Raw genomic sequence first — 56,710 nt, forward strand, 5'->3', positions numbered from 1 at the left:
CCACCTCCGCTGGCCACCACACCCCGGCCTCAACCCCCCCAGGGTCCTAACACAGGTGTTTTGGTTGGGGGCCCCGGGGGGGGGGCGGGGGGGGGGCCCCCCCCCCCCCGACGGGTCGTTCTACCGGCGGCCGGCCGAGCGGATGGGACGGGACTGGCCGGGTCCGCTTGACCGCGGTCGACCACGTCCGCCCGCTGATCACCTGGATGGGCGCTGTCATCCGCATGCGCCAGAAAGTGGGGACAATCTCCGGGCACGGCGACGACCTAGGGTGGGTCCGGCAGGAGCATCAGCCTGTGGCAGTGGCGGGCGGGCTGCGGGTGCAGGGTGCTGGCGTCCCCCGCACGCCTCCGCTTCTTCGAAGGCCGCCGCCTACCCCTGAGAGCCCAGAAACCAACCGCGACCGAGAAGGACCGAGGAACATTGCCGCGGCGATCACCGTAGCGACGAACCGGTTCCCTCCGACTCCGCGGCGAGATCTGCTACGCCTCGGCGTGGACGATGGTGTCAGAACCTTCCGCGGCCACAACACGGATTCCTTCCTCTTCGTCGCAGAGGAGTGACGCGCGGCGCACACGCATCTCCCACTGGGGTGGCCACCGGGTCGTGTCGTCCCAGAGGATTCCGTCCAGCAGCAGCCCGTCCAGATGGGCGTTGGTGAGATCTGCGCCGACGAAATCGTTGCTGGCCCGCTCGACTTCGGCGACAGCCTTCGACAGAGCAATGGCCGCTTCGCAGCCGCGGGCCAGATCGTCGATCAGGGCCTGGGCGATGGCGTTGACCCCGAACAGGTATGAGCGGCCGGCGGTTTCGAGAGCTTCGACGGTTGGAGCGTGTTCTTCGTCCAACAGTTCCCGAATGTTGTGGAGTTCGCCGACAAGCCGTTCGGCAGGGTTGGCAAGTGTCTCCTCCACCGCTCCCACGATCACAGGCTCCATGCCGCACTCTTCCCTTTGCCAACGAGCACCCGGTTCTCCCGCGTGCACCACAACAGTGCTGATTTCTCATCCAGTTGTGAATTCGGCTGGTCACGCGGGTGCGGTACTGCATGGTGGTCCCCCAGGCGCATCACGCAGAGTCTTCGGCGGCGAACCGGCCTTGCTGCAGGGGCAGAGCTGCTGGTGGGCCGGCTCGCCGTGCTCTGTCGCACCGTCCGGGCTGAGGCCGCCAGGGCATTCGGTTCAACTGTCCTCCGCCTCGATGGTGGCGGTGCCCGCGCTGCTCGTTTCCGCGGTCGCGTTCGAGCAGGTGAGGTCGGCCCACTCCGGTCGCCCCTTGCAGGTGCCGGTGTCGGTACCGGTGCCGGTGGCCGACCAGAGGCGGTGGACAGTGGTGCCGCCGTCGGTGCCGTTGGACAGCGGGGCGGACTCGGTGATCACTCGGACACTGCATCCATCCAACAACGCATTGCCGAAGAGGCTGTACCAGCGGAGCGGTTCCGAAATCGAGGAGGCTCTGTGATGACCTGCTGCCGATGCCAGCACGATCCTGCCACGGGCGGATCGCGATTCCTGCATAGCCCCCGCCCGCAGTGACTCCGAAGACCCATGGAACTGAGTGCCCATGAGAGGGGGAGGGCCACAGATCCGGGAGTGAGCACAGGCTTTCTGGCGCGGAAGGTTGGGGTGTCGCCCACGACGCTGCGCTCATGGGATCGGCGATATGGTCTAGGACCGGCGGTGCGAACGGACGGCCGGCATCGCCGGTGGTCACCCGAAGATGTCGCCATGGTCGAGGAGATGTGCAGACTGACTGCAGAGGGCATGCCTCCCGCAGAGGCCGCCGGCGCCGCGAAGAAGGTGGCCGCGCTCCGTCGGGCGGTCGCGGCTTCCACGGCCACCACCTCGCAGCCTGCCGGACTCGAAAGCGCGGAGCGATCGTCGGTGACGTCGCCTCCACCTCCCAAAAGGGGCGCTTCGAGGTCGGGTACCGGAATGCCGTTGGGCAGCAACGTGCGCCAGGAATGTCGGGGGCTGGCGCGGGCCGCTGTACGTCTGAACGCTCTCGCCGTACAGAAACAGTTGACGGCCGCGGTCCTGACACACGGCCTCACCACGGCATGGGAAGAGGTGATGGTACCGACCCTGCAGGCGGCAGGACGCAAGTGGGAGTCGTCTGGCGATCGCTACATCGAAATCGAGCACCTCCTGTCCTGGCACATCTCCGCCACTCTGCGGGGTGTGTATGCCTCCTCGATGGGATATCGACGGGACGACATCTCGCACGTTCTGCTTGCCGGCGTGCCAGGTGAGACGCATACCCTCCCCCTGGAGGCGCTCAGTGCGGTGCTGGCGGAAAAGGCAGTGCCGGTCTTGATGCTCGGTGGGGCCGTTCCGCCAGAGGCACTCATGGCGGCAGTCAGTCGCGTGGGCCCTTCGGCAGTAGTCCTGTGGTCTCAGTCTCGGTCCACGGTGAACCTCCCGCTGGCCAGTCACGTCGCCGCGAGACGCTCGACAGCGCGGGGATCACACAGGCAGAACCATGTTCTGCTGAGCGGGCCCGGCTGGGACGGGTGCTCGGAGCCAGGACTACTCCGTCCGCAGCACCTGACCGAAGCGCTCCAGATGATTGCCACGTTGGAAAACTAGCTGCCTGTTCTCTATCCGTTCCCGGGGTCGGACATGCTCGAACGGGCTTCTGGCTCAAGTGAGTTGATGATCGACTCAGCAGGCCAGGGCCACGTTCAGGGGCGCAACAAGGTGACCGTGCCCGCGGCTGGAGTCTGCTCACCGACCTTAACAACGAAGCGCGAGGCGCCGTTCCTGGCGACCACCTCCATGACAGCCCCTAGGCTTGGCACCGGCGCGTCAAGTCGCACCGCAATGCCGACCACAGCGGACGGCAGTGCTCCCTGATAGAGCAGTGTCGCCTGCCTCCCGGCCTCCATGACCGCTAGTGCCGGCAGCAGCGCAGGGCGGCCGGGGAGGAGCACGGGGTGTCCAGGGTCGCAGGGGGCAATCACGAGTCGCCCCTGTGCTCCACGCGCGATCAGCACGTCCGGTTCGGCTGAAGCTCCCACGGCTGCCGGGGCGGGACGCAGAAGGCTGAGAGGCAGTGGTGTTGAGGCCGCTTCCGTTCCAGGGCATGAGGCGTGGACCAGCATCATGCGGCAGGTGCCGAAGCGTGTGCCGGCGCCAAAGAATTCGGCGGTCAGGCAATACGCGGCGACAGCGCCCTCTCTTGCGACGAGATCACTGACCGTGACGCGTACCAGTACGTGCGTCGCGGCACCGCGCTCGATCGGTTGCGTTCTGGGGTCTACTCCCAGGCTCACCGCGGAAGGCTGGAGTCGGCCGACTCCGGCGTCCTGGAGATACAACAGCTCCAGGACGGCGGCGAGCTGACGGGTCGACTCAGCCATGAGCAGGGGATGATGCGTCACCGCGAGCGCGCGCTCGTTCAGCGCATGCCATCGAGGCCATTGACACAGGGCTTCGTAGTAGCGGCTTCCGCGTCGGCTCAGCGATTCGACCAGCATCGCCGACATCGACTGCAGCCCCAGGTCGTCCCATGCCGGCGGTGTACCGGGCTTCATGCACTGCTTGGCCGGAACGTCCTTGATGTCACTGTCACTGCTGAGCAGTACCGTCACCGAGCTCGTCTCCAGGTAATCATGTCCCGCATCATCGTCTTCTCGATCGGCGAGCCAGGCTTGCGCAGATCGCAGACGCGGGCGGCGCCCGTCATGTTGCTCTGTTTCGCCCCGTGTTGACCGGATGGACGCACGGCCTGCAAGGGTCGTACCCGAGGCCACCCAACGCCCGTTGCGCGGGCCGACCGCCCGCGCGAGAGGCAGGACGTCGCCGCACCCGCCCCGGTCCGCTTCCGTTTGACCCACGCTGCGGCCTCTCCGAGAAATGGCGAGCCGCCGCGCTCGCCACAGTCCCTTCTGCGTTCCGGTACGTTCCCGGTCCGGCGCCCCGGCCGACTGCCCCTGTTGAACGGAACGTGCAGGTGTCAGACGGACCGGCATCGGCCCCGGTCTGAGCGGCCATCGAGGCCGTGACTGGGCTCCGGATGCCTCCTCTTCTTCCGCGAGTTCGATGGGCTGCTGCTGCGGATGCCCGCAGAGGCCCCCAGCCCTGCTGGGGCAGGCCGGGCGGCGGGTAGGAAGCCGGGCTTCCTCTGCTTCGGGTTGAGGCGGTGTACCCGGTCGGTCAGCGGTCGACCCCCGCGGAATCGCTCTTCTCGTAGTTGGCCAGCGCAAGCCCGAGGGCGAAGAAGGTGGGCGCCCACTCCCCCACGAAGATTCCCCAGCGGTCGGCCCGCTCCAGATTCTCCTGCTTGTTGGACGCCAGCCACGAGACGAGCGAAAGGCCGATGGAGCCGAAGGCCGCGGCGTAGGCGTGCTCACTCTCGACGCCCGCCTCGTGCAGCTTCTTCACGATCATGAGTTTTCCTCTCGCCAGTGAGATCAGCACCCTATTTGGAGGTGCTTTGACCCCTTTTCCGGCCTCGTGGCTCTCCTGGATGCGAGGAGAAGGGCACATACTTTGCTCCGCGGTCGAGCACACCGGCATTCCCTGGAATGAGGCGCATTGTTTGCTGCCCGGTCCTGCCCGCTTGGGTGAACTGGCTCTGCTGAACGCGGATAAGGGGGTGCTGGTCGGGGTGACGGTGGCGGGCCGTGCGTCCCCGTCAGTGGGGTGCAGGGTCCATCCGGGGAACGGCAGGTGGGGGCTGCTCATCAGCCATGCCGGGATCGTGGTTCCGCCACGGGAGTCCTCGGCACCGCTCTGACTCTGCGGGCCGCACGAGCTGGGAGCCGCCGTGGCCGTCGCAGGCCGCGACCAGAAACGTCTCGCCCCGCGTCTCCCAGGCTTGCGGTGACGCCCCTGTCCACGCATTCGCCGCCTACGACCTCGCACAGTGCGCAAGCACGGTGCCCTGGGCCGCCGACCGACCCGGTGGGTTGGACATGTCGCCCTCTGCGTCGGCGGCGCCGCCTTCGCACCGGCCGAGTCGATGCGAAGCCATCGCCGAGCACCTGTTCACCGTCAACGCAATGGCCGCCATGGCGTTTCCGCCAGCCGCCCTGTCCTTCCTCAATCCGCACCTGATGCGTCCGCGACCATGGCCGTCACGCTGACCGAACCGGTGCCCGCTCCCGCATGACCGCGAGCAGGCGCTCGGCACCCCATCGGGGCCCGCGCTCACAGACCTGGTCGGCCAGCTCGGCAACCCGTGGGCCGGCCGTGATCGACAATGCCTCGAGGGCGTCACCGATCTCGGCCGGCCCTGCGGCGTTCGGATCGGCGACCACACCCGCGCCCGAGCGCTCCGCGTCGCGTGCGACGGAGAACTGATCGCTGGAAAAGGGCAGGACCAGGGCCGGGACGCCCGCCCGGACGCACTCCGTGAAAGAGTTGTTGCCGCCGTGGTGGACCATCAGGTCGACGTGTTCGAGCAACGCCTGCTGGGGCACCGACGGCATCACCGCGGCCCGCTCTCCCGCCAGGTCTGCAAGTCGGTGGGACCGCCCGCCCGCCGCGACGACGACCGCGGCGTCCTGCATGTGGTCCAGTACGCCGTGCACGACAGTGCGCAGCACGTCGTCCCGAGCGGACAGGAAGGTGCCGAGGGCCACGAGAACGATGCGCCGGCCCTCCCCCCGAAGCGCTTCAAGGCGTTTGCGCCATGCATCGTCCAGGCGCGAGGAAGGCGTCACGGTGTGGCCGGCGAAGAGGGACACCGGGCCCGGCGCCGGGCGGGGGAGCCAGGGAAACGCCGGATAGGAGTAGAGGACCGCGTAGGGCGACGTCAGGCCGAACGCCCTGGCGGGGGTCGGCCGGTCCTGGGCGCGCCGATGGACGAATTCGCCGAACAATGCGGTGAACAGCCTGTCGTTCTCTCGCGCGGCGGACAGGAGTTCGGGCAGTTCCGCGGGGCCGGGACACAGCGCGTGGGGCCAGTCGTAGGGCACCCCGAAGTAGGCGTCCGGTCCGGACAGAACATAGCTGGGGTGTCCGGGGCAGAACGTCGCGTACGGCACTCCCAGGCAGTGCAGTGCGAGCGTCACGGGATAGCTGAGCTGGTCGACCAGGTACCAGTCGGGCCTCAGTCGCGAGTCCAGGGCGGCCAGTTCGTCGAGTACGCCGTCCGGGTCGGCCAGCATGTCGCTTCGCCGGTGACGCGCCTGAGTGACCAGGGTGCGCACCGGGCCCTGGCGCGTCGCTTCGAGGAATTCGACGAGGCGGGCCGCCTCCTCGGCGTCCTGGTGCGTCTCCTCCGCGACACCGGTGTTGGCGTTCCTGGTCACCGCCAGGGGCACGAAGTGGGCAGCCGCGTCCCTGGCCAGCCACTCGAAGGATGGGGTGCAGGCGAACCAGACCTCCGCGCCGTTCTCCCGCAGTGCCCGGCTGAGCTCGGCCAGCGGTCGGGCATGCGACAGGAACGGTGGACTGACGACCACGATGCGTGGCATGAATCCCCTTCGGTCCCTGCGCGCCCAGCGGCCCGGGTGCGGAGGACAGCATCGTAACCACGCTCGCGGTACGGAATCCGTGTCGTGAGCCGTCGCCCAAGGGTGCATCCGCTCAGTGGTCGGGCGGTGAAACACGGTGGTCAGCTCTCAGACATCCAGATAAGGATGATCATGTCCACCGTCTCCTCGGCACACACCGTGGCGCCCGTGCGGCCGGCCGGCGTCATCGAACCCGTCGACTCCGACCCTCTGGTGGCGGCGCGGGAGCGGTTCTTCGCCAGCTCCGCGGGCACCAGAGCGTACCGGAGCGCTGAGGTACGGGCCTCCGTGGGCAGCGAACTGCTGCAGCTGATGGAGGCTGAGTACGGGCCGCTGCCGTGGCTCGTGACAGCAAGCGGTGAACCGACACTCGACCGGAACGACGCCGCCGTCGCGTCCTTGCGCAGGGCGTGCAGGCTCGCCGTACCGCTGAGTCCAGAGGCACTCCTCGCCCACACCCGAGGTGGCCCGCGCCTCGAGGCAGTCGTCGCCGAGATGTGGCCAGGAGCGGTGCAGTGGCACGGCAGGGAACACGCCGAGGCACTTTTGCGGAACCTGCTGATGACCGCATCGGACACGGCCACTTCAGCGTTCTTCCTGAACCTGGCGGTAGCGGCCGAGCTGTGTCCCCTTACCGCCTCTGAGGCCGCCGAGCTGGCGGACTCGACGAAGGACCGGACGGTACGCCACGCCGCCTGGCGTTATCTGTACCTGCTCCCTGACGGCCCCGGACGACTTCCCGACCCCTCTGCGGCGGAGGATGTCTACGAGCGGCTGCTGATCGTGCCTCCCACCGTGCCCATCGACTGGGACGATGCCCGCCCGGGCAAGCTCATCGCGCAGACAATGCTCTTGGGCCGGTTGGACAGACCTGGCGAGGGGCTGAGCGGCGGGCTCTCGGTGTTGCTCGGCGGGCTCGGTGACCGGCTCGCCGTCGCAGAAGGAATCGCGGGCGTCGTCACTCTGGTCACGGCCGGACATGACGATCTCGAACGGGATCCTCGCACGGCCTTTGAGCGCGCCCCCGGCCATTGGGTACTGCGGCTTCCCGTCGACTCCGCAGGGCCACCGTCACCATCCGGCATCGCCCTTCACCGCCCGGCGCTCGCCTGGTGGGCAGCACTGCTGCTGGGCAACATGACGCGACCACTCGACATATTGCATGTGCGCTACGCGGACGACGGCAGTCTGGCCATGGCGCAGGCGGCGGCACGGGTCGGTGCGCGTCTGGTCTTCACCGCCGCTCCCGACCCGCACCGGCACCTGGCCGACCGCCATGCCCACCGCGCCCCCTTCCTCGACGCAGGGGCCGCGGAGGAACTCCGCCACGACCTGCACCGTATCTTCGTCGCAGACCGTCTGGTCGACCGCGCGGATGCGGTCGTGGCCATTCCCGGGCAGGGCGGCACGCAGGAGCTCGTACGGCATTTCCCGGTGTTGGCCGGGCTGAACGACGGTACGGGGCCGTCCGCGATCCCCGAGGGCATCGCCCCCTATCGCCCTGCTCCCGACGAGGGCGAGCAGCGTGAGGCGCTTTTGTCCGCGCTGTACGCCGGCGGGCATCGGTCGCACGCCCTGGACCCTGCAGAGCGCCACCTCCCGTTGCTGCTCAATGTGGGCCGTCTGCATCCGGTGAAGCAGCAAGACCTTCTGGTCCAAGCTTGGCTGGCCACGGAGGCGTACATGACGACCACCTTGGTGCTGATCGGCGGCGGTCCGCCGCCAGGCACAGCCGCCGAGAACGCCATGCGCGCTCGAATCCGTTCCCTTCTGCTCGGCCACCCGCGAGCGCGGTCCCGCTTCGCGCTCCTTCCGGCGCTGCCCAACGAGAGCGTCCGCCGACTGCAACGAGCCCTTGCGGACCCGGAGAACGGCCCACGGGCCTGGTACGTGTGTCCCAGTGTCAAAGAGGAGTTCGGGATCGCCGTCCTGGAGGCGATGGAGGCGGGACTGCCGGCGGCAGGGCCGGGCCGGGGCGGGGTCACGCACTACCTGCGGGACGGTGTGAACGGCATCCTGCTCGACACATCGAGTACGGCCGGCTTGGCGAAGGGACTGCGCAGAATGGCGGCCCTGCCCGAGAGGGACCGAAGGCGTTTCGCCCGAGCGGGGCGCGACGTTGTCACCGCCCGCTACTCGATCGATGTGATGGCGAATGCGCTGGCCCGGCAGTACGGCGCGGTGAGGAAGGCTGACCGACCCTGACGAGGGCTCACGCCCACGACTCACGTGCGTGCGGCGCAGTTGTCTGTATCGCTTCTTCACGCGGATGAGCGGTACTACCCCGCGAGGCCGTGCTCATCCCTCGTGACCAGGAGTCGGCGCCCGCCAAGAGATCACAAATACGATGCACAGTCGATGCGTGTTGCCTGCTGCATCGATATTTCGGATGGTGGCAGAGCGGGAATCGCCCCGCGCGAACCGATGCGCCAGGCACACCAGACGGCACGGCCCTGCAGTGGTCGCCTCCGTCGGAGGAATGGCGTGATCCGCCCTGTTCGAGGAGCAGTCGCCATGACCTCACAGCAGATGACAGAGCAGCCCCTGGAGGGTGCGCCGCTCGCGGCTCCCGTTCAGGAGTCTCTTCGTGAGAAGGAACTCGCCTCGGCGTTCGCCCGGGGCGACGAGCAGGCCCTGTCCGGGGCGTACAACCGATGGGGTGGCCTGGTGTACACCCTGGCGTGGCGCTCTCTCGGCGACACGGCCGAGGCGGAGGACGTCAGGCAGGTGGTGTTCCTCGCCGCGTGGCGGGGGCGGGCCGGCTTCACACCCGAACGTGGCGCCCTGGGCGCGTGGATCGTCGGAATCACCCGGCGCAAGATCGCCGACGCGTTGCACGCCAGGACACGCCGGGCCGACCTGGTGGCGGCAGCGGGGGCCGTCGTGAGCACGCGGGATCGCCCCAGTGAGCCCGACGCGGTGCTGGACCGCGTGCTTATACGTCACGAGCTGTCGAAGCTCCCGGCGGTCCAGCGGCACGTGCTCAGCCTCGCCTACTACAACGACCTCACACAGACCCAGATTGCCCAGGTCACCGGCTTGCCACTGGGAACTGTCAAGAGCCACACCCGTCGCGGGCTGCACGGGCTGAACCGTTGCCTCCAAGAGGTCGGCGAGGACCGCCCCCGTGCGCGGCCCCTCCAAGCGGACGGCTGATCGTCAGGCCAGCCCGACGATCAGGTACGCCAAAAGCTACTTCATATGAAGAGGAGACGAGCGATGAAGCTTCAAGACGAACTTCCAATCGACCACCACCTGGCCAGCGTCTACCGGTGGGGTTCCGCGTTTTGCGGGGTGGTCCTGCTCGTCTTCGGCAGCCTCGGCTTCGCCGACGAGCTCAGTCCGTTCGACACGAACGGGAACGTCGCGGGCATGTCGACCAACGGCGCCCTGAGCCTGATCTCCGTGTTCGTCGGTGTGGTCCTGATTGCCGGCGCCGTCGTCGGAGGCAACATCGCCTCCACGCTCAACATGACGGTGGGAACCCTGTTCCTGCTCAGCGGATTCGTCCACGTCTTCATCCTCGACCGGCCCGCGAACATCCTCGACTTCGGCATGACCAACATCGTCTTCAGCTTCGTCATGGGCCTGGTGATCCTGACGTTCGGCATGTACGGGCGCGTGTCGAGCAAGCTGTCCCACGACAATCCGTACTGGCGGCGCCGTCATCCGCGCGAGGCCGCCCGGGAGTCCCTCGCCCGACGCCGGCAGCCGGCTCCCGCGGGGGCGCTGCCGGCGGGCACGGAACGGACTGCCCTGCAGGGACCGGCCGGATCTCCCGGCTCGCGACACAGCCGGTGAAGGGGTCCTGCCTGGACGGATACATGCGGCGCCGAAAAGTACCCGGACGTATCCGTTCAGGCAGGACTTGCGCCGATCCCTGGACGCTCATGCACCATTTCTGAGTCGTGGTCAGATCTCAGTATTCCGGGCATTTCTTGCCGGAAGGTCCGTCACATCACCAGCGTGTGAGGGGCTCGGCCTGAGAACGGTCTCCCGTTTCCTTCTGCTTCCGGGGCGAGAGGGCTGTGCCACCTGCCCGCCTCGCCACTGGTGGTCAGGTGGGTTGGAGGCGGCCGAAGAGGAGGTCGTAGCCGGCGGGGAGCTGGAGCAGGATCTGCCCCAGTAGGTCGTCGCCGGCGGCGTCGGCGGCCGTGGACAGCACGGCGCTGACGTCCCAGGTAGCGGTCTGCTCGGTGGCGCCCTCGATCCAGGCCGCGGTCGCCCGCACGAAACGCTCCGGCGGCAGCGGCTCGGCGCTTTGCAGTGGGTTGAGCAGGATCAGGGCGAATTCATCCGGCAGGCGTGCCGCGAGCAGGGCGCGAACTTCGCCGACCAGGTGTGCGCCAAGCAGGGCGAGTACCACACGGGCCGCACGCTCGGCTTCATCCACAGTGCCGTACTCACCGCGTTCCTTGACGTGATCGAGGAACGCTTCGCGTCGCAGTGTCATCTCGACCGCCACCCCTTTCTTGTTCTTCAAACCGCCGGAGGCGGCACGGAGGGCGGGGTGAGGGGGAGATCAGATGCCCGTCCTCCGCGCCGGTCAGGCCGGTGTCAGCCGGAGATCTCCTTGTGGCCGGCCCCGACGGCGATGGAGATCTTGCGGGGCTTGGCGCGCTCGGCGATCGGGATGCGCAGGGTGAGCACGCCCGCGTCGTAGTCGGCCTCAATGTGCTCGGTGTCGAGGGTGTCGGCGAGCACGATCTGGCGGGAGAAGGCGCCCAGCGGCCGTTCGGACAGTTCCATCTGCACATCGTCGGCCTTCGCCACCGGCCGGCGCTCGGCCTTGACAGTGAGCATGTTCCGTTCGACGTCGATGTCGATCGCGTCCGCGGTGACGCCGGGAAGGTCGAAGGCCACCACGTACTGGTCGCCCTCGCGGTAGGCGTCCATCGGCATCGCCGACGGCTTCGACCAGGTGCCCGGGCTCATCAGCTGCTGCGTCAGCCGGTCCAGCTCACGGAAGGGGTCAGTACGCATCAACATCGTGAAAACACCTCCAGCAGGTTCAGGCAGTTGCGGCCAATGCGCCTCACTGACACCGTTGTAACACGTCATCCAATGGATGACAAACATGACGTCGTCATTGCGATGACAAGCTCGGCGAGTTTGTGATCCCGGCCGTCCAACCGTCCACAACCAGCACACACCCACAGCCCGGCGCCGCTGCTCGCCGCCGCGGCCGCCCTCAACGCAATGGACGACGCCTTGCACGAAGCCCGACTGCAGGCCCCGGACACTTCCGATGCCATGCAGCGCCCAGAGCAGGCCCTCGGGTCACTGATGCTGTTGCGACAACTCCGCGAGCAGCTCGACCGGATGGGAGACCGGCCCGGTCGAAACCGCCCGCGACGCGGGCGCCAGCTGGGCCGATCTCACCCACGCCCTCGGCGTCGCCAGCCGACAGGCCACCGAACGCCGCCACCTGCCGGCCGCCCCGGCCCCGTCAGGACCACCGGCGAGCAGGGCATGAGAGTCATCCGCCAGGCCCGTGCCACCCAACCGCAGCGCCGCCTGGGCCCGCCACAAGGCGCCGACCTGCGACGCCTTGCCGGACGGTTGACTTCCTCCCCCTCCGAAAGGAGGGGATTCCCTATGCGGGGGTTCGGCCGGTCGCCCGGCTGAGGGGTTCCTGCTTCGCTGGCCATGCGTGTGCCCACGTACCGTGCGGCGTTGGTGAGGGCGAGTTCGAGGCGGTGCCAGCCCTTGTCGAGCATGGCCCGGTTCAGACCGCGTTTCGGCACGACCTGGCGGCCGGGACCGGCGATCGTGCCGGACGCCGACGCCGACATGTTCTTGATCCGCAGGTCTTCGAGGGCGACCAGGGCGTTCTTGTGGACGATACGGCTGGCGGTCGGCGTGCAGAGGTCGCCGCGCCGGTCGGTGACGCGCCCCATGATCGCGTTGATCGCGGTGATCGTCTTGAGCGGGCCGGAGCTGCCGCGTCTGGACCGTGCGAGGCGCTGTCGGGACACCGGCACCGGACCGCCTCACCGGCCGTGATGAACTCACAGTCTTCGAACCCGGCAGTACGGCACACCGGGAAAGGCCGACCACCCCCTGACCCGGGATCACACTCACGCCACGCGCGAGTGCGGGTGCCTCAGATGGCCGGTCCCAGTACGACGCACATTCGATGCACGTTGCTCCATGGAGACGGACCGCACACGTGCCTCGCTGCGGTTACACCAGCTTCAAGGAGCGGGAAGGCTTTGCGATCTGTTCCGTGCATCGCTGCCGGGAACGTCAACGCTTCGCGCCCTTCCGGGCTGCCGCCTTTCGGTACCGCGCGGACCAGTGGGACCTTGGTCCGGAACGCCTGCGGGGCGTTGCGGACCAAGGTCGCGTCACTGCTCGCCGCGGTCCACGGGGACGGATGGAGCACTGTGAGGCTTGGAGGCGTTGTCGGTGTGCGGGCGACGAGCGGACATCACAGTCTGCACGCGGAGATCCCTCCTGAACAGCGCGTCCAGACCACCGCCAGAAACAGCGGAGGCGGGCTCGAACGAGAGCTACGGGACACGCCGCACAGAGGAGAGCTACACAGACCACCAACGACGGCTGCGGGCCGCACGGCTTACTCCGCTGGGCGCGCCTCCGGTCCACAGCACAAAATCCCGCCTGCCCCAGCTCTCACCCACAAACCCGGCCTCCCAGCAACCTGTGCCTGTCACCGACCAACTAGTCGCCTCGGATGCCGAGTTGGGGTTCTGGTCTTGCGCTAGGCCGAGACCGACAATGATCAGTCCGAGTGCTGGGCTGTCGGCCGCCTTTCATGACGCGGCTGGTCGGCGGCGGCCATGTCTGTCCAGTCGGGCGTTGTCTCTGACCAGTGCCCGTCCCACCTTTGCGCCACGGGAGCCGGCACGGTCACAGCAGTCCCCGGGACCCAGTCGGGCCAACCGTTCATCGCGCTGACCAGCGAACGCACCGCCTGCCCACGCGAACGCGACGTAGTCCTCACCCGAACGACCTCATCGCGTCGCCGATCGCCTTGTCCGGCGACACGATGAAAGCGAAGCGGCTCCCATCCCCCACCCGCGGGTCGCTTCCGTCCGTTCAGCACTGCGCCCGGCTTGCAGGCCGCGGCGCTGAACAGGGCGCCGCGCACCGGTTCATGCGCGCAACAGCGAGGGGTCCGGCAGCCGACTCCGGACCCCTCGCGTCGTCTTCTGGGGCCCAGTTGCCGCCCGATCGAAGCCGGCCGGCCGTGGCTCAGTTCAGTTCAATTGGGGAAGGATCCGGGTGCGGTAGAAGTCGAAGAAGCCTTCCTGGTCAGGTCCGATCTGATTGACATAGACCTCGTCGAAGCCGGCGTCGGCGAATTGCGTTACGGCACCCAGGTGCGCATCCCTGTCGTCGCCGCAGACGACCGCGTCGGCCATCATCTCCTCCGTGACCAGAGTGGAAGCCTGCTCGAAGTGCGCAGGAGTAGGCAGGAGCTGAGCAAGTTCGCCGGGAAGCTGCTGGTTGGGCCACAGCCGATGGACGGTCTTGACGGCCTGCGCCCGGTCCGCGGCCCAGCAGACCTTCAACCCCCCGATGACGGGCTTCTGGCCGCCTCCGGCCCGGCGGAACTGCCCGACCAGGCCCTCGTCCGGGCTCATCGTCACGAATCCGTCGCCGATCCGGCCGGCCAACTCGGCTGCACGCGGCCCGAAGCCCGATACGTAGAGCGGCGGCGGCTCTGCCGGCAGCGTGTAGAGACGGGCGTTCTCCACCGTGTAGTGCCGACCCTTGTGCGTGGTCTGTTCGCCGGTGAACAGCTTCCGCATCAGCTGCACCGCTTCTTCCAGCATGTCCATGCGCTCAGACGCATCGGGCCAGGGGTCTCCCAGGATGTGCTCGTTGAGCGCCTCACCGGTGCCCAGGCCGAACCGGAAACGGCCCCTCGTCAGCACGGCTGCGGTTGCTGCGGCCTGTGCGTTGATGGCTGGATGCATCCGCACGGTGGGGCAGGTGACCAGCGTAGTGATCGGCAGCGAGCACACCTGGGACAGGGCGCCGATCATCGACCACACAAAGGAGCTCTCCCCTTGCTCGTCGTTCCACGGGTGAAAGTGGTCGGAAATCGCCAGCGCCGTGAATCCGGCCTGTTCCGCGGCGCGCGCTTGAGCGATCAATTCTGCCGGGGTGAACTCCTCGGACGAGAGGAAGTAGCCGTAGGTCGTCATGGTCGCCTCTCACCTGATGATCGGGCCGTGCCGAGCGGCGAGTACCCAGCACTTGCGAGCGTGAACGCACATTGATCCGCCCGCCGCCTCTCGCACGTGCCTCTGCAACGGGCTCCGCCGTCTGGCCCGTGTGCCGCGCCACCAACGACGCCACCGGAGCCTCGCACTCTCCTTACGATCGCAGTTCAGAAGGGTTGCGGTATGCCATCTTCGGGCGGGGCCCGGAAGTGGCGGCAGGGTCACCGGCCTCCTTCGGTGTCGGGGCGGACCGCCTCGGGCATGGCGGAGGGGGCCGATGATTTCGACGGTTCGGCGGCGAAGGTGAAGGTGATGCGGGTGCAGTCCCGGTACTCAGGGTCGACGGAGATGGTGCCGCCGCGGAACTCGACGATCTTCAAAGAGCGCTGAGGGGTACGGCGGGCTGCTGTGGTCGCTGTATCCAGCTGCTGTACAGCGGGCCCCTAGCTGCGGCGGTCGTCGTGGTCGTGAAACGGATCTTCGCCGGGCGGGGTTCGCGGTACGCCACCCGTGTCGCAGACCCGGCGGGCCACCTCACGGAGCTTGATGTTGGTCTCCTGCGAGTAGCAGCGCAGTACGTCGAACGCTTGTTGTTCGGTCAGGTCGTTGCGGCCCATGAGGATGCCCATGGCCTCGCCGATGACGTGGCGGGTGCCGATGGCATGCTCCATCTGAGCATGGGTGCGGGCGCTCGAAAACGCGATGGCCGCGTGGGAGGCAAGCAGGAGCCCGGCCTGTTCGCTGTCTGCGGTGAACGAGCCGGTCTTGCGTGAGTAGAAGTTCAGCGCCCCGAACTCCTCGGCATCGGTGAAAAGCAGGAATCCCATCATGCTTCCCACGCCCAGCTCGAAGGCCCGTGGCGCGAAGAGCGGCCAGCGTGACCCCTCCTCGGTGAGGTCGGCGATCCGAAAGACCCGCTCCCCCCGCGCGCTGTGAGCCGCGTCGAAGCACGGGCCCTGCCCCAGCTCCGCCTGGAGTCGATCACTGTCGACCACCAGAGGGTCCGTGGGGGCGAGCGTTTCCACCTCGTGGTCATGCAGCACCAGGATGCCCGCCCCATCGCAGCCCTCGACCAGTTCCACAGCCGATTCCGTGATCCTCCGCAAGGTGGCATCGAACGAATCCTGCGCCAGGAGGTCGTGTGCCATCGCTGCCAGCTTCTGCCCGAACTGTCCCCAGTCCACTTCGTCCTCCGCTTCGCATCCGGTGAGGACAAACTGATACCCGCTGTCGACAGAATCACTACCGGATCACCAATAAGTGCAGGTGAAGGCCACCGCGAGGAAGGAGGCTGCACCCGCGCGATGCGCCAGGATGCCCTCCAGCAGCGATTTGAACAAACGATCGAATTCAGAGAAGGTCGGGAGCCTGCCGCCATTCCATACAAGCAGTCTGCGCCGGCGCTCGCAGAGTGGCCTTTCCCGACAAAGGGTGCCCTGTGGGTGAAGGATGGGGGGATGGCCGATTACCTGCGCTCCGAAGACGGCTGGATAGTCCTTGATAGCCAGCAGATCGCTGTGGAGGTCGACCTAGGCATGTTGCTCCCCACCACGGGGCTATGGGGTGGCGTACTGCGCAATGTTTCACTAGGGACGGCAAGCACCCTGAGGGGCGCGGGGGTTCGATTGCGCCTGGAAAGCGGCCAGGTACGCCAGATCCGTCTTCTGACCGGCCCTCATGACGAAACGTCCGTGGCCTTCCTCGGGGAAGGAACCGCGCCGTTCTGAGCCCGGTGACGCCGTCGCGGAGCTCAACCGCTCGGTGTCTCGTGAGCCCCCTCGGCCGGCCGCAGCAGAGGCCACGGAGAAAGGGCACCCCCTCTTGAGTACACCGGACCGTCTCAGGCTCCGTCCTTCCCAGCGGGCGCGGGCCGGGTGGTCCGCCGCCAGCCGCAGTGTCCACGGCCTCGTATGGGGTTGAACCATGACGAAGCACCCGTGCTCGATGCACCCGCCCGCTATCACGATGCCGACGGCGCCCTTGTCACCAGCCCAACCCCCACGTGGCCGCGGCGGCCCTTCAGGACATCGCCGACGTCTGTCACCATCGCGGCAAGCCCCTCATGCTGCACGCCATCTAGGGGCGGTCGGGGCGGTCGCCGGTGCCGCCGCCGGTGGGGGTGGCGGCCTGCTGGTGGCCGCCGGGTCGGGGTGCCTGTTGTGTGTCGCGGATGCTGTCGCGGGCTGCCGCGGCAACCGCCTGCGCGGTGATGCCGAACTCGGTGTAGAGGCGCTGGTAGTCGGCGGAGGCGCCGTAGTGTTCCAGGCTGACGATGCGTCCGGCGTCGCCGACCACGTCACGCCACCCCTGCCCGATGGCCGCCTCGACGCTGACCCGGGCCCGCACGGCCGGAGGCAGGACGTCGTCCTGGTACTCCGTCGGCTGGACGGCGAACCACTCCCGGCACGGCATCGACACCACCCGTACCGCCAGGCCGTCCGCGGCCAGCAGGTCGCGGGCGTCGAGGGCGATGTGGACCTCGGAGCCGGTGGCGACCAGGATCACCTCGGGCAGTGTCCCGTCGGCTGCGTCGGCGAGAACGTATCCGCCGCGGGCCGCTTCCCGGGCGGGAGCGTGGGCGCCGTTGGCACGGTCCAGGACCGGCAGATTCTGCCGGGACAGGATCAGGCCGGCGGGCCGGTCGCTGTGTTCGAGGATCGTCTGCCAGCAGGCGGTGGTCTCGTTGGCATCGGCAGGCCGGACGACGTCGAGGCCAGGGATGGCGCGCAGCGCGGCAAGGTGTTCGACGGGCTGGTGGGTGGGCCCGTCCTCGCCGAGCCCGATGGAGTCGTGGGTCCAGATGTAGGTGGCGGGCAGCCGCATCAGGGCGGCCAGGCGGACGGCGGGACGCATGTAGTCGGAGAAGGTGAGGAAGGTGCCGCCGTAGGGGCGGGTCAGGCTCTGCAGGGCGATGCCGTTGAGGATTGCGCCCATGGCGTGTTCACGGATGCCGAAGTGCAGGGTCCGCCCGTAGGGGCCGCCCTTCCAGTCCTTGGTCTGGCGGTCGGCGGGAATGAAGGACGGCTCGTCGTCCATGGTGGTGTTGTTGCTGGAAGCGAGGTCGGCCGAGCCGCCCCACAGCTCCGGCAGGACCGGCGCGAGCGCGGTGAGGACCTTGCCCGAGGCGGCGCGGGTCGCCATGCCCTTGGCATCAGCGGAGAAGACCGGGAGGGCGTCGGCCCAGCCATCGGGCAATTCCTGCTTGTGCAGCCGCTCCAGCAATTCGGCGCGTCCGGGGTGGGCCTTCTGCCATGCCGCGAACGTCTCGTCCCACGCAGCGTGTGCCTGCCGGCCGCGCTCAGCTGTCTGCCGGGTGCGGGCCAAGACCTCGTCCTCGACGGTGAAGTGCGCCTTGGGGTCGAACCCCAGCAGCTTCTTCGTGGCGGCGACCTCGTCCTCGCCCAACGCGGAACCGTGTGCCTTGCCGGTGTTCTGCTTGGTCGGGGCCGGCCAGCCGATCAGGGTGCGCAACATGATCAGCGAGGGGCGGCCGGTCTCCTCCCGGGCCGCATTGATTGCGGCGAGCAGGGCGTCGACATCCTCGACGTAGCTGCCGGTCACCGTCCAGTCGACGGTCTGGACATGCCAGCCGTAGGCGGCGAAGCGGGCCGGGACGTCCTCGCTGAAAGAGACGTCGGTGTCGTCCTCGATCGAGATGTGGTTGGAGTCGTAGAAGACAGTGAGGTCGCCGAGTTCCTGGTGCCCGGCCAGCGACGCGGCCTCGGATGCGACACCTTCCATCAGGTCGCCGTCGGAGGCGACCACATAGACGTGGTGGTCGAAGGGGCTGGTGCCCGGCTCCGCGTCGGGGTCCAGCAGGCCGCGTGCGCGTCGGGCGGCCAGCGCCATGCCCACGGCGCCGGCCAAACCCTGGCCGAGCGGTCCGGTGGTGATCTCCACACCTGGGGTATGCCGATGCTCGGGGTGACCGGGGGTAGCCGAATCCCAGGTCCGGTACGCCTCCAGGTCCGACAGTTCCAGGCCGAAGCCTGCCAGGTAGAGCTGGATGTACAGGGTGAGGCTGGAGTGACCGCAGGACAGTACGAACCGGTCCCGGCCCAGCCACTGGTCATCGGCCGGGTCGTGCCGCATGACGTTGTGGAACAGCAGGTAGGCCAGCGGCGCCAGGCTCATCGCCGTGCCCGGGTGGCCGTTGCCGACCTTTTGCACCGCGTCGGCTGCCAGCAGCCGCGCGGTGTCCACCGCCCGCACGTCCACCTCGTCCCAGCCGGCCCGCTCCGCTACCGGAAACGCCAAGGAACCGTCGCGTCCTGCCGTGCTGCCGGTCTGGTCACTCGCCATGCCGTTGCTCCTTCATCAAGCCGGTGGGTGAAGAGCAGCAGAGGTCCCGTATCAGGGGTGCCTCATCACTGCCGTCCGCGTAAGGTCCGTCATCCTGCGGGCCGCGGCCATCCGCACCGCCGCGGGGAAGGTGCGGAATCAGCGCGGAGGGTCAATTGCTGGGCGCGGTCTGATGGATGAGCGCTCGGGTGACAGCCGCGGTCCGCAACTCTTCCAGGGCGGTGCTCTGCCGCTCGGCGCGTTCCAGCAGGGTGTCCAGCCACGAGGCGTCCAGGCGCCGGTCGGTGTCGGCCAGGACGCGCAGGGTGCGCCAGCCGGCTGCCTTGCCCAGGACCCCGAGGAGCATCGCTTCGGCTTCCAGGACGTCGCTGAGCGGGGAGCGGGAGAAGAGGTGACCGTTGGTCTTCAGGCGCCCTGCCTTCTCCGCGACCCAGCCCATGGCAACCTTGGTCCTATCGACGGATACTCCGAGGTCAGCCATGATCTGCGCCAGAGCGTCCCGGTCCTGCTCCACCTGACGGGCCAGGTCCGTCAGAACCGCTTCTGCCTGCTTGTCTTTGCGGGCCCCGGCGGCGCGCTGAAAGAGCTCCAGGCCACCGGTCGCACCCGTGTAGTGGTCGTTGAGGTAGATCGCCAGCAGACCGGCATCCGTCGCACCAGCGTCTGCGGCCTCGGCAGTGGAACGCATGGCCTTGTCGACCAAGGCCGCGAGCTCCACCCAGCTGGCCTCGAACTTCTCCAGCCCCTCACGCTCCAAGGTGTCCGTCACGTCCGCGAAGTCGACACCGGCCTCCTTCAGCGACGCCAGGTGGACTTCGGCGGCGGCGTAGTCCTCGGCCTTCGGCGCGCGGGCGAGCACGGTGCCGTGGTCGGCGAACGCGGTCAGCGTGGCGCCGGGCATGGTGTTGACCGTGCCGGCGATGACCAGGTCGCTGACGTACATCGTGTCCGGGTAGTCCGGGTTCTTCACGCCGGTGGACGCCCACAAGGGGCGCTGGACGTTCGCCCCGGCCGCGGCCAGGCGCCGCCAGCGCGCCCCGGCCACCACCTGCTCGTACACCTGGTACGCCAGCCGGGCGTTGGCGACCGCGGCCTTGCCCTTCAGCGCCTGGGCCCGTGGGCTGTCCGCCGCGTCGAGACGGCGGTCGACCTCGGTGTCGACACGCGAGACGAAGAACGAGGCCACCGAGTGGATCCCCGACAGGTCAAGCCCTGCCTCCAGCGCCCGCTCCAGACCGGTCTGGTAGGCGTCCATCACCTCCAGGTACCGATCCAGGGAGAAGATCAGCGTGACGTTGACGCTGATCCCCCGGGCGACAGCACCGGTGATCGCGGTCAGTCCCTCACTCGTCGCCGGAATCTTCACGAACAGGTTCGGCTCCCCCACCGTCTCCCACAGCTTCACCGCCTGCGTGCCCGTGGCATCGGCATCACGGGCCAACCTCGGATCGACCTCGATCGAGACCCGCCCGTCCACCCCGCCGCTGCTCCGGTAGACCTCCCTCAACGCACGGCAGCCCTCGCGCACGTCGTCAGTGGTCAGCGCGAAGACTGCCTCGTCAACCTCCTCGCCTCGTGCGCCAAGGCGCGCCAGCTGATCGCTGTACCGATCACCCTTCGACAGCGCCGAGGCAAAGATCGTGGGATTCGTGGTGACCCCGACTACGTGCTTGCCGGCGATCAAGCTATTCAGCTCGCCACCGGCCAGCAGCTCGCGGGACAGGTCGTCCAGCCACACCGACACTCCTGCAGCGGACAACTCGGCGAGCGGATTGGACGAGGTGGAAACAGACACGCGAAACCTCCAATGTGGGGCGGGATCGCCCAGCCGCACGGCCCACGTACTGAAGTCGGGAGCAGACTCACGCAGCGACGACACCTAGTACTCCCGGGTCTCCGATTTCTCCCGCCTCACTCACCGAAGCCCGGACTTGGAATTCCCAGCGGAATGATCTTCGAGGTGGCTGGATGGCTCCGGAAGTGGTGATCCGGGGTTTGGGGCGGCTCGGCCGAAGCCCCGGCATGTTGAGGACGAGTGCGGGCGACGATCGAACCGCTGTTGCCAATGATCGAGCGCCGCACTCGCTGTCCCGGGCGCAAACGGCATCCGGACGGCTGGTGTTCCAGGGCATTCTGTTCGCCGTTTGGGAGCAGTCTGGCGTGCCTGACCGAAGATGCGGCTGATGACCGGCTACCGCCGGTCATCAGGTGTTCTCTAGGTGCTGCGACTCAAGAACACGGTGTCCTGTGGGGCCGGCGGTCGACGTCAGAACGTGACCCGAAGACTGGCGGTGCTTTCCCCGAAGTCCCGGCACTTTGCCGGTGATGGCACGGATGCGTGGGCCGGCTCGACCCGCGAACGCAGCAACCGCGATCCGCCTTTCCGCCGACCCGAGGAGCAGAGATGAAAGCCGTCGTGATCAGGACGTTCGGAGACCCCGATGGCTTGGAGATCGTTGATGTTCCCGTGCCACCTCCGCAGGCCTGCTCTCCCTCGCCGTCGCCTACGCCCGCCACCGCCACGCCGCTACCGACCGGGAACCGGGGATGCCCCGTGGATGACGGAGCGTCTGGATGCGAATGGATTGACGGATCGTCACCCATCGTGGGACTGGCTCCTGGACCAATGCCGGGGGCGGGTTCGGGCCGGATCTCCGCGGGCGGCCGTGGCGCGCCAAGGGTAACGGACCGTGATGAGGGACGTCCCTGTCCGGCGTCGGCGATGTCAGCCGTGGATGTCGTCCTGGGCGTCCTGTACCCCGCTGTTCCCGCGGACGCAAGGCCGGCACGCGGCTGTTCTCGCTCAGCTCCGTGGCATGCCGCCGCCTTGATCCGCCGGGCGACACGCCCGCGAACCCCCGTCCACCCACACCAGCCCGGTCTGCAAACCTCGTGGAAGGGTAGACGATCACGAAACGCCGGGTTCAGACGCGCGCGGGAGGACATCACCATGGTGACGAGCCGGGCCGAAGCCCGCGTCAAGCACCCGCGGCACGAACGCCGCGGCGAACCCCGACTGCCGGGAGTCGTCGCCACGCTCATCGCCATCACCCTGTACCTGGCCCTGCCGCAGCAGCTCCTGATCGCACCACGCTATGTACTGCCCTCTTTGGAACTACTGCTCCTGGTACCGCTGATCGCGATCAACCCCCAAGAGGCTCACCCGGCAGACCGCCACCTTCAGGTTCCACTCGCTGGCTCTCGTGCTCGTCATCGTGGCCAGCAATCTCACCGCGCTCGGCATCCTCATCCACGAGCTGGTCCATGCCGAGGTGAAGGACGGCCGGTCCTTGCTGGTGGCCGCTCTGCAGGTATGGCTCACCAACATCATCGCTTTCGGCCTCGCCTACTGGGAACTGGACCGTGGCGGTCCGGTGGCACGTACGCAACTCCGCCGCGACGAGCTGCCGCTGGCGGACTTCCGCTTCTCTCAGGACGAGAACGACGACGCGGTGGAAGAGGTCGCCGATGGCGCCAGCATCACCTCTGACTGGGTGCCCGATCTCGTGGACTACCTGTACGTGTCCGTGACGAACTCCACCGCCTTCAGCCCGACCGACACAATGCCCCTGTCCACCCGTGCGAAATTGCTGATGAGCGTTCAGAGCGTCGCCGCGCTCCTGACCTCCCTCCTGGTCATTGCCCGTGCCGTCAGCATCCTGCACTGACCGGTGGACCACCAGAAGGACCGGCGAGACACACCCGGCTAAGCGTTCCGTGCCCGGCTCGCCCGGGCGACCTCCACTCCCCAACGCGCGCGCTGCCGGCCCTCGCGCTCATCGCGCCCTCCGGGGCGGAGTGAAGACGTAGAGGTCGAGGATGTCGGGGCAGGGGGCGACGCCAGGTCCGCCGGCTCGTACCCAGGCGGCGATGTCCTCGGTAGCGTCGAGGTCGTTGACGAGGCCGAGCCAGACCGGGCGGGCGCCCGCGGCGCGTGCGGCCGTGGAGGGCTGGACGACGATCACGTTGGCGTGTTCGCACACGTCGAGGCAGGCCGCGATCCGCACGGGTGCCTGCTCGGCCAGCCGCGCGGTCTGCTGAGCGTGATCCACTCCGGTGACCTTCGGGCTTCCGCAGCAGCAGTCCCGGCAGACGACGATCCGGCACGGTGCCGGTTCGGCAGGGGTGCGCAACGCGGGACCGTCGTCGGGTCGCTGTCGAGACGTCATGTCACGCACCGAACCGCTCGCGTTCGGCAACGTCGCAGTGGCCGTTGCCGATGCCGGCGGTCGAAGGGAACGATGCGGCGACGGACTTCGCGACGCCCTCGGTGTCGCGCTTCGAGCCCCTGCGGGCCGAGGGCGACAGGGCTGATGTGAGAGAAGGGGAAACAGCACGGAGCACGGGCATGCCTGCCTCGGTGTCGGGGCTCGTACGCGGAGCCTGGCCTGCGGACGTTCCTTCGCGCGGGCGCGGAGGTGCCAGCAGGTCTTCGGACTCGGGTTCATCCGGACGGGACGCCTTCCCGGTCTCCCAGTGGCTCGCGTGCCCCGCCCGTTCCCCTCACCGCTGCGCGTCAGTTCCGGATTCTCACCGGATTCCCTGGCCTCGGATGTGGCTCGACTGGCCCGAGGAGGCTATCAAGCTTGCCGACCGTCAGTTCGTGGAACGGTCAGGAGTTCCCGACGAACGGGCCTGCGTCCTTGTCGATCCACGGGGACTTCCCGCCATGGCCACTCCCCCGCGTGCCCTTCGCGTGTTCGACCTCACCATCCGGATGACAGATGCGATCGGCCGCGCGAGTGCTTTGCCCCCTAGGCTGTGCAGTGCAGCTGGTTCGCCCCGTCCGCCAGACGGGATGCGTCGCAAGAGGGAACCCGGTGGGAATCCGGGACTGCCCCGCAGCGGTGAGCGGGAACGACCGCCGTCATACGCACTGGATCCGACGTACCGGGTCTGGGAAGCGACGGCCAGTAGGTGTCCTCCGGTCGGGAGGGCGTGCCCGCGAGTCCGAAGACCTGCCAACTGCCCGTACGCGAACCACTCGCGCACGGACATTCCGGTGACCTCGTGGGCGGGTCGGCGTACATACCAGGCGGACGGCGGCGCTCCATGGCGTGCGGCCGGTCTCCGTCCGGTTCGTCACCCTTCGCGCTCTCGTCCCGTCTCCGGGATCTCAGGGATTCATCTCGCGAAGGAGATCTCCGTGACCACCAAGCCCGCGGCCACGCCCGCACGGGCCACCTTGTACGGCTACCCCCGGCAGGGGCAGCACCGGGAACTGAAGAAGGCGATCGAGGGGTACTGGAAGGGCCGGGTCACCGCCGACGCCCTCCGCGACACCGCTGCCGAACTGCGCCGCGCCCACTGGCGGCAGCTGGCAGGAGCCGGCATCGACGAGCTCCCCACCGGCGACTTCTCCCTCTACGACCACGTCCTCGACACCACGGTCATGGTCGGCGCGATCCCCGGGCGCCACCGGGAAGCCGTCGACGGTGATCCTCTCGACGGGTACTTCGCCATGGCCCGCGGCACCCAGGACGTGGCACCCCTGGAGATGACCAAGTGGTTCGACACCAACTACCACTACCTCGTCCCGGAACTGGGGCCGGAGACCGTCTTCTCGGCCGACTCCACCAAGCAGGTCACGGAGCTGCGCGAAGCCCTGGCCCTGGGAGCGGCGGCCCGCCCCGTGCTCGTCGGTCCGGTCACCTATCTGCTGCTCGCCAAGCCGGCCCCCGACGTGGCTGCCGACTTCGACCCGCTCACCCTGCTCGACCGGCTGCTCCCGGTGTACGCGGAGGTCCTCGCCGACCTGCGCGCGGCGGGCGCTGAATGGGCGCAGCTCGACGAGCCCGCCCTCGTCCAGGACCGCACCCCCGCAGAGTTGAAGGCGGCCGAGCGCGCCTACCGGGTTCTCGGCACCCTCTCCGACCGGCCCAAGCTCCTGGTGGCCTCCTACTTCGACCGGCTCGGCGAAGCCCTGCCGGTCCTCGCCAAGGCCCCGGTCGAAGGTCTCGCGCTGGACTTCACCGGCGCCGCGGCCGCCAACCTGGACGCGCTGGCCGCCGTCGGCGGACTGCCCGGCAAACGCCTGGTCGCCGGCGTGGTCGACGGGCGCAACATCTGGATCAACGATCTGGCCAAGTCGCTGGCCACGCTCGGCACCCTGCTCGGCCTGGCCGACCGGGTCGACGTGGCCGCCTCCTGCTCCCTCCTCCACGTCCCCCTCGACGCGTCCGCCGAACGGGACATCGAGCCGCAGGTCCTGCGCTGGCTCGCCTTCGCCCGGCAGAAGAGCGCCGAAATCGTCACCCTCGCCAAGGGGTTGGGCCGCGGCACCGACACCATCACGGCCGAACTCGCCGCGAACCGAGCCGACCTGGCCTCGCGCGCGCACTCCGCCATCACCCGCGATCCCGCCGTACGGGCCCGCACCGAGGCCGTCACCGCGGCCGACGCGCGACGCTCCCAGCCCTACGCCGAACGGGCCGCGGCCCAGCGCACCCACCTGGGCCTGCCGCTGCTCCCCACCACGACCATCGGCTCGTTCCCGCAGACAGGCGAACTGCGCACCGCCCGCGCCGATCTGCGGACCGGGCGTATCGGCACGGCCGGCTACGAGGAGCGCATCAAGTCCGAGATCCGGGAGGTGATCTCCTTCCAGGAGAAGACCGGCCTGGACGTCCTCGTGCACGGCGAGGCCGAACGCAACGACATGGTCCAGTACTTCGCCGAGCAGCTGACGGGATACCTGGCCACGCAGCATGGCTGGGTGCAGTCCTACGGCACGCGCTATGTCCGTCCGCCGATCCTGGCCGGTGACATCTCCCGCCCCGAGCCGATGACGGTGCGCTGGACGACGTACGCCCAGTCCCTCACCACCAAGCCGGTCAAGGGCATGCTCACCGGACCGGTCACCATGCTCGCCTGGTCCTTCGTCCGCGACGACCAGCCGCTCGGCGACACCGCCCGGCAGGTCGCCCTCGCGCTGCGCGAGGAGGTGAACGACCTCGAGGCGTCCGGGACTTCGGTCATCCAGGTCGACGAACCCGCACTGCGCGAAACCCTCCCGCTGCGCTCCTCCGGCCGGCCCGCCTACCTGGCCTGGGCCACCGAGGCGTTCCGTCTCACCACCGCGGGTGTCCGGCCGGACACCCAGATCCACACGCACATGTGCTACGCCGAGTTCGGGGACGTCGTCCAGGCCATCGACGATCTCGACGCCGACGTCATCAGTCTCGAAGCCGCCCGCTCGCACATGCAGGTCGCCCGTGAACTCGCCGCGCACGGTTACCCGCGCGAGGCCGGACCCGGCGTGTACGACATCCACTCGCCGCGCGTCCCGAGCAGTGCGGAAGCCGCCGAACTGCTGCGTTCGGGGCTGAGGGCCATCCCCGCCGAGCGGTTGTGGGTCAACCCCGACTGCGGTCTGAAGACCCGCGGCTGGCCCGAGACCCGCGCCTCGCTGGAGAACCTGGTCGCCGCCGCCCGCACCGTCCGTGAGGAACTCTCCGGCCGCTGACCCCGGCCCCGAGACGGAAGGGCTCCCACACGTCATGTCCGTGTGGGAGCCCTTCCGTCGTACCGCCTGCGGGTGAAGGTTGAGAAGACGATCACGAGCAGGACGTCCGCGCGGACGCGGCCGGGGACGCGCTCACGGCGTCACGCCGCGCCCGCCGTGCTCACGGTGCGAGCAGCAGGCTGTCGCCGCGCTCCTTGGCCGCTGCGTAACGCCGGGCCACGTCCTGCCAGTTGACGACGGCCCACATCGCGTCGATGAAGTCGACCTTCTGGTTCTTGTACTGGAGGTAGAAGGCGTGCTCCCAGGCGTCGAAGACGAGGATCGGGGTCGAGCCCTGACCCACGTTGCCCTGGTGGTCGTAGACCTGCTCGACGATCAGCCGCCCGCTCAGGGGCTCGTACGCGAGCACACCCCAGCCCGAACCCTGCGTGGTCGCGGAGGCCTTGGTGAGCTGGGCCTTGAAACCGGCGAAGGAGCCGAAGGACTCGGTGATGGCGTCCGCGAGGTCGCCGACACCGTCCGCCGCGAGCGGCTCGCCACCGCCGTCGCCGGTCATGTTGTGCCAGTAGATGCTGTGAAGGATGTGACCCGAGAGGTGGAAGGCCAGATTCTTCTCGAGGCCGTTGATCGAGCCCCACTGCTCCTTGTCGCGGGCCTCCGCGAGCTGCTCCAGGGTGTCGTTCGCGCCCTTGACGTACGCCGCGTGGTGCTTGTCGTGGTGCAGCTCGACGATCTGCGGGTTGATGACCGGTTCGAGCGCCGCGTAGTCGTACGGAAGCTCCGGGAGCGTGTAAACCGCCATGTCCAACGTCCTCCGACGTTATTGCGAGTGATATGCAACTGCACATTAACAGCAGGAACTGATGATTGCCGATCAGGCACCGCGGTTGACGCACTCCGGTGCGGCGAAACTCGGGGAGGGTGCAGGCTCCAGTGGACGGCGTGCCGTGGGCCCCGACCGGGAGGCCGGGGCCCACGGGTTCCGCGCCGGCTCACTCGGCGTGCCGGCCGGTGGGTCAGGTCGGCAGTTTCCAGTTCTGGGCGGCGGTGCCGTTGCAGGTGTAGAGCTGGAGCTGGGTGCCGGTCGTCGTCGTGGAGTTGGGGTCGTCCAGGCACAGTCTGGACTGGGGGTTGATCAGCGAACCGTTGGCGCCCGCGGTCCACTGCTGGGCTCCGGTGCCGTTGCACGTCCAGAGCTGGATCAGGGTGCCGTTGGTGGTCCCGCTGTGGTCGACGTCCAGGCATTTGCCGAGCGTCCGGACCGTTCCGTCACCGGCGACGATCCAGTCCTGGGCGTACGTGCTGTTGCAGGTCCAGATCTGGACGTGATTGCCGTCGGTGGTGGAGGAACTCGAGTCGTCCACGCACAGGTTCGACGCCACCGCGGAGGTGATGGCGCCGATACGGGGCGAGGCCGGGGCCGTGGTGTCACCGGCGTAGGAGGGCGGAGCGGCGGACGCGGCCGTCGCCCAGGAGGTGTTGGCGGCGGTGCCGAGCGTGTAGGTCAGGGTGCCGCCGGCGGTGATCGCCGACGTGGGGGCGTAGGCGTTGTTCCAGGCGGAGCCGTTCCAGGTCGCGGACTGCACGTAGGGGGCGTTGTCGGCGGCGCCGTTCCCGTTGATCGTCAGCGTCTTGCCCGACGGAAGCGTGATCACGGCCTGGGTGAACAGCGCTGAGCCCAGGGCGAGATCGGCGGTTCCCGGGGTCTCGGGGAACATGCCGAGGGCGGACCACACGTACCACGCGCTCATCGCGCCGAGGTCGTCGTTGCCGTCGGCCAGACCGCCGGGGGTGTTCGACCAGATCTGCTGCTGGATCGCCCGGACGGTGCCCTGGGTCTTGTAGGGCTGCCCGATGTAGTCGTACTCCCAGGGCAGTTCGATGCTGGGTTCGTTGCCGACCCACGCGTACCCCTTGTCGCCCGTGTAGCTGCGCAGCACGGTGTCCAGGTAGTGGGCCATCGCCGTGTTGCCGCCCTTGGCGCGCGCGAGGCCGCCGACGTTGAACGGGACCATCCCGGTGTAGATCCAGGAGTCGGCCTCGACCATGTCGGTTCCGCTGGTGGGGTCGAAGCCGCCGGTCCAGGATCCGCTCGCGTTGCGCGGCTCGACGAAGCCGGAAGCGGGGTTGAGCACGTTGCGCCAGCCCTGGGCACGGTTGGCGTACGTCTTCTGGTTGCCGGTGTCGCCGAGAGCTCCGGCCATCGCGGAGATCGCGAAGTCGGCGGTGTTGTACTCCAGCGTGGTGGCCACGGGGCCGTAGAAGTTGCAGCAGCCGTAACTGCCGTCGTGCGGCATGTATCCAGGTGAGTTCAGGTAGTTCAGGCCCGGTCGGTCGTTGTTGGCCGTGCTCGCCTGTTTCACCATGTCGGCGAGGGCGGTCGTGGTGTCGAAGTCCCTGGCTCCGAAGGCGTAGTAGTCGGCGATGATGGCGTCCGCCGGGTCGCCGACCATCACATAGGACTCGCCGTTGTTCTCGGACCACTTGGGGAAGAGCCCGGTCTGGGCGTAGTCGTCGACCATCGACTGTGCCGTGTCCGAGGCGACTTGGGGCGCGACTAGAGCTTCGAGCTGGGCCTGCGAACGGTAGATGTCCCAGCCGGAGTAGTTGGCGTAGGCCGCCTTGTGACCGGCGTCGACGGTGTGGGTCCTGCCGTCGAAGCCGAAGTACTGGCCGTTGGTGTCGCTGATGACGTTCGGGTGCAGCAGCGAGTGATAGAGCGCGGTGTAGAAGATCTGCTGCTGTGCGGCTGTTCCGCCGGCGATCTGAATCTTGCCCAGCGCGCTGTTCCAGGCGTCCTGTGCCGCGGTGCGGGTCGCGTTGAAGTCCCACCCCGTGTTCTCCGCGGCCCGGTTGGCCGCCGCGTTGGCCACCGACACGTACGAGATGCCGACCTTGGCCTGCACCACCGGATTGCCGGTGGTGTTGAAGGTGACGTAGCCGTTGGACGCGGCAACGCCGGGAGCGGCGCTGTCCTTGGCAGCCTTCGGTGTCGCGGCCGCGGGCATTTTGCCGTGCAGTACGGGCTTGTTGGGCTTCTCGGCCGCGTTCTTGGACGCGGTGCGGGGCTTCGCGGGGGTGACCGCGGACGTCTTGGCGAGCGAGGTTCCCTGCGAGGCGAACGGCTGGTCGAAGACCATGTCGAAGTACACCGTGTACGTGTTGCCCGCGCCGCAGAAGTGACCACTGGTGACCTGGCCGCTCACCTCGGTGTTCGAGACCTTCGTGAACTGCGTCGACGTGGCGCCGTTCTGACTGCCCGTGAGTTTGAAGATCAGGTTGGCCTGGGCGGTCGAGGGGAAGGTGAAGCGTGCCATGCCGCTGCGCGTCGTCGTGGTCAGTTCGGTGGTCACCTGGTTGTTGAGCGCGACCTTGTACGAACCGGCCGACGCCGACTCGTTGGCGTGCGAGAAGGCGTCCGTGGCTCCGGTGTTCACGGTGCCGACCGTGGGCAGCACCGGTATGTCGCCGGCCGCGCCGCAGCCCGGACCTGCGATGTGGGTGAGGCTGAAGCCGGTGATGGACGAGTCGTTGTACTCGTAGCCGCCGCCGGGGGGCCGCGACGTCGTGTCCGGGCTCCACTGCACCATGCCGAACGGCACATCGGCCCCGGGAAAGTCGTTGGCCTCGTTCGACGTGCCGATGAACGGGTTGACCACAGTGGCCGGGGACGCGACGAGCGCGGCCTTCCCGGCGGCCCACGCGGGTGTGCACAGCCCCGCCACGGCCAGGGCCATGGCCGCGCATAAGCCGATCGCGGCGGTTCCGGGGGGTCTCGACCATCTTGTCACGGGGTCTCTCCTCTACTCGGGAGCGGGAGCTGAGCTGAGCTGGATGACTGACAACGTTGTCTTCGTGCGAGGCGCGACAGAGGAGCGGCGAAATTGGGTTAGACAACGTTGTCGCGTCGTCGAGATGGGGCATCCGGCGATGCGAACGCAGGAGCGGGGCCCCTGGGCCGCGAGCACCTGGGGGCGGACGAGAACTGTCCGTGAAGCTAGCCACAGGGCAGGGTCATGTCAACGATTCGCGCAAGGGGCCCCGATTCCCGATGCGTCGCCCTCCGGGCCCCTTCCACAGGCACGGCAATGCCCGGGCCTCCCGGAAGCCGCGATGGGAGGCCCGGACCGGCGCCGCGCAGGGGTGCGCCGTTCTGCAAACAGCTCCGCCCGCGAGCGGAGAATGCCGACCTGTACGAAGATGCGCAGCCCGTCGATCGGACGGACCGTGGAGAGATGACACATCCACTCGTACCCCCAGGTGAGACGCCCCCCGTCGAGGGATCCATCGCTGAAGCGCATCACGAGAGGCCCGACGGAGGGATTTGGGAACACCCTTATCTGTGGCTCGCGTTCATCGTCGTGGGCTCAGTGATCGTCGCCGGATATTTCGTGGCGCGGATCAGCGGATTCTGAGCCGGGCGGCCGCGCGACGTTCAACGAGCGGAGCGGTGACAGGCGCTCCGCCGACAGCTTGTGTCGCCTCGCGACGAGCCCGCACCGGCGCGAGTCCGTGCGCGGGCCGACGGCGACAACACCGCCCGATGCACCCGTCCGATGCGCCGCATGGCGGCGGGTCGTCGATGCAGGACGTGGCGAACTCCTCGACTGAGGACGCCCTGGGCCGCCGCGGCCCAGCCACGCACGGTGTGGTTCAACGGGCAGCGTGCTCCGCACTGGCGCGGTCCGACGAAGGGCAGCGTTCGCTTCGGCGAGGACGTCGAGTTCACCACCTGCTTCGCCTGCCTCATGTACCCGATCACCATCAGCGGCGGGACGGCGTCGCCCCACGGCGTAGCCGTTCGCGTGAAGGTCGGGCTCTGCCGTAGCCTCGTCACCGGAACCAGTTCCGTTTACGGTGGCGTGGAGGGGGTCGGATTGACCGGCGACGAGGGGGACGTGCCGCGGACCCACAGGCCGTTGCGGGCCGACGCCCGGCGCAACGAGGACCGACTGCTGGAGGCGGCGGCGATCGCCTTCGACCGCGACGGCATGAGCGCTTCGGTCAAGGACATCGCCCGAGCGGCCGGCGTCGGGGTCGGCACGCTCTATCGCCGGTTCCCCTCCAAGGAACTGCTGGTCGCGGCCATCTACCGGCTGGAAGTCCAGCGGCTGTGCGAGGCGGCGCCGCGTCTTGCGGCCGAGCAGCCCCCCGTGGACGCGTTGCGTGCGTGGATGGAGCGATTCATCGACTTCATGGCGGCCAAGGAGGGCATGGCCGACGTGCTGCGCGCGGTGCTGACGGACGACAGCGAGAAGCTCGAGACCCGGGCGATGCTCTCCGAGGCCATCGACCACCTGCTCACGCCGGTCCAGGGTCCGTCGGCGGCACGGCCGGACGTCAAGGCCCAGGACGTGCTCATGGCGCTGGGCGGAATCAGCTTGATGGCCGGCGCCGAGAAGCAGCGCGCACTGGCCACCCGCCTCATCGACCTGCTCCTGCACGGCATCGTGAAGGACTGACGCGGCCCGGCCGCCCACGAAGGGGGATCACAGCCGAGCCCCCGGCCCGCCACCGTGCCCGGACACCGGCGCACACCGGCGGACACCAGGAGATCCGAGGGCCGTCACCGGATCCGCTCGTCGACTCGCGGCAGACTCTCCGCGCACCTTCTCTGCGCGCCAGATTCTCGTCGGCCGTCACGAAGGCGCGCGCTCCGTGACCCGGTCAGCCGTCACGAGACCTCTCCCCTGCCGGCGCCGAGGACCCGTCGGCTGTCACCACGTCTGCTCGGCGGCGCGTACGAGGATCTCGTTGACGGCGACCCGACGGTCCCGCGTGACGATGTACGCGACCGCGTCGGCGATGTCCTCCGGACGCAGCAGCTCCAGCCCCTCCACCTGCCGCTCGACCGCTTCCCGCGCGCCGGCACGAAGGTGCGAGCTCAGCTCGGTGTCCACCGTTCCGGGCTCGACCACGCTCACCCGGACCCGCTTCCGCATGACCTCCTGTCGCAGAGCCTCGGTGAATCCGTTGACGCCGAACTTCGTGAGGTTGTAGACCGCCGTCCCCGGCCGCGCCACCCGGCCCGCGGTGGAGCTGATGTTGACCAGGTCGGCCACCTTGCGGGGCGAGTCCTCCGCCGCACGCAGCAGATGCGGCACAGCCGCGTGCGTCACGTACAGCAAGCCCCGTACGTTGATCTCGATCATCCGCTCCCACTCGTCGAGCGGGGAGTCCTCCACCGGACCGACACCCATCGTCCCGGCATTGTTGACGACGGTGTCCAGCCGGCCCAGTTGCGACACCACGTCCTCGACGGCCGCCGCCGCCTGCCGCTGATCGGTGATGTCCGCCTCCGCCACGTACGCAACCCGTGCCTCGGCGCTGAGTTCGTCCGCAAGCTCTTCCAGCCGCTCACGGCGCCGCCCCAGGAGGGCCACCGCCGCACCCTCCACGGCGAGGGCTCGCGCCGTCGCGGCACCGATGCCGCTGCTCGCTCCGGTCACCAGGGCCACCGTGTCCTGCAGTCGTCCAGCCATCTCAGCCTCGCCCTCTTCCTCTTCCTCCGCGTGGCTCCACCCGTGCGGCTCCGGAACCGACGTCACATGTGGAACCCGTTCCGCTTAACATCGTAAGCGGAACCAATTCCGCTTACAAGCACGCTCAAGGCGTAGCGCCGGACGGCCGGCTCGGCACCCGGCGAAGCCACGCCGCCCCACCCCGGGCGCCAACACGACGGCGAGGCCCTCTCGAAGTAGTCGATCGGTCGTATACTTGCGGTATGGGACGGACGAGCGACGCCAAGAACAAGATCCTTTCCGCGGCTCACACACTGTTCGAGCAGCGCGGATACTCGGCGCTGGGCGTCGCCGAGATCTGCAAGGCGGCCGGTGTCCCCAAGGGGAGCTTCTACTACTTCTTCGACTCGAAGGAGACCCTGGCGCTCGCCGTGATCGACGAACACTGGGCGACCGAGCGGCGCGACTGGGAGCGCATCCTGCGCGGCGACGGCACCCCGCTGGATCGGCTGCGAGCCCTGTTCGAGGCGACGGAGGCGACTCAGCAGACCGCACAGGAGAGCTGCGGAACCGTCGTCGGCTGCATGCTCGGAAATCTCTCACTGGAGATGAGCAACCAGGCCGACGCCGTACGCGGTCGCCTTCAGGAGATCTTCGAGGACCAGGTGGACATGGTCGACGGGCTGATCGTCGAGGCCCAGGAGCGTGGCGACGTGGGCGCCCTCGACACGCGCGATGCCGCTCAGTCGATGGTGGCTCAGCTCGAGGGGCAGGTGCTGTTCGCGAAGCTGTACAACAATCCGTCCCGGCTGAACCGGCTCTGGCCGAGCTGCCTGGCCCTGCTGGGCGTCCGCGAATCCGAGGCGTCGGCGTCGGTCCGCGCCTGACGAACCACGAGGCCGAGCCGCCCGGCCCGGCGCGGCGGGCGTGTTGCCCGCGCCATGAGTCACCTGCCAGAATGGTGACGTGAATCACGAGCATGCCTTCGTCTGCGGCAACCCGGCACTCGACTTCGCCGCGACGCTGCGCGCACGGCGCACGCTCCGTGTCGAGATGTTCTCCACGCCGGACCGGCTGGACGCCTGGTTCGTGGAGTCGGGGCTCGTCGACACCGTCGTACCCGCGGACGATGACGACGTGGAGCACGCCAAGGCGTTGCGGGAGGCCGTCTACGCACTCGTCACGGCCCGCCGCCTCGAGCGGCAGTACGACGAGGCGGCGCTGGACATCCTGAACCTCGCCGCGCGCAAGGCTCCCGCGACGCCGCAGCTCACCCCGACCGGACGCAGCACGGAGGCGACCGCGCAGCAGGCGCTGTCCACCCTGGCCCGGTGCGCCGTCGAACTCCTCAGCGGTCCGGACGTGCCCCTGTTGAAGGAGTGCGAGAACCCGGAGTGCACGCGGATCTACGTCGACCGTTCCCGGGGCACTCGCCGGCAGTGGTGCGGCATGGAGTCCTGCGGCAACAGGTTCAAGGCCGCCGCGTATCGCGCCCGGAAGAAGAGCGCTCCGTCAACAGCCTCCGGCTGAAGGGTAGTTACCGCAAACGCGAGGGGACGAGCCGGTGCGTCATGCGCTACGCACCGGCTCGCCTCCGCTGTGCCGTCCGGTCGCCCCTTCGGGTCAGTCGCGCCGGGCGACCTGGTAGTGGCCGATGAGCCACTCCCCGTCGAGGCGCCGGAGCACGACGCCGAGGGTGACCGGAACCGTCGGCCTGTCGGTGAACGAGAAGTCCACGCTCAGGTAGCCGAGCAGCACGCCCTCCGCGAGTGCGCGCGTCTCGAGGATCTCGTACTCCGCCACCATTCCGAGCGGCTGGGAGTCGTAGTACCGGGCGACGCCGGGACGTCCGACGCTGTAGGGGTGCAGCCCCTGGAAGATCGCGTCCTCGGTGAATGCCGCGGCCACGTCCTCGGGCCGATGCCCGTCGACCGCCGCCTTCCATCGATCCATCACATCGCGCAGGACCGATCGCTGCGCCTCGATGCTCTCCATCATCAGCTCCTCACTGGGCGGACATGTGCTCGACGGCGGCCGCCCCCGCCGCGCGGACGGTGCCCATGGGTCGCCGGACCGGGCGGCTCAGGCCGTCCGGCCCGGGTCGTTGGGGTGTGATTCCAGCGGGGTGATCACCGCTGTCATCCAGGGCCACAGCGGGAGGCTCCCGAGAACCTTCTCGCGCAGCTCCGGCTCGTCCTCGGCACACCAGATCCCGACACTGCGCAGCTCACCCACCGGACGCCAGAGCCGGAACAGGTTCCCCTGGGCCGCCAGTTCCCTGGCCCGTACGGATTCGGCGGCGCGTCGTCGGTCGACCTCCGCCTGCTCGGTGCCGTCGGGCACCTTGGTGGTCAGCTCGACCAGGTATTCCTTCATGACCTATGCCTCCACGGATCGATCCGGTGGGCCACGACCGACCGTCGCCCACCGGCAGATTGTTCGGCGTTCACGGGCCGAGGACCGTCCGGCGCGCTCCACGCGTGCGGGATCCGACCGGATGGCCCGGCGTCCGGGCGGCGCCGCACGCCCGCGGGACGGCCTCCGTGCGGTGCCCCGAGGGCTCGCGGCTCGGGCGTCAGGCGGCCGCCTTGATGACGCCGGCGACCTTGACCACGCGCTCGGCCTGTATCCGGGCGGCGGTGCGGGTGACCTCGCCCACCGGCAGGGAGCCCTGGCCGTCGACGTGAGAGGTGCCGTAGGGGTTGCCGTCGACGAACTTGCTCGGGTCGGTGAAGCCCGGGGTGACGGTGATGCCGCCGAAGTGGTGGATGGATGTGTAGAGGGAGAGGAGGGTCGCCTCCTGGCCTGCGTGCGCCGTGGCGCTGGAGGCGAAGCCGCTGTAGACCTTGTCGGCGAGCTTCCCCTCGGCCCACAGGCCGCCCAGCGTGTCGATGAACTGCTTGAGCTGGGCGGACACGTTGCCGAAGCGGGTCGGCGTACCGAAGATCACGGCGTCCGCCCACGCGACGTCCTCGGCGGTGGCCTCGGGCACCCCCGCGGTGGCCGACTGGTTGGCGGCCCAGGCGGGATTCGAGTCGATGGCGGCCTGGGGAGCGAGCTCGGCGACCTTGAGCAGCCGGACCTCGGCACCCGCCTTGAGGCCCGCGTCGTGCAGTTCCTTGGCGATCTCGCTGATCGTTCCGGTGGACGAGTAGTAGATGACGGCGAGCTTGACGGGGGTGGTGTCCATGGACGTTGCTCCATTCGAGGGTGCGACCGGTTTTGTCGACCGGTCGTCTATCTGGATTTAAAGTAGACGACCGGTCGTCTAGCGTCAAATGCTGTGGCCGTGACATACGAGACACCCCCGCTCACCGTCCCGAGGGCAGCCGGTGCGGCCGGATCGAGTTACCCGCAGGGGTGCCGCGTCGGGCCAGGACCGACTGGGCGCGACTGCGGCCCGACCGCCATGACGGACGAGATCAGCCAGGGCGCAGGATCACACCGAAGACGGTGGCGAAGAAGGCTTCCACAGCCGCGTCCGACTTCTCGGCCCGCGTCACGATGAGCGCGCCTTCCCACGCGCTGAGGATGAACAACGCCACGGCTCGCGCATCCAGGTCGCCGGCCAGGTCGCCCGAAGCCTGGGCCTCGGCGAGCACCCGGCGGATCAGCTCCGCCCATTGGTCGAACCCCTGCTTGAGCGCGGCCCGGATGACCTCGTTGTGGTCGGCGACCTCGGCACCGAAGTTGCCGACCATGCATCCACGGACGAATCCGTGCTCCACTGTGTCCTTGCTCAGGAACTCGAAGTGCGCGCGAAGTCTGTCCAGCGGAGGGTGACCCGGGCTCGTGAGCATCTCGAAGCGCAGGGTGGCCTCGTACCGGCTCAACGCCTCCAGGGCGCTCTCCTCCTTGCTGGAGAAGTGGTTGTAGAACGACCCCTTGGGCACACCGGCGGCCTTGACGATGTCACTGATGCCGGTGGCGTTGAAGCCCTGCGCGTGAAACTGCCGGAAGGCCGCCTCCGCGATCTCCTCCCGCTTGGACGCTCGCCCCATCCTGCCCGCCTTCTCTCTTGCACCTTCGGATGCCTCGGCGAGCTCGGCCCTCCGGCGCGCCGCCACGACAGATCACACCGTCCGGGTCGATGACCCAGGTCAGCCCCGGTCGAGATGACCGGCCATATTTTATTTCAACAACTCCGTGCCGGTCCCCTTGGCGGGACGCCGGGCACCCTTGAGGGCCGCCCCCCCCTGCCGCCCGGCAGCCATGCACACCGCAGGGCGCCTGCCGCGCAGTCGACGTCGGCGTCGGTAGCAGGAGCGCGCGCGATCACGGCATGGAAGGGTTGGGAGCAACGCCCGACCGGCGCGCGATGGGTTAGTCTCATTTTAAGACGACCGGTCATTTTGACCGTCGATTGCCCTGCTCGAGTCGGCGATCCCGGACAGGGGACACCGCCCGACCCCGTCCCCGCAGGGCCACCACCACACCGAGGAGCACGCATGTCCACCTACCGGGCCTTCGAGGCCACCGGCACCCACAACCTCCGGCTCGTTGAGCGCGAGCTGATCGATCCCGCTCCCGGCCACGTACGGCTGCGGGTGGAGGCCTGCGGCGTCTGCCACACCGACGTGCTGGCCGTGGAGGGGCTGCGCGCCGACCCGTCGAGGCCGATCGTCCCGGGACACGAGATCGTCGGGGTCGTCGACGCCGTCGGAACCGGCGTGACGGCCTGGCGGCCCGGCGACCGCGCCGGTGTCGGATTCCTGAACGGTCAGTGCTGGGAATGCGAGTCGTGCCGCCGCGGCGACTTCGTGAACTGCAGCAACCAGGAGCAGACGGGGACCACGATCGACGGCGGCTACGCGGAGGTGGTCTACGCCCGCTCCAGTGGACTGGTGCGGCTACCGGAAAGCCTTTCGGCGATCGACGCGGCTCCTCTGCTGTGCGCCGGCCTCACCACCTTCACCGCCCTCCAGCAGGGGCGGGCCAGGGCCGGCGCGCTGGTCGCCGTGCAGGGCATCGGCGGCCTCGGGCATCTGGCCCTGCAGTACGCGCGCAGCCTCGGCCACCGGGTCGCCGCCGTGGCGCGGGGGACGGAGAAGGAGGCGTACGCACGGCAGCTGGGAGCCGACGAGTACATCGACAGCGACAGCACCGACCCCGGGGCCGCCCTGAGCGAGCTGGGCGGCGCCTCCGTCATCGTCGCCACCTCGTCCAGCGGCTCCTCGATGAACCCGTTGGTCCGCGGCCTGGCCCCGAACGGCAGGCTCGTCGTGGTCGGCGCCACACCCGACCCGATGACCGTGGCCACCACCGACCTGATCTTCGGAACCCGGTCCATCACCGGCAACCTGACGGGTTCGTCCATCGAGAACGAGGACAACCTCGCGTTCGCCCTGGCCCACGACATTCACCCCAGCGTTGAGGTCATGCCGTTCACCGGCGCCCTGGAAGCCTACGAGCGCATGCTGTCGGGCAAGGCCCGCTTCCGTGTCGTACTCGACGTCACGTCCTGAGGCATCCACGGAACCGGCCGGTGCCGCCGCGTCCCGGGCAGCCCCACCGGTCCGGCAGGTCCAGCGGACCCGACCGGCGAAGCCATCACCCCCGGCCCCGCACAGGCGTGTTCGCAAATTGTCGACCGGTCGTCTATCTTCGAATGCAAGCGGCGCACGCCGAAAGCAGAGCACCCCCGGAGAGCATCACCATGAGCACACCTGACCAGAAGGTCGCCGTCATCACCGGCGCGTCCCAGGGCATCGGCGCCGGCCTGGTCGACGGGTACCGCAAGCTCGGCTACGCCGTCGTGGCCACCTCCCGGAGCATCGCCCCCTCCGACGACCCGGACGTCCTGACCGTTCAGGGCGACGCAGCCGACCCCGCGACCGCCGAACGGGTCGTGAGCGCCGCGATCGAGCGCTTCGGCCGCGTCGACACCCTGGTCAACAACGCCGGAGTCTTCCTTTCCAAGCCCTTCCACGAGTACACGCAGACCGACTACGACCAGGTCACCGGCGTGAACGTGGCCGGCTTCTTCCGCATCACCCAGCTGGCCGTCGAGCAGATGCTGCGCCAGGGCGGCGGGCACGTCGTCCAGGTCACCACCAGCCTGGTCGATCACGCGAGTTCGGAGGTGCCCTCGGTGCTGGCGTCGCTGACGAAGGGCGGCCTCCAGTCGGCCACGAAGGCGTTGGCCATCGAGTACGCGAGCCGGGGCATCCGGAGCAACGCGGTGTCCCTCGGCATCATCAAGACGCCCATGCACCCGGTCGAGCACCACGAAACGCTGGACGCCATGCACCCGGTGGGACGCATGGGCGAAGTCCAGGACGTCGTGGACGCCGTCGTCTACCTGGAGAACGCCCCGTTCGTCACCGGCGAGATTCTGCACGTCGACGGCGGACAGAGCGCCGGTCACTGACCCGCATGCCGAAGCCCGGGACCCCGCTTCGGCGGTTTCCCGGGCTTCGACAGGTGTACGGGGACATCGGACCGGGCCCGGCGCGGACGCGCGGGCCCGGGGTCGGACCCCGAAGCGCCGGCGCGAGGCTGCGCCGGAACCCTCACAGCCCCAGGTCGAGCGCGACGCAGGAGAAGTGGTTCCAGGAGGCTTCCGGGTTGTACGAGGCGATCCCGGAACCGTTCGGCTCGGCTTCCTTCTCCTCGACCATCGCGTCGAACGGTATGCGCTCCGGCAGCTTGCCGAACCGCGCCTGCCGTGCCGCCGCCGCGTCCGTCGCCGTCTCAGTCTCCACGGTGGCTCCCTCTCCGTCGTAGCGAACCGGCCCACCGGGCTCGATGGAACAAGGCTCCACCGACCCGCGTCACCTGTCAAGGAGGTGACGATCGGGTTCGCGTCACATGCCCGCCCGGGCGGCCCGCGTCGGCGGCGGCCCGAGCCGCTCAGCGCAGTACGGCCGCCAGCAAGTCGGCTCCCAGCGTGGTCAGGTCGGGCAGGTTGAGGCTGTAGCGGACGTAGCGTCCCTGGCGCCGGGAGGTCAGCAGGCCGGCCCGCCGGAGGACGGCGAGGTGGCGGGAGACCTCGGGTGGAGTGAGTTCCCAGGCGTGGGCCAGCTCGCGGGTGGTGTGCGGGCCACGGGCCAGCGTGCGCAGCAGCCGGAGCCGCACCGGATGACCGAGCGCCTCCAGCCGCAGGGTGACCGTCTCCAGGGACACCGGTTCGGACGGATGCGGCTCGGCCACGGGATACTGCACCACGGGCTGCCAGCCACGTGCGTGAACCACCGCCAGGTGCGGGCTGCCGAACACGCTGGGAATGAAGGTGACTCCGGTGTCGTGGGCGGTGGTCGCCTTGTCCTGGACCTTGTCCACCACGATGCACCGGCCGTCCGGCGCCAGGGTGATCGCGCCGGACACGGACGCGAGCGTCGCCTCCAGGCCCTGGCGCCGCAACAGGTCGTGCTTCAGGCGCAGATCGGTGGCGAGGCGCACGGCGGCATCCGTCCACGCCGTGTCGAAGAACGCCTCGGCGCACTGTTCGAGCGTGTCACGTACCCGTGCCCGCACCGCGGCGGGATCCGCGAGCAGCCGTTCCGCGAAGGCCTCCTGGCGGACGCCCCGTGCCTGGGCGACGTCCAGCGCCCGCTCCCGCGCGCCCTCGTCGGTGAGCGGTGAAGGCGCCCCGAAGTACAGCCGGTTGCTGCCGCAGGTGGTGACGAGCGCGGCGGTCACATAGGTCTCGTCGTCGATGCGGTCCACGTCGTTCAGTTCCTCGGCGAGGGTCGCCCGAGGTCTGGCGGGGAGCAGGAAGTCGGCCTGCGAGGAACGCCACAGGAAGTCCGCCTCCCGAAGCCGCTCGGCCAGTTCGGGCCGCATCGCGGCCCACACCGTGCCGGCCCAGTCGGCCAGTTGTGGATGGTGTCCGGGTTCGGCCAGCACGTGCAGCATCGCGGTCAGCTCGGCCAGTGGGGACGCGGCGAAGCGCAGGCGCTCGTACGGCAGGCCGCTGATGTCGATCCTCAACGTCACCTCCTCAGGATCCCCGACGAAGGGAGCGACGACCTCGCCGGTTGACGATCCCCGTCAACTCGCGTGCCCAACAGCCCGCGCCGACCCCCCTCTTGACGTCATGGCAATCATCGACAAGACCAGGTACCGCGGCCTCGTCCGCGCCTCAGGAGGCCCCCGCTACGCCGTCGCCCTGGCCGTGGACGCGCTGGGCACCGGCCTGTTGCGTCCCTTCCTGCTCCTGTACGGGGTGACGGTGTCGAAGCTGTCGGCACCGGTCACGGGGGCCGCCATGACGGTCGGTGTCGTCGCAGGTCTGCTGTGCACGCCCGCGGTGGGCCGGTGGCTGGACCGGGGAGCGCGCAGCACGGTCGTCGCGGCCTCGATGCTGGTGCGCGTGCTCGGTGTCGTCCTGCTCCTGGCCAACTCGGCCGGGTACGCGTGGCTGTTCGCGACGGCGGCCCTGTTCCTCGGCATCGGCAATCAGGCCTGGCCGGTCGCGCACGCCGCGCTCGTGGCCACGGTCTCCCACGGCCGGGAACGTGACGCCGCGCTGGCCGCGGGCCGGGCTCTGCGCAACGCCGGTCTCGGCGCGGGCGCGCTCGTCGCCACCGCGTGCCTGGCGGGCGGTGTCGAGGCGTTGCGGGCACTGGCGGTCGTCACCGGACTCGCCTATCTCCTCGCGGCGGCGCTGGCACGGTCGGTCCGCGTTCACGCGCGGCCGGCCACCGCTCGCACCGAGGACCAAAAGCCCGAGCCCGTACCCCGGATGCGCGCGCTGCTGGCCGCCAACGTCGTCTACGTCTTCTGCCTCAACGTCCCCGAGATCGCGCTCCCTCTGATCCTCGTGACACAGATGCACGCGTCCCCCGTCTGGTCGGCCGCCGTCTTCGTGGCCAACACGGTGCTGGTGGTCGCTCTGCAGGTTCCGGTCACCGTCTTCCTGTCCCGTTTCCCCCGGCGAGCGGTTCTGGCGCTCGGCGGCGTGGTGCTCGCCGTGTCGTACCTCGGCTTCCTCGCGGCCGCTTCCCTGGGGCCCGGCCGGGGTGCCCCGGCGGTCGCGGCGGTGTCCGTGGTCTGCACGGTCGGCGAGATCGTCTACGCGGGCAGCTCGACCGCGCTCGTCACCGCACTCGCCCCGGACCGGGGACTGGGACGCGTCCTCGCCCGTTTCCAGCTCTCCACGGGGTTCGGTCTCGCCGTCTCCCCCGCGGTGATCACCGCACTCGCGCCGCACGGGCCCGCCGCCCTCTGGGGCAGCCTCTCGGCCGCGACGCTTCTCGCCGCCGGTGCCGTGGTCACCGAGCAGGACCGGGAGCCGACGAGCGGTGGTCTCGTGGCGTCCACGCGTCCGCGAACGGCGCTCTCGATCAAGGACTGCTCCGAGTGGAGCCCATGAGTGGTGGACGTCCGGCCACGCGCTCAGGCTGGCCCACGTGGTGCCCGCCCGCAGCAGGCGGTGGCGGGCGGAGCCCTGCCCCGCGCCGCGACATCGGCGTGGCCGGGGACGTCAGAGAAACGGGATCGCATGAGGGAACAGCGCATCAGAACAGGCTGTCCGCCGACCGTTCGCGGAAGCGCCGAAGGCAAGGGCGCGAGGAACGGCAGCGCCGGCAACCGCGGAAACGGCGGGAGGCGAAGCAGCGGGACTGACGGCAACGACGGGAGTCGGAACGCAGGGCGCGACGGCGGCGGCAGCGGCAGCCGGAGCGACGGGCATGGCCACGGCTCCATCGGGAACGGTGACGGCGGTGACCGTCGCGAGGGCGGCGGCCGCCTCCGCCGCTCCGGGGCCGAACCGGGCCGGACCCCGTACGGTTCCGCGCGGCGCCGCTCCCGGCCGGCCCGCACCCGGGTGGCCGTCGCCGCCGCGGGCCTCGCCCTTCTCGGCGTCCTCGCCCCGACCCCCGGCCACGCCGCGGCGGCCCCCGCGAGCGGGCCGCGGCCTGGCGCGCCCGGACGATTCGTGCCCGGCCCGTGCCCCGAGACGCCCGAGCCGGTCCCCGGGCGGTGCGGTGTCCTGGAGGTTCCCGAGAACCGCTCCCGCCCCGGCGGGCGGACGATCAGGCTGGCCGTCGCGATCATCCCGGCCGTCTCGCCGAGGCCGTCCGAGGATCCGGTCGTTTTCATGGCCGGCGGTCCCGGGGGCGACGCGTTCGGCGACATGCCGTTCGTGATCGGCGCGGGCGTGAACCGAGACCGCGATCTGATCGTCATGACCCAGCGCGGGACGCTCTACGCGCAGCCGAACCTCGCGTGCCCGGAGATCGACCGCTTCTACGCCGAGGCCGTCGGACTGCGCTACGACGCACCGTCGACCGGACGGCGCCTGGTGCGCGCGACCAAACAGTGCCGGAACCGTCTCGCGGGCGAGGGCGTCGACCTGAGCGCCTACAACACCACCGAGAACGCGGCCGACTTCGCCGACCTGCGCAAGGCGCTCGGCATCCGCCGGTGGAACGTGTACGGGTACTCCTACGGCACGGACCTGGGTCTCACCTACCTCCGCCGCCACCCCCAGGGCATCCGTTCGCTGGCGATCGACTCGGTCGTACCTCCCCAGATCGTCAGCCTGCCGTGGACCTGGGACAGCGCCCAGGAAGGCATCAACACCGTCTTCGCCGCGTGCGCGGCCCAGCCGGCGTGCAGGCAGCGCTACCCGAACCTCTCACGCACGCTGACCCAGCAGGTCCGGCGCCTGGAGGCACACCCGCTGACGGTGACGGCGGAGCCTCCCGCGGGAGGCACGCCGGTCAGGGTCGTCCTCGACGGGGGCGCGCTCGTCAACCTGCTCGTCGCCAACGCCGTCCCGGCCGTCGACGTGCCCGCGGCGCTCGACGAACTCGCCCACGGCAACCCGGAGCGCTTCGCCCGGGCACGGGCCGCCGGCGCGACCCCCGTCATCGGCGAGTTCGCGCACGGTCTCACGCAGTCCATCGCCTGCAGCGAGTGGGTGCCGGGCTACTCGCAGGCCGACCTGCTGGCGGCCGGCCGCCGGGCCTTCCCCGGATGGCCCGACTCGGTCCTGGCCCAGGCACCCCAGCTCCCCTTCCAGCACGAGGCGTGCCGCGTCTGGAACGTCCCGGACCGTACCGCGGTCCAGCGGGTGACCACCGTCAGCAACGTGCCGTCGCTCGTGCTGTCGGGCACCTTCGACGCGAAGACGGGGGCCCGCTGGGGCGCGTACGCGGCCCGCACACTGTCCCGCTCGACCACCGTGCTGATTCCCGGAATCGGCCACTGGGTGGTCCCGCAGTCGCCGTGCGCGGCGAGCGTCCTGACCTCGTTCCTCACGCGCCCCAACGCGCCCGACACCGGCTGTGTCGCGGGCCTGACGCCGAAACCGTTCACCATCGTCCCCGTCCTGGAGAACTCATGACGTCCATCCGTCCGCCGCGCCGTCGCAGCACCGCGCGGCGGCTCCCCGCCGCGCTGGCGGGGGCCACCACGGCCGGCCTCCTGGTCGCCGGCCTCGCCGCGACCCCCGCCGAGGCCGGGTCCGGCGCCACGACGACTCCGGGCACGGTCGCCCGGACAGCCGGCCACTCCCGCTTCGTGCCGGGCCCCTGCCCACGGACCGCGGACCCCGTCCCCGCCCTCGAAGGGGCGAACTGCGGCACGCTCACCGTGCCGGAGAACCGCTCCCGCCCCCGAGGGCGCAAGATCACCCTCTCCGTCGCCATCGTGCCGGCCGCCACCCGCAGGCACGCGCCCGATCCGATCGTGTGGTTCGCGGGCGGGCCCGGCGACGACGCCGCTTCCGAGGCCCAGCTGGCGGTCGACGGCGGACTGAACCGCGACCGGGACGTCATCTTCATGTCCCAGCGAGGGACCTACTCCGCCGACCCGGTGCTCACCTGCCCGAACATCGACGAGTTCAACGCCCGCGCCGTCGGCCTGGTCTTCGACGCCCCCTCCACCGGACGTCTGCACGTCCGGGCGACGCGGACCTGCCGCGACCAGCTGGTGCGGCGCACCAAGGACCTCGGCGCCTACAACACCACCGAGAGCGCCGCGGACTACGCCGACCTGCGCGTCGCGCTGGGCATCAGGCTCTGGAACGTGTTCGGCATCTCCTACGGCACCGACCTGGCCCTCACCTACCTGCGCACGCACCCGCAGGGTCTGCGCTCCGTCGGTATCGACGGCGTGCTGCCGCCGTCCCTGGCCGGGGGCGCGGTGACCTGGAAGGCCGCGCGCGAGGGCTTCGACGGTCTGTTCGCGGCCTGCGCGCAGCAGCCCGCGTGCAACGAGCGCTATCCCCATCTGTCGAGGACCTTCCAGAGCCTGGTGAGCAGGCTCGAAGCCCATCCGGTGACCACCCACGTCACCGTCCCCGGACAGCCCGGGCCGGTGAAGGTCGTCATCGACGGCGGCACGCTGGTGACCTGGCTGACCTCCGCCACGCACCTGGCGTCCGGAGTGCCCCGCTCCATCGACGAGTTGGCGCACGGCAACCCGCAGCGGATCGCCGAGCAGTGGGCCGGGGGCAAGCTCAGCCCGCAGGCCGTCGGCCGGGTCGCGCACGGGCTCGCCTACGGCGTCTTCTGCGGCGAGTGGACGCCGTACGAGACCCAGGCCGAGGTCATCCGGGCGGGACGGCGCGTGTTCCCCACGTTCCCCCGCTCCGTCCTCGCCAACGCGCCGCAGCTCCCGTTCCTGCACGACGACTGCCGTGCCTGGAACGTCCCCGCGCAGCCGCGTGCCGTCCGCAGCGTGGTGCGCAGTGACATCCCCACCCTGGTCATGTCGGCGAGCTTCGACGCGCAGACCGCGCCGAGCAACGGCCCCTACGTGGCCCGCACCCTGCGCCGCGCCACCACCGTGACCGTCCCGTACGTCGCCCACGTCGCCTTCGCCGAATCCCCCTGCGCGCAGTCGATCACCCAGTCGTTCTTCGACGCGCCGACGGCGGCGGACACGTCCTGTCTCGCGGGCCTCCAGCCTCCGCGGTTCGAGATCGCGCCCTAGCGGGCCACCCACCACCTCCCCATCGGGGGACCGGGGCGGGCGAGCTGCCGGGAGATCCGGCGCTCGCCCGCCCCTTGGCGTCGTCAGGGGGAAGCCCGGCACTTCGCGGTGGCCGCCGGGTCGGCGGATCACGGAGGTCAGGGACGCGTGGCCGGGGCGGTGCGGGTGGCCGGAGTCCGGGGGAAGTTGGCCGCCGCGACGACCTCGGGGCGGCGGACGTACCCGCCGACGCTCTCGACGCGCACCACGAGCGCGAGGGGCGTCGTCGTGTCGTACGCCTTGGCCAGGGCGCGGATCTCCCCGCGGGCGAAGAGCTGGGTCGCACCCGAGGTGGCCAGCAGGGCGCAGCCCGCGATCATGATCAGGCGGCTCCCCGACGCGAAGGGGTTCTGCGCCAGCACCACGACGGCGTGGTCCACGAGCGTCGCCGTGTCCACGTCCGACTCGCCGTACTCCTCGCCGCTGTCCACGGCGACGATGCGGTATTCCTCGGGGAACTGCCGGAACACGAACGGCGGTTGGAGTCGGTCGGTGAGCAGCGTCCAGACGCCGTTGTGCACCGGCCCGCCGATCACGACCAGGTTCTCCTCGGCGTCGGACGCCATGGCGAAGGCCCTGGCCCTGACCGTCGCCGCCTCGTGCAGCCCGAGGTCCTGGGAGAGGAACTGCCGCAGGTTCATGGCCGCGAGGGCATCCGTCTCGGGGATCTTCGGGTACGCGGAGGTCGGCCCGCCCGACTCCCCCACGACCATCACCACACGCCGGTCGCGGTCCAGCCGCCACACGCGCGCCGCGGGCATCCTCGTCCGGTAGTAGTGGTGAAGGGCACGGCCGAGCCAGCCCACCCCGAACGCCAGCAGCGAGGCCACGAGGTTGACCACCAGATCCTGCCGCACGACCGGCTCCCCCCGCCCTCGTCTGCACGTCAACGAGCAGTCTGCACCACGGTGTTGGCCGACGAAAGGCAAATGGTGGGAGGCGGCGGGACACGGCGTCACCGGTGCGGGACGGTCCCGCGCAACGCGGCAGGCCCGGACCTCCGCGGAGGATCCGGGCCTGTTCTCGGGGCCGGCCGTCAGCCGCAGCGGTTGGCGTGGCTGAAGTCCACGACCACGCGCTCGGGGCTGTGCAGCTTGAGCACCTTCCACGAAGGCTTCGTCTGGAACGCGGTCCCGAAGGAGACGACTCCTTCGAAGTCCCCCGTCAGGGCGAGGCCCTTCAGCTTGTACAACGGGATCTTCACCAGTCGGGGCCCTCGGTACACGGAGTTGCCCGCGCTGTTGTGAGCGGTCGCGGGAGAGAGCCTGATGTTCAGGAAGTACTTCCCCGCGAGCGGGACCTTCCTGCCGGAAGGGTCGTAGCGCAGGGTGCTGACCCGGCTCACGGCCACGGACGGGGTGCCGCCCTGGATGTCGATGACGAGCCGGTCGTAGGTGCAGTGCCCGGCCCAGCGGGCGTTGACGACGCGGGCGGGCGATGTGGGCGTGGCGGCCGCGTTCGGCGTGGCGGCCACGGAGGCGGGGATCGTGGCGCCGACGGCGGCGAGAACGGCGCCGGCGACGATGACTGCGCGGGATGGGTGATGGTGCATGACGCCCCCAGTTGCTCCTGGTGAAGGGGACACACTATTTCACTAGCGGAGACACCTTCAGGGGCCGAATGGTTGCACTGCCCGGGACTCATTCGGGCGTTCGTCCCGCCGGCCGGCTCAGGCCTCGGCGGCGGCCGCACGCACGGCCGCGTACACGGCCCTAGCGAGGCGGGCGCCCCACAGGGAGCGGGGCCCGGCGAAGGCGTGGACCTCGTCCCTGGGAAGCGGGGTACGGGCGGCGACGCACACGGCATCGGTGGGTGTGCCGGAGCAGTCGTACCCGGCGTCGAGCAGAGCCTGCACCTTGGCTTCCGTGACCGTGCTCACCGCGTTGACCAGCGCGGCGTCACCGAGTGCCACCGGAAGCGCGGTGACGATGTTGATCGTGCCGGGCGCCACGGGACGGCGTACGGGCTCGGCGGGGGCGGCGGCCCAGCCCCGTACCCCGAGTCCGGCCGTCACGACCGCCTCCGCACCGGCGTCGTGGGCCTCGCCGTACCGTGTGACGTCGGCGGCCGTCATCAGTCCGACCCCCGGCCCCCGCACGCCAGCGCCACGGGCCAGGTCCGCGAGGTGCCGCGCGGGGTCCGTGCGCCGGTAGCCGTGCGAGACCTGGGCGTTCAGGACCCAGGCGCGTTCCGCGATGCCGCCGCCGAGGACCGCGCTGCTGACCATCCGCCATCCGGCGCCCGCCCGCCAGAGCAGTGCGTTCAGCCGCTCGCCGTCCTCGACGCGGGTGAGCCGCTGGACGTGGAGGAGACCGGCGACGGGTCGCGGCGGCGGGACGACTGCGGTCACCGGGCAGAACTCCTTGCGAGGGGGGACGGGCTGATCGTACGACTTGGGGCCCTGTCCTCGTCCGCCGGTCGGGAGTCGGTGCGCGGAGGCGCGGCGCCGACGGCCGCGACCGTACCGGTGACTGCGGCTGCTGCTGCGGCTGCGACTGCGGCTGCGACTCAGGCGATGACGACCAAGACGTTGAACCACGGAGTGCCGAGCGATCCCAGGGGCGAGGTCAGCTTCTGCACGCCGAGGCGGTAGGTGCCGACGGGCAGCATTCCTCCGCCCGGCAGGGGCGCCAGCGGCAGAAAGCGCCCGTTGGCGACCCCGTAGCGGTTGTACGTCCACAGCCCGGCGCCGGTGTGCATGATCGTGTAAGGCCCGCTCAGCAACGAGGGGTTCACGGCGGACCGGTGATTGGCGTCGAGGATGAAGCCCGCGCCCGCGTACGACGGGCGGCGCGCCGGACGGGTGAGCGTGAAGCTGAAGTAGCGCTTCGCGTAACCCGCACCGGACCTCAACGGCGGGCAGTTGACGGCGATCACCGTCCGGCCGGTCACGTTCCCCAGCGCGAGGGGGCGACTGTACGAGCCGTCACCGGCCAGCCGACGGCAGTCGTACCGGTACGTCGCCGCCGACGCCGGCGGAGCGAGGACCACCGCCGAGACGATCGCCGTGGCGAGGGCGGTGACCAGGAGTCCCATGCGCCGCGCCAGCCGGGCGGCGGATCCGCGGATGAGTGTCATGCGTGCTCTCCCCCTTCGCGAGGCCCGGACACCCGGGCCTCGGTGAACGCGGGCATGCGGCGGCACACCCGTCCGCCGGCCGCGGTCGGGTCAGGTGAGCCGCGGCCGGCGGATCACTGTCGACCGTAGGAGAGGGGCACGCCGCTCGTCAGGCGGTGATCGATGCACCCACGGAAAGGATCACCGATGATCACCACGGGAGTGGACGCGTGCGCTGCCGGACCAGGAAGTTCGCGAGTGCCCCCGGCCGGAAGCCCGACGCTCTCCGACCGGGGAAGCGCTTGAACCCGTGCGCGCCGCCGGGCTCGGATGCCCGGCGGGCGAGCGCGTCACGGCTAGGGTGCAGTTCTGACGAACCGTCACGAAAGGATCTTCTGTGGGCTCTCGTCTCAATCCCTACATCAGCTTCTCCGGTGACGCCAGGCAGGCCCTGACCTTCTATCAGGAGGTCTTCGGCGGTGAACTGGCGCTCAACGAGTTCGGCGCCTTCGGTTCCGAGGCACCTCCCGGATTCGCCGACAAGATCATGCACGGCATGCTGGAAGCCCCCAACGGCTTCACCATCATGGGCGCGGACGTCCCGCCGGGGATGGAGCGCAAGGCGGGCAACAACTTCGCGGTGAGTCTCAGCGGCGACGACGCCGAGGACCTGCGCGGCTACTGGGCCAAGCTCTCCGCCGACGGCAAGGTCTCGGTCCCGCTGGAGAAGCAGATGTGGGGCGACACGTTCGGCATGTGCACCGACCGGTTCGGCGTCGAGTGGATGGTCAACATCACCGGAGCCCCGTCGGCCTGACCCGTCCCCGCCCTTCCGACCGTCCAGGTCCGGCCGCAGTGCCCGGCGCGGCGACCGATCGCCGCGCCGGGCCCCACGGGCCTCTCACCCGGAGTGAAGGACCCGGAACTGATCGAGGTCGGCCCGGTCCCGCTCCACCACCTGGACCGGTGCCCACGCCCACTGCCAGACACCGATGCCCGGCACACGGGAGAAGCGGATCCTCCCTCGGGTCCCCTCGACGTCGACGCCCGGCCAGGCGGCGGCGATACGTTCCCGGTCAGCGCCGTGTGAGCGCAGGACGTCGGCGAGGACGGTGACCGTGTCGTAGCCCTCGAAGGCGACGAAGGAGGGCGCCCCGCCCAGCTCCTCGCGCAAGGCGGTCCCGACGCGCGCGCCCAGGGGACTCAGGCGCTCCGGAAGATAGCGAAGGAACGGGACGGCCGCTCCGTCGCCGCCCGACAGCGCGAGCCATTCGCCGAACTCCGGCTGCCCTGCCGGCGCGCCGATCAGCATCTCGGGCAGCCGCTCGTCGCGGCGGACCGCCTGGACGATCGGCACGGCCGGCTCCGGGTACCCGACCAGGAGAAGCAGCGCCGTCGCGCCCTGGCCGACGAGTTCGTCGCACACGGCCGCGGGGGTCAGCCGCGTCATGTCGAGTTCGGCGACGGAACCGCCGTGCGGGGCAAGGCGGTTGCGCAGGATGCCGGTTCCGGATGCCCAGTAGACACTCGGTTGGGCCACCACGGCGATACGGCTGTGGCCCGCGCGGAGGAGGAAGTCCGCGTAGGTGTTCCAGCCGTGGGACTGTGCCGGGGCCAGTCGCGCGACCCAGGACGTCGGCTGTTCGGTCAGCGTGTCGAGAACCGCCGACGAACAGAGGAACGGCACACCGAGGGCGTCGGCCCTCGCGGCGACGGCACGTGCCACGACACTGTGGTACTCCCCCGCCAGGGCGGCCACCCCCAGTCCGGCGAGTTCGTCCACGGCGGCCGAGGCCCGCCGCGGGTCGGCCGCGGTGTCCCGGACCACCAGTTCCAGGGGTCTCCCCGCGATCCCGCCGGTGCCGTTGACCTCGCGAACGGCGAGCTCGAGTCCGGCGAGCAGATGCCGGCCCGCCTCGGTCCAGCCGGGCCGGGTCAGCGGTACGAGAGCGCCGATCCGAATGGATGGTCCGCCGGTCCGTGTCGCCGCGGACGCGGCGGACGCTGCATCAGGCGCATCAGGCGGCGACACGGGCGATGATGGTGGCGTCTTCATGATTCGGCGTCTCCCGTGAGGACCGTGTACCGCGCTCCATGGGCGTCAGGTCGGGCCGTCGAAGGCGGCCGGCCGCGAAGCGGTGTGTGGTGCCGCTCCGCGGCCTGACCTGGGTCGCTCCAGGAGGTTACTCGCCCTCCCTAGCGGTAGGTGACGGTGATCGGGGTCCGCACGCTGCGGCGCGGGAGCGTGACGGTCAGCACCTTCGTGTCGGCGTCCCAGTGGTACGCCCGCGGGGACAGGTTCACACCGGTCGCCGAGACCTCGGTGGGTGCCTGCGCCGCCATGAGGGTGATGGTCCACCTGCGGTTCTCGACCTGACCGGGGAAGGAGCCCCGTGCCGGGCCGATCGACACCGTGTGGCGCTGCCCCTTCTGCCGGTACCGGATCGTCGTCGTGGCGCTCCTGCCCTTGTGGCTGGTGACCCCGTCGTCCTCGTAGAGGCGGAACGATCCCGATCGACCGGTGGCGACGGTGAGCGTGACGTCGGTGAGCGGGTTCTTGTCGTCGCCGGTCACGTCATGGGTGCGAGTGGCCAGGATGCCGCCCGCCCTGACGAAGACGGGCATCGAGTCCAGGCCGGTGGTCACCTCCCGAGTGACGCCGCCGGTGTAGGTCTCACCCGTGAAGTAGTTCGTCCACTGGCCTGGCGGGAGCCATACCGTGGTGGTGGCGGAGGTTCCCGGGGTGGTCACGGGGGCGACCAGGATGTCGGAGCCGTAGAAGTACTCACTGCCGGCGGCGGCGTAGGCCTGGGGTTCGTCGGGGTACTCCAGGTAGGTGGGGCGGACGATGGGCACGCCGGTGCGGTTCGCCTCCTCGGCCAGCGTGTACGTGTAAGGCACCAGGTTCTCGCGGAGGTTGAGGAACGTGTCGGCCGACCGCCGTGCCGCGGGCCCGTACTGCCAGGGCAGCCGGTCGCTGTGGTTGCTGTGCAGCCGGTCGACGGGCTGGAACGTACCGAACTGGACCCAGCGGGCGTACAGGTCGTCGGGGAGTTTGCGCGTGGTCCGGCTCTGTCCGTTCTCGGTGTACTTCTCCGAACCCGTCAGGCCCGTGGTGTCGTTGTGCCCGCCGATGTCATGGGTGATGGCCGCCATACCGGTCGCGGCCGACTCCCCGGGGGTGTAGCCGACCTCGTACCTCAACGCGCCCCAGGTCGAGGAGGTGTCACCGGTGAAGTGGACGGTGCTCCGTTTGTCGGCCCACGGCCCGGTCGGCAACCCCTGCTGTCCGCTGTATCCGGCCGCCTGCAGCGAGCCGTAGGCGCGGGAGAGGACGAATCCGCGGCCGAGGTTCGCGGAACTGGCGTTGGCGTACTGCTGGTTGATCCACGCGTCGGGGGTGACGCCCCGCAGCGACGACTGCGACGCGTCGCAGCACCAGTCGAGCCACCAGAAGTCGTTGCCCTGCCGGTCCATGGTCCGGTGCAGGTCCATGTACGCCTCGAGCTGGTCCGGATCGCCGAAGTCGAAGGTGTAGCAGTTGTCCTGGACGGCGGCGCCCGAGGCACAACCCCCCTTGGTCAGCTTGCCCTTGGCCGTGGCCTGCGCCTGGGCGAACTGGGGATCGGAGGCGAGGATGCTGGGGTGCACGTTGAGGGTGTTGTGCAGTCCCTGTGCGGCGGACCAGTCGAAGAAGCCTTCGGGGTCGGGGAATTTCGCGGGATCCATCTCCCAACCGCTCCAGGTGTTCACGGCCTTGAAGTCCGTGTCGGTCACCAGGACGTCCAGTGGCGTTCCTTCGGCGCGGAAGGCCGGAAGGATGGTGTTCTCGTAGTCCGCCGCGGTGCGGTCGATGTACTCCGAGTACCAGACGCCGTAGGCCCATCGCGGCAGCAGCGCGGGCGGGCCGGTCAGGGTGGCCAGGTCGGTGAGTCCCCGCTTGTAGTCGTGTCCGTAACCGAAGACGTAACCGTCCTGGTAGGGCGCGCCACCGTGGTCGGGACGGGGAGTCGTTCGGTGCGCCGTGGCGTCGTACACCGCTGACGACGTGTCGTCGAGGAGGTACCAGCCGTCCCGGTTGAGCAGGCCGGGTGTGGTGGGTACGGATCTCTCGTTGCCGGTCACGCCGTCGAGTCCTCGGCGGTATCCGCCGAGCGCGATGTGGGGCTGGGGTTCGGCCGTACCGGGGGCGGCCAGGGAGACGGTGTCCGCGTTGATGTGGCAGCTCACCGTGTCGGGGCAGTCGAGGGTGATGTCGTCGGTGCCCGCGGTGAGGGTGACGGGCAGCGAGGTCGTCCGCCAGTCGTCCCAGTCCTTGGTCGGGGGGAACGACAGGGTGGTGTCGGCGCCGGCGGCGGACACCGTGGCGGTGCGCTGCTGGTGGAGGCCGTCGCCGCCGACGCCGTTGGCGTACCGGACGCGGAGGGTGTAGACGCCGTCGGAGGGGACGCCGACCAGGTGGGTCGTCAGGCTCGTTCCCTGGTGGAGGTCGCCGACGAAGCCGCTGCCGGCGTATCCCTGGTGATCGGTGGCGGCGACCGCCGTACCGCCGATGCGTCCGGCTTCCGCCTCGCAACTCGTGCCGTACGCGCAGTCCACGACCGAGGTGGTGGACACGGGCGGGTAGGCGTCGCCGGGGCGGACGAGGGCGACGCTGTCGACGTTGACGTCGCCTGAGTCGGCGGCGGTCCGGGTCAGCGCGAGGGTGTGGTGCCCCGCGGCGAGTCGCACGCTCGCCGAAGTGGTGTTCCAGGTGTCCCAGTTCGCCGTGACCGGCAGCGCGATCGTCTGCGGTGCGCCGCCGTCGACGGTGAGGGTGAGCGTACGGGTGCGGGTCTGACCGTCTCCGCCACGGGAGTTGGCGTAGCGCAGGTCGAACTGATAGGTCCCGTCGTCCTTGACATCGATGTCAGCGGACGCCGAGCTGCCGGTGCCCTCGAATCCGGCGGCGAATCCGCTTCCGGTGTGGCCGGCGTGGTCCGAGGCCGCGGAAACCCCGTCGAGACGCAGGCTCTCCGCCTCGCACAGGGCGCCGAGCGCGCACGTCAGCCGCTGCCAGGGAGCGGCGGTCACGGGGGTGCCGCCTGCCACCGACCGTGTCGAGAGGTTCTGGGCGTCGAAGGGTCCTGAGTCGACCTTGTAGCGCAGGCTCATCGCGCTCGTCCTGATGGTGAGCCAGCCGTCGGCCGTCGTCGCGCTGTACGCGGCGGGCTCGAAGCCGTCGCGGCCGATCGCGTTGAACGTCGCTTCGTCGGTGAACTTCCGGTCGCCGGCGTATTCGGTACGGATCAGCGTGGGCGACAGGATCTCGAAGCGGGCGTTCCCGGAGGAGACGGCCGGGATGCGCGGGGTGCGCGCATCACCGGCGGACGGTAAGTCGGCGCCGGTCAGTGTCATGGTGGCGGACACGGCGAGGACGGCGGCGACGCTCCCCTGCCGTCGTACGAGTCTGAGCCGACGCCTCTTCGACATATCTGACGACGTCTTCGCCGTCCGTGCGGTCTCCGGTGTCCTTGACGCGGTCGTCATACGCGCATCCGTTCTGCTCTCAGCAGGGAGGCTCGCCCCCTGAACCGGTCGAGATCCGGAGCTGCCGTGCCGCTCGCGGGCAGTGGTCGGCCTGCGGCATCCTCCGGCGGTGCGGCGGTGCGGCGGTGCGGCGGTGCGGGATGACGCGGGCCTCCGGCCCGCGCCCGAAGAGATCAACCTGGGGAATCAGAGCACGCCGGCTCTCGCGGTGTCCATATGGCCGACCGTCATCGGAACCAGGCCGAGGAACTGGTCGAACCCGGCCCGATCTGCCCTCATGACCAAGTTCAAGGCGTTGGCATAAGCCCCCGCGTCAGTGGTTTCCGGTGTTCGTCGGGTCGGGGTAGCGCCTGGCCCGGGCCCAGGCCAGTTGTTCCGCCGCGCTGTTCAGCAGGGTGTCGAGGACGACGGGGTAGGCGCTGTGGATCATCCGTCCGGCCAGGAGCCGCGCGGTCGCCGCGATGTGCGGGTGGGTGTCCGCGGGCAGTTCGGCGTACGTGGACTGCCACATCTCCTCGTCCGCCGCGCGGGCCTCGTCCGTCAGCGCCAGCGACCCGGCGTCCAGGGCCGCGAAGGCCAGGGTGAGGTCGATGAACGCGTGGTAGACGACGACCGCGTCCACGTCCGGGAAACCCGCGCCGCGCAGGATGCCCAGGATCGTCTCGTCCACCGCGATCTCCCGCGGCCGGCCCGTGACCCGACTGGCGGTCAGCACGGCGGCCTGGGGGTGGGCGAGGTAGGAGGCGTGGATGGCCTGGCCGAGCGCCCGCAGGTCGGCCCGCCATTCCCCGGTGGCCGTCCAGGTCTCCAGCGCCCGTCCCGTCAGCTCCTCGCCGATGGCCCTGGTCAGGTCGTCCAGTCCGGCGAAGTAGCGGTAGAGGGTGCTGGGGTCGGCGCCGAGTGCGGTGCCGAGCCTTCGCGCCGTCAGTCCGCTGCTGCCGTGCTCCCGCAGCATCCGCAACGCCGTCTGCACGATCAGTTTCTCGGACAGCACCGTGCCCTGCCGGGTCGGCCGACGCCTGCGCCGCTCCGTCTCCGGCACCACCTGCTTCGCCATGCCGACCCCTTCTCGATCACCGCACGCCCACGACGCTTATGCCAACATGATTGACCTTAACCGAGAACATCCCGTTGCATCTGTCCAGTCCGGAGGCGTTCGTCTCCGGCGACGAAAGGTGTGTGACATGCGAGTACTTCTCGTGGGCGCGGGCGGCGTGGGCACGGCCGTCACGCGGATCGCGGCCCGTCGCGGCTTCCTGACCCACATGGTCGTCGCGGACTACGATCTCGCCCGCGCCGAGGCGGCCGTCGCGGCACTCAAGGATCACGGGGACCGGTTCAGCGCGCGCCGCCTGGACGCCTCGGACGAGGACGCGGTGGCCCGCGTACTCACCGAGGAGAGGTGCGACGCCCTCCTCAACGCGACCGATCCCCGGTTCGTGATGCCGCTGTTCAACGCGGCCCGCTCCGCGGGAACCCACTATCTCGACATGGCGATGTCCCTGTCCGCGCCGCATGCCACCCACCCGTACGAGCAGTGCGGTGTCAAGCTCGGCGACGCCCAGTTCGAGCAGGCCGACGCCTGGGAGCGCTCCGGACGGCTGGCGCTGGTCGGCATGGGCGTAGAGCCGGGCCTGTCGGACGTCTTCGCCCGGTATGCGGCCGACGAACTCTTCGACGAGATCGAGGAGATCGGCGTCCGAGACGGCGCCAACCTGACGGTCGAGGGCTACGACTTCGCCCCGTCCTTCAGCATCTGGACGACCATCGAGGAGTGCCTCAATCCCCCGGTGGTCTACGAGAAGGACCGCGGCTGGTTCACCACGGCCCCCTTCAGCGAGCCGGAGGTCTTCGACTTCCCCGAGGGCATCGGTCCGGTGGAGTGCGTCAACGTCGAGCACGAGGAGGTCCTGCTCATCCCCCGCTGGGTCGACGCCCGCCGGGTGACGTTCAAGTACGGTCTCGGCGACGACTTCATCGACAAGCTGAAGACCCTCCACGAGCTGGGCCTGGACTCCACCGGGAAGGTCACCGTGCCCTCGGCGAACGGGCCCGTGGAGGTCTCCCCGCGCGACGTGGTCGCCGCCTGTCTGCCCGACCCGGCCACACTGGGCGACCGCATGACCGGCAAGACCTGTGCGGGCACCTGGGTCAAGGGCACCAAGGACGGCTCGGCTCGCGAGGTCTACCTCTACCACGTGGTCGACAACCAGTGGTCGATGCGTGAGTACGGTTCGCAGGCGGTGGTGTGGCAGACCGCCGTGAATCCCGTCGTCGCCCTCGAACTCATCGCGGGCGGCGCCTGGTCGGC

47 protein-coding genes and 2 riboswitches (1 of these 49 running past the window's edge) are annotated in these 56,710 nt (G+C 69.7%); of the genes, 18 read left to right on the forward strand and 29 right to left on the reverse strand.

Going from position 1 to position 56,710, the window contains the following annotated elements:
• Positions 1–482 precede the first annotated feature (482 nt).
• Positions 483–938 carry a hypothetical protein gene (locus ACFYYF_RS13580; RefSeq protein ID WP_388774877.1) on the reverse strand — a complete coding sequence of 152 codons (456 nt, stop codon included), beginning with the start codon at positions 936–938 and terminating at the stop codon, positions 483–485.
• Positions 939–1,181: 243 nt separating this feature from the next.
• Positions 1,182–1,379: a hypothetical protein gene (locus ACFYYF_RS13585; protein ID WP_388774880.1), complete on the reverse strand. Its 198-nt coding sequence runs from the start codon at positions 1,377–1,379 to the stop codon at positions 1,182–1,184.
• A 168-nt stretch (positions 1,380–1,547) separates the two neighbouring features.
• Here ACFYYF_RS13585 and ACFYYF_RS13590 point away from each other — a divergent pair, with 168 nt between their 5' ends.
• A complete protein-coding gene (locus tag ACFYYF_RS13590) occupies positions 1,548–2,588 on the forward strand; it encodes a MerR family transcriptional regulator (RefSeq protein WP_388774882.1) in 1,041 nt (346 codons plus the stop codon).
• Positions 2,589–2,683: 95 nt separating this feature from the next.
• On the opposite strand, the gene ACFYYF_RS13595 is transcribed toward ACFYYF_RS13590, so the two are convergent.
• The 3 genes from ACFYYF_RS13595 to ACFYYF_RS13605 form a co-directional block, all read right to left on the reverse strand.
• Entirely contained in the window at positions 2,684–3,592 is a 909-nt protein-coding gene (locus ACFYYF_RS13595) for a hypothetical protein (protein WP_388774885.1), read from the reverse strand.
• 565 nt (positions 3,593–4,157) lie between these two features.
• Entirely contained in the window at positions 4,158–4,391 is a 234-nt protein-coding gene (locus ACFYYF_RS13600) for a hypothetical protein (RefSeq protein WP_388774887.1), read from the reverse strand.
• A gap of 689 nt (positions 4,392–5,080) precedes the next feature.
• Positions 5,081–6,424: a glycosyltransferase gene (locus ACFYYF_RS13605; RefSeq protein ID WP_388774890.1), complete on the reverse strand. Its 1,344-nt coding sequence runs from the start codon at positions 6,422–6,424 to the stop codon at positions 5,081–5,083.
• Positions 6,425–6,751: 327 nt separating this feature from the next.
• On the opposite strand from ACFYYF_RS13605, the gene ACFYYF_RS13610 reads away from it, so the two are divergent.
• The 3 genes from ACFYYF_RS13610 (at position 6,752) to ACFYYF_RS13620 (ending at position 10,264) form a co-directional block, all read left to right on the forward strand.
• On the forward strand, positions 6,752–8,668 hold the full coding sequence (locus ACFYYF_RS13610) for a glycosyltransferase family 4 protein (RefSeq protein WP_388774892.1): 1,917 nt from the start codon (positions 6,752–6,754) through the stop codon (positions 8,666–8,668).
• Positions 8,669–8,977: 309 nt separating this feature from the next.
• On the forward strand, positions 8,978–9,619 hold the full coding sequence (locus tag ACFYYF_RS13615; protein WP_388774895.1) for a sigma-70 family RNA polymerase sigma factor: 642 nt from the start codon (positions 8,978–8,980) through the stop codon (positions 9,617–9,619).
• A gap of 63 nt (positions 9,620–9,682) precedes the next feature.
• Complete coding sequence (locus tag ACFYYF_RS13620) at positions 9,683–10,264, forward strand: DUF4383 domain-containing protein (protein ID WP_388774897.1); 582 nt, start codon at positions 9,683–9,685, stop codon at positions 10,262–10,264.
• Positions 10,265–10,520: 256 nt separating this feature from the next.
• Here the strand turns inward: ACFYYF_RS13620 and ACFYYF_RS13625 are convergent, their stop codons facing one another.
• The 5 genes from ACFYYF_RS13625 to ACFYYF_RS13645 all read right to left on the reverse strand — a co-directional run bounded on the left by ACFYYF_RS13625 (position 10,521) and on the right by ACFYYF_RS13645 (position 15,842).
• Positions 10,521–10,916 (reverse strand): DUF2267 domain-containing protein, encoded by a 396-nt coding sequence (locus ACFYYF_RS13625; RefSeq protein ID WP_388775711.1) that lies wholly within the window; start codon positions 10,914–10,916, stop codon positions 10,521–10,523.
• 104 nt (positions 10,917–11,020) lie between these two features.
• Entirely contained in the window at positions 11,021–11,452 is a 432-nt protein-coding gene (locus ACFYYF_RS13630) for an Hsp20/alpha crystallin family protein (RefSeq protein ID WP_388774899.1), read from the reverse strand.
• A gap of 2,234 nt (positions 11,453–13,686) precedes the next feature.
• Complete coding sequence (locus tag ACFYYF_RS13635) at positions 13,687–14,640, reverse strand: TIGR03557 family F420-dependent LLM class oxidoreductase (RefSeq protein ID WP_388774902.1); 954 nt, start codon at positions 14,638–14,640, stop codon at positions 13,687–13,689.
• A gap of 239 nt (positions 14,641–14,879) precedes the next feature.
• Positions 14,880–15,038 (reverse strand): hypothetical protein, encoded by a 159-nt coding sequence (locus ACFYYF_RS13640; protein ID WP_388774905.1) that lies wholly within the window; start codon positions 15,036–15,038, stop codon positions 14,880–14,882.
• Between the two features lie 63 nt (positions 15,039–15,101).
• Positions 15,102–15,842 carry a GAF and ANTAR domain-containing protein gene (locus ACFYYF_RS13645; RefSeq protein ID WP_388774907.1) on the reverse strand — a complete coding sequence of 247 codons (741 nt, stop codon included), beginning with the start codon at positions 15,840–15,842 and terminating at the stop codon, positions 15,102–15,104.
• Positions 15,843–16,115: 273 nt separating this feature from the next.
• On the opposite strand from ACFYYF_RS13645, the gene ACFYYF_RS13650 reads away from it, so the two are divergent.
• Positions 16,116–16,385 carry a hypothetical protein gene (locus tag ACFYYF_RS13650; RefSeq protein WP_388774910.1) on the forward strand — a complete coding sequence of 90 codons (270 nt, stop codon included), beginning with the start codon at positions 16,116–16,118 and terminating at the stop codon, positions 16,383–16,385.
• A 349-nt stretch (positions 16,386–16,734) separates the two neighbouring features.
• Here the strand turns inward: ACFYYF_RS13650 and tkt are convergent, their stop codons facing one another.
• Together tkt and tal are read right to left on the reverse strand one after the other, a co-directional pair.
• Positions 16,735–18,960, reverse strand: a complete 2,226-nt coding sequence (gene tkt, locus ACFYYF_RS13655) for a transketolase (RefSeq protein ID WP_388774913.1) — start codon at positions 18,958–18,960, stop codon at positions 16,735–16,737.
• 151 nt (positions 18,961–19,111) lie between these two features.
• Positions 19,112–20,755 carry a transaldolase gene (gene tal, locus ACFYYF_RS13660; RefSeq protein WP_388774915.1) on the reverse strand — a complete coding sequence of 548 codons (1,644 nt, stop codon included), beginning with the start codon at positions 20,753–20,755 and terminating at the stop codon, positions 19,112–19,114.
• 1,408 nt (positions 20,756–22,163) lie between these two features.
• On the opposite strand from tal, the gene ACFYYF_RS13665 reads away from it, so the two are divergent.
• Entirely contained in the window at positions 22,164–22,628 is a 465-nt protein-coding gene (locus tag ACFYYF_RS13665; protein WP_388774918.1) for a hypothetical protein, read from the forward strand.
• Between the two features lie 108 nt (positions 22,629–22,736).
• Here the strand turns inward: ACFYYF_RS13665 and ACFYYF_RS13670 are convergent, their stop codons facing one another.
• Positions 22,737–23,129 (reverse strand): (2Fe-2S) ferredoxin domain-containing protein, encoded by a 393-nt coding sequence (locus tag ACFYYF_RS13670; protein ID WP_388774921.1) that lies wholly within the window; start codon positions 23,127–23,129, stop codon positions 22,737–22,739.
• Positions 23,130–23,365: 236 nt separating this feature from the next.
• Positions 23,366–23,543: riboswitch (cobalamin riboswitch) on the reverse strand.
• Positions 23,544–23,716: 173 nt separating this feature from the next.
• A riboswitch (cobalamin riboswitch) is annotated at positions 23,717–23,941 on the forward strand.
• Between the two features lie 165 nt (positions 23,942–24,106).
• On the opposite strand from ACFYYF_RS13670, the gene metE reads away from it, so the two are divergent.
• On the forward strand, positions 24,107–26,425 hold the full coding sequence (metE, locus tag ACFYYF_RS13675; RefSeq protein WP_388774924.1) for a 5-methyltetrahydropteroyltriglutamate--homocysteine S-methyltransferase: 2,319 nt from the start codon (positions 24,107–24,109) through the stop codon (positions 26,423–26,425).
• Positions 26,426–26,585: 160 nt separating this feature from the next.
• Here metE and ACFYYF_RS13680 read toward each other — a convergent pair whose 3' ends face one another.
• Both ACFYYF_RS13680 and ACFYYF_RS13685 read right to left on the reverse strand, forming a co-directional pair.
• Positions 26,586–27,227 carry a superoxide dismutase gene (locus tag ACFYYF_RS13680; protein ID WP_351672255.1) on the reverse strand — a complete coding sequence of 214 codons (642 nt, stop codon included), beginning with the start codon at positions 27,225–27,227 and terminating at the stop codon, positions 26,586–26,588.
• Positions 27,228–27,441: 214 nt separating this feature from the next.
• Positions 27,442–30,162 (reverse strand): lectin, encoded by a 2,721-nt coding sequence (locus ACFYYF_RS13685; RefSeq protein WP_388774926.1) that lies wholly within the window; start codon positions 30,160–30,162, stop codon positions 27,442–27,444.
• 498 nt (positions 30,163–30,660) lie between these two features.
• Here ACFYYF_RS13685 and ACFYYF_RS13690 point away from each other — a divergent pair, with 498 nt between their 5' ends.
• Complete coding sequence (locus tag ACFYYF_RS13690; protein WP_361693163.1) at positions 30,661–30,840, forward strand: DUF6480 family protein; 180 nt, start codon at positions 30,661–30,663, stop codon at positions 30,838–30,840.
• A gap of 333 nt (positions 30,841–31,173) precedes the next feature.
• Positions 31,174–31,887 carry a TetR/AcrR family transcriptional regulator gene (locus ACFYYF_RS13695; protein WP_388774929.1) on the forward strand — a complete coding sequence of 238 codons (714 nt, stop codon included), beginning with the start codon at positions 31,174–31,176 and terminating at the stop codon, positions 31,885–31,887.
• Positions 31,888–32,142: 255 nt separating this feature from the next.
• Here ACFYYF_RS13695 and ACFYYF_RS13700 read toward each other — a convergent pair whose 3' ends face one another.
• Positions 32,143–32,907 (reverse strand): SDR family NAD(P)-dependent oxidoreductase, encoded by a 765-nt coding sequence (locus ACFYYF_RS13700; protein ID WP_388774931.1) that lies wholly within the window; start codon positions 32,905–32,907, stop codon positions 32,143–32,145.
• Between the two features lie 242 nt (positions 32,908–33,149).
• On the opposite strand from ACFYYF_RS13700, the gene ACFYYF_RS13705 reads away from it, so the two are divergent.
• Both ACFYYF_RS13705 and ACFYYF_RS13710 read left to right on the forward strand, forming a co-directional pair.
• Positions 33,150–33,773, forward strand: a complete 624-nt coding sequence (locus ACFYYF_RS13705; protein WP_388774933.1) for a TetR/AcrR family transcriptional regulator — start codon at positions 33,150–33,152, stop codon at positions 33,771–33,773.
• 79 nt (positions 33,774–33,852) lie between these two features.
• A complete protein-coding gene (locus ACFYYF_RS13710) occupies positions 33,853–34,416 on the forward strand; it encodes a CGNR zinc finger domain-containing protein (protein WP_388774935.1) in 564 nt (187 codons plus the stop codon).
• A 93-nt stretch (positions 34,417–34,509) separates the two neighbouring features.
• On the opposite strand, the gene ACFYYF_RS13715 is transcribed toward ACFYYF_RS13710, so the two are convergent.
• The 4 genes from ACFYYF_RS13715 to ACFYYF_RS13730 form a co-directional block, all read right to left on the reverse strand.
• The gene (locus tag ACFYYF_RS13715; RefSeq protein ID WP_388774938.1) at positions 34,510–34,881 is read right to left on the reverse strand and encodes a YybH family protein; all 372 of its coding nucleotides are present in this window, start codon (positions 34,879–34,881) and stop codon (positions 34,510–34,512) included.
• Between the two features lie 87 nt (positions 34,882–34,968).
• Positions 34,969–35,262 carry a muconolactone Delta-isomerase family protein gene (locus ACFYYF_RS13720; protein ID WP_388774940.1) on the reverse strand — a complete coding sequence of 98 codons (294 nt, stop codon included), beginning with the start codon at positions 35,260–35,262 and terminating at the stop codon, positions 34,969–34,971.
• A gap of 199 nt (positions 35,263–35,461) precedes the next feature.
• Positions 35,462–36,076 (reverse strand): NAD(P)H:quinone oxidoreductase, encoded by a 615-nt coding sequence (gene wrbA / locus ACFYYF_RS13725; RefSeq protein ID WP_361693177.1) that lies wholly within the window; start codon positions 36,074–36,076, stop codon positions 35,462–35,464.
• A 232-nt stretch (positions 36,077–36,308) separates the two neighbouring features.
• Positions 36,309–36,887, reverse strand: a complete 579-nt coding sequence (locus ACFYYF_RS13730; RefSeq protein WP_388774943.1) for a TetR family transcriptional regulator C-terminal domain-containing protein — start codon at positions 36,885–36,887, stop codon at positions 36,309–36,311.
• A gap of 447 nt (positions 36,888–37,334) precedes the next feature.
• On the opposite strand from ACFYYF_RS13730, the gene ACFYYF_RS13735 reads away from it, so the two are divergent.
• Entirely contained in the window at positions 37,335–38,351 is a 1,017-nt protein-coding gene (locus ACFYYF_RS13735) for an alcohol dehydrogenase catalytic domain-containing protein (protein ID WP_388774946.1), read from the forward strand.
• 191 nt (positions 38,352–38,542) lie between these two features.
• Positions 38,543–39,256 carry an SDR family NAD(P)-dependent oxidoreductase gene (locus tag ACFYYF_RS13740; RefSeq protein ID WP_388774948.1) on the forward strand — a complete coding sequence of 238 codons (714 nt, stop codon included), beginning with the start codon at positions 38,543–38,545 and terminating at the stop codon, positions 39,254–39,256.
• Positions 39,257–39,398: 142 nt separating this feature from the next.
• On the opposite strand, the gene ACFYYF_RS13745 is transcribed toward ACFYYF_RS13740, so the two are convergent.
• On the reverse strand, positions 39,399–39,590 hold the full coding sequence (locus tag ACFYYF_RS13745) for a hypothetical protein (protein ID WP_361693185.1): 192 nt from the start codon (positions 39,588–39,590) through the stop codon (positions 39,399–39,401).
• A 148-nt stretch (positions 39,591–39,738) separates the two neighbouring features.
• Complete coding sequence (locus ACFYYF_RS13750; protein ID WP_388774950.1) at positions 39,739–40,824, reverse strand: DUF5937 family protein; 1,086 nt, start codon at positions 40,822–40,824, stop codon at positions 39,739–39,741.
• A gap of 100 nt (positions 40,825–40,924) precedes the next feature.
• On the opposite strand from ACFYYF_RS13750, the gene ACFYYF_RS13755 reads away from it, so the two are divergent.
• The 3 genes from ACFYYF_RS13755 to ACFYYF_RS13765 all read left to right on the forward strand — a co-directional run bounded on the left by ACFYYF_RS13755 (position 40,925) and on the right by ACFYYF_RS13765 (position 45,774).
• Positions 40,925–42,202, forward strand: coding sequence for an MFS transporter (locus ACFYYF_RS13755; RefSeq protein ID WP_388774953.1), 1,278 nt, complete (start codon positions 40,925–40,927; stop codon positions 42,200–42,202).
• A 567-nt stretch (positions 42,203–42,769) separates the two neighbouring features.
• The gene (locus ACFYYF_RS13760) at positions 42,770–44,182 is read left to right on the forward strand and encodes an alpha/beta fold hydrolase (protein WP_388774956.1); all 1,413 of its coding nucleotides are present in this window, start codon (positions 42,770–42,772) and stop codon (positions 44,180–44,182) included.
• Positions 44,179–45,774, forward strand: coding sequence for an alpha/beta fold hydrolase (locus ACFYYF_RS13765; protein ID WP_388774959.1), 1,596 nt, complete (start codon positions 44,179–44,181; stop codon positions 45,772–45,774). Before ACFYYF_RS13760 ends, ACFYYF_RS13765 begins: the two co-directional genes overlap by 4 nt.
• Positions 45,775–45,911: 137 nt before the next feature.
• Here the strand turns inward: ACFYYF_RS13765 and ACFYYF_RS13770 are convergent, their stop codons facing one another.
• The 4 genes from ACFYYF_RS13770 to ACFYYF_RS13785 form a co-directional block, all read right to left on the reverse strand.
• Positions 45,912–46,670, reverse strand: coding sequence for a hypothetical protein (locus ACFYYF_RS13770; RefSeq protein WP_388774962.1), 759 nt, complete (start codon positions 46,668–46,670; stop codon positions 45,912–45,914).
• 179 nt (positions 46,671–46,849) lie between these two features.
• Complete coding sequence (locus tag ACFYYF_RS13775; RefSeq protein ID WP_365481455.1) at positions 46,850–47,365, reverse strand: hypothetical protein; 516 nt, start codon at positions 47,363–47,365, stop codon at positions 46,850–46,852.
• Between the two features lie 117 nt (positions 47,366–47,482).
• A complete protein-coding gene (locus tag ACFYYF_RS13780; RefSeq protein ID WP_388774965.1) occupies positions 47,483–48,163 on the reverse strand; it encodes an adenosylcobinamide amidohydrolase in 681 nt (226 codons plus the stop codon).
• A gap of 158 nt (positions 48,164–48,321) precedes the next feature.
• Positions 48,322–48,891: a hypothetical protein gene (locus ACFYYF_RS13785; protein WP_388774968.1), complete on the reverse strand. Its 570-nt coding sequence runs from the start codon at positions 48,889–48,891 to the stop codon at positions 48,322–48,324.
• Between the two features lie 376 nt (positions 48,892–49,267).
• Between ACFYYF_RS13785 and ACFYYF_RS13790 the strand changes: the two genes are divergently transcribed.
• On the forward strand, positions 49,268–49,687 hold the full coding sequence (locus ACFYYF_RS13790) for a VOC family protein (protein ID WP_361693203.1): 420 nt from the start codon (positions 49,268–49,270) through the stop codon (positions 49,685–49,687).
• Between the two features lie 84 nt (positions 49,688–49,771).
• Here ACFYYF_RS13790 and ACFYYF_RS13795 read toward each other — a convergent pair whose 3' ends face one another.
• The 3 genes from ACFYYF_RS13795 to ACFYYF_RS13805 form a co-directional block, all read right to left on the reverse strand.
• Entirely contained in the window at positions 49,772–50,926 is a 1,155-nt protein-coding gene (locus ACFYYF_RS13795) for an ABC transporter substrate-binding protein (protein ID WP_388774971.1), read from the reverse strand.
• 140 nt (positions 50,927–51,066) lie between these two features.
• A complete protein-coding gene (locus ACFYYF_RS13800) occupies positions 51,067–54,267 on the reverse strand; it encodes a TIM-barrel domain-containing protein (RefSeq protein ID WP_388775714.1) in 3,201 nt (1,066 codons plus the stop codon).
• A 445-nt stretch (positions 54,268–54,712) separates the two neighbouring features.
• Positions 54,713–55,456 carry a TetR/AcrR family transcriptional regulator gene (locus ACFYYF_RS13805; RefSeq protein WP_361693205.1) on the reverse strand — a complete coding sequence of 248 codons (744 nt, stop codon included), beginning with the start codon at positions 55,454–55,456 and terminating at the stop codon, positions 54,713–54,715.
• Between the two features lie 127 nt (positions 55,457–55,583).
• On the opposite strand from ACFYYF_RS13805, the gene ACFYYF_RS13810 reads away from it, so the two are divergent.
• Positions 55,584–56,710, forward strand: partial view of a saccharopine dehydrogenase family protein gene (locus tag ACFYYF_RS13810; RefSeq protein WP_388774974.1) — the 5' portion only. Its footprint extends 97 nt past the window's final position; 1,127 of the gene's 1,224 nt are visible here — the first part of the coding sequence; its start codon is at positions 55,584–55,586; the stop codon falls past the right edge of the window.

Source organism: Streptomyces sp. NPDC001914 (assembly GCF_042891215.1).
Classification (GTDB): Bacteria; Actinomycetota; Actinomycetes; order Streptomycetales; family Streptomycetaceae; genus Streptomyces.

Excerpts from the sequence above, each read along its gene's own strand:
- ACFYYF_RS13765 (WP_388774959.1), top strand. The coding sequence starts at position 44,179 with ATGACGTCCATCCGTCCGCCGCGCCGTCGCAGCACCGCGCGGCGGCTC.
- ACFYYF_RS13680 (WP_351672255.1), bottom strand. The coding sequence starts at position 27,227 with ATGGCGGTTTACACGCTCCCGGAGCTTCCGTACGACTACGCGGCGCTC.
- ACFYYF_RS13705 (WP_388774933.1), top strand. The coding sequence starts at position 33,150 with ATGGGACGGACGAGCGACGCCAAGAACAAGATCCTTTCCGCGGCTCAC.
- ACFYYF_RS13735 (WP_388774946.1), top strand. The coding sequence starts at position 37,335 with ATGTCCACCTACCGGGCCTTCGAGGCCACCGGCACCCACAACCTCCGG.
- ACFYYF_RS13700 (WP_388774931.1), bottom strand. The coding sequence starts at position 32,907 with ATGGCTGGACGACTGCAGGACACGGTGGCCCTGGTGACCGGAGCGAGC.
- ACFYYF_RS13795 (WP_388774971.1), bottom strand. The coding sequence starts at position 50,926 with ATGAAGACGCCACCATCATCGCCCGTGTCGCCGCCTGATGCGCCTGAT.
- ACFYYF_RS13605 (WP_388774890.1), bottom strand. The coding sequence starts at position 6,424 with ATGCCACGCATCGTGGTCGTCAGTCCACCGTTCCTGTCGCATGCCCGA.
- ACFYYF_RS13695 (WP_388774929.1), top strand. The coding sequence starts at position 31,174 with ATGTACCCGATCACCATCAGCGGCGGGACGGCGTCGCCCCACGGCGTA.
- ACFYYF_RS13730 (WP_388774943.1), bottom strand. The coding sequence starts at position 36,887 with ATGGGGCGAGCGTCCAAGCGGGAGGAGATCGCGGAGGCGGCCTTCCGG.
- ACFYYF_RS13775 (WP_365481455.1), bottom strand. The coding sequence starts at position 47,365 with ATGCACCATCACCCATCCCGCGCAGTCATCGTCGCCGGCGCCGTTCTC.
- ACFYYF_RS13785 (WP_388774968.1), bottom strand. The coding sequence starts at position 48,891 with ATGACACTCATCCGCGGATCCGCCGCCCGGCTGGCGCGGCGCATGGGA.
- tkt (WP_388774913.1), bottom strand. The coding sequence starts at position 18,960 with ATGGCGAGTGACCAGACCGGCAGCACGGCAGGACGCGACGGTTCCTTG.
- ACFYYF_RS13600 (WP_388774887.1), bottom strand. The coding sequence starts at position 4,391 with ATGATCGTGAAGAAGCTGCACGAGGCGGGCGTCGAGAGTGAGCACGCC.
- ACFYYF_RS13805 (WP_361693205.1), bottom strand. The coding sequence starts at position 55,456 with ATGGCGAAGCAGGTGGTGCCGGAGACGGAGCGGCGCAGGCGTCGGCCG.
- ACFYYF_RS13800 (WP_388775714.1), bottom strand. The coding sequence starts at position 54,267 with ATGACACTGACCGGCGCCGACTTACCGTCCGCCGGTGATGCGCGCACC.
- ACFYYF_RS13740 (WP_388774948.1), top strand. The coding sequence starts at position 38,543 with ATGAGCACACCTGACCAGAAGGTCGCCGTCATCACCGGCGCGTCCCAG.
- ACFYYF_RS13635 (WP_388774902.1), bottom strand. The coding sequence starts at position 14,640 with ATGACGACCTACGGCTACTTCCTCTCGTCCGAGGAGTTCACCCCGGCA.
- wrbA (WP_361693177.1), bottom strand. The coding sequence starts at position 36,076 with ATGGACACCACCCCCGTCAAGCTCGCCGTCATCTACTACTCGTCCACC.
- ACFYYF_RS13580 (WP_388774877.1), bottom strand. The coding sequence starts at position 938 with ATGGAGCCTGTGATCGTGGGAGCGGTGGAGGAGACACTTGCCAACCCT.
- ACFYYF_RS13755 (WP_388774953.1), top strand. The coding sequence starts at position 40,925 with ATGGCAATCATCGACAAGACCAGGTACCGCGGCCTCGTCCGCGCCTCA.
- ACFYYF_RS13625 (WP_388775711.1), bottom strand. The coding sequence starts at position 10,916 with ATGACACTGCGACGCGAAGCGTTCCTCGATCACGTCAAGGAACGCGGT.
- ACFYYF_RS13670 (WP_388774921.1), bottom strand. The coding sequence starts at position 23,129 with ATGACGTCTCGACAGCGACCCGACGACGGTCCCGCGTTGCGCACCCCT.
- ACFYYF_RS13590 (WP_388774882.1), top strand. The coding sequence starts at position 1,548 with ATGGAACTGAGTGCCCATGAGAGGGGGAGGGCCACAGATCCGGGAGTG.
- ACFYYF_RS13620 (WP_388774897.1), top strand. The coding sequence starts at position 9,683 with ATGAAGCTTCAAGACGAACTTCCAATCGACCACCACCTGGCCAGCGTC.
- ACFYYF_RS13720 (WP_388774940.1), bottom strand. The coding sequence starts at position 35,262 with ATGAAGGAATACCTGGTCGAGCTGACCACCAAGGTGCCCGACGGCACC.
- ACFYYF_RS13615 (WP_388774895.1), top strand. The coding sequence starts at position 8,978 with ATGACCTCACAGCAGATGACAGAGCAGCCCCTGGAGGGTGCGCCGCTC.
- ACFYYF_RS13715 (WP_388774938.1), bottom strand. The coding sequence starts at position 34,881 with ATGGAGAGCATCGAGGCGCAGCGATCGGTCCTGCGCGATGTGATGGAT.
- ACFYYF_RS13630 (WP_388774899.1), bottom strand. The coding sequence starts at position 11,452 with ATGTTGATGCGTACTGACCCCTTCCGTGAGCTGGACCGGCTGACGCAG.
- ACFYYF_RS13685 (WP_388774926.1), bottom strand. The coding sequence starts at position 30,162 with ATGGCCCTGGCCGTGGCGGGGCTGTGCACACCCGCGTGGGCCGCCGGG.
- ACFYYF_RS13690 (WP_361693163.1), top strand. The coding sequence starts at position 30,661 with ATGACACATCCACTCGTACCCCCAGGTGAGACGCCCCCCGTCGAGGGA.
- ACFYYF_RS13650 (WP_388774910.1), top strand. The coding sequence starts at position 16,116 with ATGGCCGATTACCTGCGCTCCGAAGACGGCTGGATAGTCCTTGATAGC.